This window comes from Bradyrhizobium sp. sGM-13 (genome assembly GCF_018398875.1).
Taxonomy (GTDB): Bacteria; Pseudomonadota; Alphaproteobacteria; order Rhizobiales; family Xanthobacteraceae; genus Bradyrhizobium.
Genome location: NZ_JAGWDK010000015.1, coordinates 1 through 56,252 on the forward strand (window position 1 = coordinate 1; position 56,252 = coordinate 56,252).

General features: G+C 62.7%; 52 protein-coding genes and 2 riboswitches (1 of these 54 running past the window's edge). Of the genes, 33 read left to right on the plus strand and 19 right to left on the minus strand.

Features of this window, described 5'->3' with window-relative positions; genetic code table 11:
• The first annotated feature begins 466 nt into the window (after positions 1-466).
• The 7 genes from tolQ (at position 467) to pal (ending at position 8,291) form a co-directional block, all read left to right on the plus strand.
• Entirely contained in the window at positions 467-1,180 is a 714-nt protein-coding gene (gene tolQ / locus KJQ96_RS22445; protein ID WP_057847291.1) for a protein TolQ, read from the plus strand.
• A gap of 37 nt (positions 1,181-1,217) precedes the next feature.
• The gene (locus KJQ96_RS22450) at positions 1,218-1,697 is read left to right on the plus strand and encodes a biopolymer transporter ExbD (protein WP_057847292.1); all 480 of its coding nucleotides are present in this window, start codon (positions 1,218-1,220) and stop codon (positions 1,695-1,697) included.
• Positions 1,698-1,750: 53 nt separating this feature from the next.
• Entirely contained in the window at positions 1,751-2,674 is a 924-nt protein-coding gene (locus tag KJQ96_RS22455) for a cell envelope integrity protein TolA (protein WP_213288847.1), read from the plus strand.
• 71 nt (positions 2,675-2,745) lie between these two features.
• A complete protein-coding gene (tolB, locus tag KJQ96_RS22460; RefSeq protein WP_213288848.1) occupies positions 2,746-4,077 on the plus strand; it encodes a Tol-Pal system beta propeller repeat protein TolB in 1,332 nt (443 codons plus the stop codon).
• 182 nt (positions 4,078-4,259) lie between these two features.
• Positions 4,260-6,593, plus strand: a complete 2,334-nt coding sequence (locus KJQ96_RS22465) for a bifunctional diguanylate cyclase/phosphodiesterase (RefSeq protein ID WP_213288710.1) — start codon at positions 4,260-4,262, stop codon at positions 6,591-6,593.
• Positions 6,594-6,755: 162 nt separating this feature from the next.
• Complete coding sequence (locus tag KJQ96_RS22470; protein WP_213288711.1) at positions 6,756-7,496, plus strand: hypothetical protein; 741 nt, start codon at positions 6,756-6,758, stop codon at positions 7,494-7,496.
• Between the two features lie 303 nt (positions 7,497-7,799).
• Complete coding sequence (pal, locus tag KJQ96_RS22475; RefSeq protein ID WP_028351332.1) at positions 7,800-8,291, plus strand: peptidoglycan-associated lipoprotein Pal; 492 nt, start codon at positions 7,800-7,802, stop codon at positions 8,289-8,291.
• 4 nt (positions 8,292-8,295) lie between these two features.
• Here pal and KJQ96_RS22480 read toward each other — a convergent pair whose 3' ends face one another.
• On the minus strand, positions 8,296-9,144 hold the full coding sequence (locus KJQ96_RS22480; protein ID WP_213288712.1) for an alpha/beta fold hydrolase: 849 nt from the start codon (positions 9,142-9,144) through the stop codon (positions 8,296-8,298).
• Between the two features lie 256 nt (positions 9,145-9,400).
• Between KJQ96_RS22480 and ybgF the strand changes: the two genes are divergently transcribed.
• On the plus strand, positions 9,401-10,543 hold the full coding sequence (gene ybgF / locus KJQ96_RS22485) for a tol-pal system protein YbgF (protein WP_213288713.1): 1,143 nt from the start codon (positions 9,401-9,403) through the stop codon (positions 10,541-10,543).
• Positions 10,544-10,598: 55 nt separating this feature from the next.
• Here ybgF and KJQ96_RS22490 read toward each other — a convergent pair whose 3' ends face one another.
• The gene (locus KJQ96_RS22490; protein ID WP_213288714.1) at positions 10,599-11,870 is read right to left on the minus strand and encodes a DUF892 family protein; all 1,272 of its coding nucleotides are present in this window, start codon (positions 11,868-11,870) and stop codon (positions 10,599-10,601) included.
• Positions 11,871-12,081: 211 nt separating this feature from the next.
• On the opposite strand from KJQ96_RS22490, the gene tilS reads away from it, so the two are divergent.
• Both tilS and ftsH read left to right on the plus strand, forming a co-directional pair.
• The gene (gene tilS, locus KJQ96_RS22495; protein ID WP_213288715.1) at positions 12,082-13,113 is read left to right on the plus strand and encodes a tRNA lysidine(34) synthetase TilS; all 1,032 of its coding nucleotides are present in this window, start codon (positions 12,082-12,084) and stop codon (positions 13,111-13,113) included.
• A gap of 268 nt (positions 13,114-13,381) precedes the next feature.
• Entirely contained in the window at positions 13,382-15,304 is a 1,923-nt protein-coding gene (gene ftsH / locus KJQ96_RS22500) for an ATP-dependent zinc metalloprotease FtsH (protein WP_213288716.1), read from the plus strand.
• Between the two features lie 55 nt (positions 15,305-15,359).
• Here ftsH and KJQ96_RS22505 read toward each other — a convergent pair whose 3' ends face one another.
• Positions 15,360-15,560, minus strand: a complete 201-nt coding sequence (locus KJQ96_RS22505; protein ID WP_213288717.1) for a hypothetical protein — start codon at positions 15,558-15,560, stop codon at positions 15,360-15,362.
• A gap of 148 nt (positions 15,561-15,708) precedes the next feature.
• A complete protein-coding gene (gene metE / locus KJQ96_RS22510) occupies positions 15,709-18,066 on the minus strand; it encodes a 5-methyltetrahydropteroyltriglutamate--homocysteine S-methyltransferase (RefSeq protein WP_213288718.1) in 2,358 nt (785 codons plus the stop codon).
• A 112-nt stretch (positions 18,067-18,178) separates the two neighbouring features.
• Positions 18,179-18,393: riboswitch (cobalamin riboswitch) on the minus strand.
• Positions 18,394-18,525: 132 nt separating this feature from the next.
• A riboswitch (cobalamin riboswitch) is annotated at positions 18,526-18,744 on the plus strand.
• Positions 18,745-18,858: 114 nt separating this feature from the next.
• On the opposite strand from metE, the gene KJQ96_RS22515 reads away from it, so the two are divergent.
• The 5 genes from KJQ96_RS22515 to KJQ96_RS22535 all read left to right on the plus strand — a co-directional run bounded on the left by KJQ96_RS22515 (position 18,859) and on the right by KJQ96_RS22535 (position 25,831).
• Positions 18,859-21,765: a ribonucleoside-diphosphate reductase subunit alpha gene (locus tag KJQ96_RS22515; protein WP_213288719.1), complete on the plus strand. Its 2,907-nt coding sequence runs from the start codon at positions 18,859-18,861 to the stop codon at positions 21,763-21,765.
• A gap of 25 nt (positions 21,766-21,790) precedes the next feature.
• Entirely contained in the window at positions 21,791-22,921 is a 1,131-nt protein-coding gene (locus tag KJQ96_RS22520; RefSeq protein WP_213288720.1) for a ribonucleotide-diphosphate reductase subunit beta, read from the plus strand.
• Between the two features lie 238 nt (positions 22,922-23,159).
• On the plus strand, positions 23,160-24,383 hold the full coding sequence (locus KJQ96_RS22525; protein ID WP_213288721.1) for a glycosyltransferase family 87 protein: 1,224 nt from the start codon (positions 23,160-23,162) through the stop codon (positions 24,381-24,383).
• Between the two features lie 243 nt (positions 24,384-24,626).
• A complete protein-coding gene (locus KJQ96_RS22530) occupies positions 24,627-25,301 on the plus strand; it encodes a TetR/AcrR family transcriptional regulator (protein WP_065743132.1) in 675 nt (224 codons plus the stop codon).
• Positions 25,302-25,405: 104 nt separating this feature from the next.
• The gene (locus KJQ96_RS22535; RefSeq protein ID WP_213288722.1) at positions 25,406-25,831 is read left to right on the plus strand and encodes an OsmC family protein; all 426 of its coding nucleotides are present in this window, start codon (positions 25,406-25,408) and stop codon (positions 25,829-25,831) included.
• 153 nt (positions 25,832-25,984) lie between these two features.
• Here KJQ96_RS22535 and pyk read toward each other — a convergent pair whose 3' ends face one another.
• The gene (pyk, locus tag KJQ96_RS22540) at positions 25,985-27,421 is read right to left on the minus strand and encodes a pyruvate kinase (protein WP_213288723.1); all 1,437 of its coding nucleotides are present in this window, start codon (positions 27,419-27,421) and stop codon (positions 25,985-25,987) included.
• A complete protein-coding gene (locus KJQ96_RS22545; RefSeq protein WP_213288724.1) occupies positions 27,418-27,996 on the minus strand; it encodes a DUF1036 domain-containing protein in 579 nt (192 codons plus the stop codon). Before KJQ96_RS22545 ends, pyk begins: the two co-directional genes overlap by 4 nt.
• Positions 27,997-28,196: 200 nt before the next feature.
• On the opposite strand from KJQ96_RS22545, the gene KJQ96_RS22550 reads away from it, so the two are divergent.
• Together KJQ96_RS22550 and KJQ96_RS22555 are read left to right on the plus strand one after the other, a co-directional pair.
• On the plus strand, positions 28,197-28,499 hold the full coding sequence (locus tag KJQ96_RS22550) for a DUF1244 domain-containing protein (RefSeq protein ID WP_028351318.1): 303 nt from the start codon (positions 28,197-28,199) through the stop codon (positions 28,497-28,499).
• A 312-nt stretch (positions 28,500-28,811) separates the two neighbouring features.
• Entirely contained in the window at positions 28,812-29,087 is a 276-nt protein-coding gene (locus KJQ96_RS22555; RefSeq protein WP_028351317.1) for a DUF2312 domain-containing protein, read from the plus strand.
• 166 nt (positions 29,088-29,253) lie between these two features.
• On the opposite strand, the gene KJQ96_RS22560 is transcribed toward KJQ96_RS22555, so the two are convergent.
• The 5 genes from KJQ96_RS22560 to KJQ96_RS22580 all read right to left on the minus strand — a co-directional run bounded on the left by KJQ96_RS22560 (position 29,254) and on the right by KJQ96_RS22580 (position 36,351).
• Positions 29,254-30,882, minus strand: coding sequence for a DUF882 domain-containing protein (locus KJQ96_RS22560; protein WP_213288725.1), 1,629 nt, complete (start codon positions 30,880-30,882; stop codon positions 29,254-29,256).
• 255 nt (positions 30,883-31,137) lie between these two features.
• On the minus strand, positions 31,138-33,285 hold the full coding sequence (locus tag KJQ96_RS22565) for a murein L,D-transpeptidase (protein ID WP_213288726.1): 2,148 nt from the start codon (positions 33,283-33,285) through the stop codon (positions 31,138-31,140).
• Positions 33,286-33,645: 360 nt separating this feature from the next.
• A complete protein-coding gene (locus KJQ96_RS22570; protein WP_213288727.1) occupies positions 33,646-35,145 on the minus strand; it encodes a sigma-54 dependent transcriptional regulator in 1,500 nt (499 codons plus the stop codon).
• A gap of 101 nt (positions 35,146-35,246) precedes the next feature.
• Positions 35,247-35,891, minus strand: a complete 645-nt coding sequence (locus KJQ96_RS22575) for a TerC family protein (RefSeq protein WP_213288728.1) — start codon at positions 35,889-35,891, stop codon at positions 35,247-35,249.
• Positions 35,892-36,009: 118 nt separating this feature from the next.
• Positions 36,010-36,351 (minus strand): hypothetical protein, encoded by a 342-nt coding sequence (locus tag KJQ96_RS22580; RefSeq protein ID WP_213288729.1) that lies wholly within the window; start codon positions 36,349-36,351, stop codon positions 36,010-36,012.
• Between the two features lie 148 nt (positions 36,352-36,499).
• Between KJQ96_RS22580 and KJQ96_RS22585 the strand changes: the two genes are divergently transcribed.
• The 12 genes from KJQ96_RS22585 to KJQ96_RS22640 all read left to right on the plus strand — a co-directional run bounded on the left by KJQ96_RS22585 (position 36,500) and on the right by KJQ96_RS22640 (position 46,729).
• The gene (locus KJQ96_RS22585; protein ID WP_213288730.1) at positions 36,500-36,760 is read left to right on the plus strand and encodes a helix-turn-helix domain-containing protein; all 261 of its coding nucleotides are present in this window, start codon (positions 36,500-36,502) and stop codon (positions 36,758-36,760) included.
• Positions 36,757-37,200 (plus strand): hypothetical protein, encoded by a 444-nt coding sequence (locus KJQ96_RS22590; protein ID WP_213288731.1) that lies wholly within the window; start codon positions 36,757-36,759, stop codon positions 37,198-37,200. Before KJQ96_RS22585 ends, KJQ96_RS22590 begins: the two co-directional genes overlap by 4 nt.
• Positions 37,201-37,242: 42 nt before the next feature.
• A complete protein-coding gene (locus KJQ96_RS22595) occupies positions 37,243-39,105 on the plus strand; it encodes a M3 family oligoendopeptidase (RefSeq protein WP_213288732.1) in 1,863 nt (620 codons plus the stop codon).
• A gap of 105 nt (positions 39,106-39,210) precedes the next feature.
• On the plus strand, positions 39,211-39,798 hold the full coding sequence (locus KJQ96_RS22600; protein WP_213288733.1) for an intradiol ring-cleavage dioxygenase: 588 nt from the start codon (positions 39,211-39,213) through the stop codon (positions 39,796-39,798).
• Between the two features lie 209 nt (positions 39,799-40,007).
• The gene (locus tag KJQ96_RS22605) at positions 40,008-40,160 is read left to right on the plus strand and encodes an aa3-type cytochrome c oxidase subunit IV (protein WP_057847315.1); all 153 of its coding nucleotides are present in this window, start codon (positions 40,008-40,010) and stop codon (positions 40,158-40,160) included.
• A gap of 133 nt (positions 40,161-40,293) precedes the next feature.
• Positions 40,294-41,421, plus strand: coding sequence for a Re/Si-specific NAD(P)(+) transhydrogenase subunit alpha (locus KJQ96_RS22610; RefSeq protein WP_213288734.1), 1,128 nt, complete (start codon positions 40,294-40,296; stop codon positions 41,419-41,421).
• A gap of 11 nt (positions 41,422-41,432) precedes the next feature.
• On the plus strand, positions 41,433-41,750 hold the full coding sequence (locus tag KJQ96_RS22615) for a proton-translocating transhydrogenase family protein (RefSeq protein ID WP_161850089.1): 318 nt from the start codon (positions 41,433-41,435) through the stop codon (positions 41,748-41,750).
• A gap of 47 nt (positions 41,751-41,797) precedes the next feature.
• Complete coding sequence (locus KJQ96_RS22620) at positions 41,798-43,195, plus strand: NAD(P)(+) transhydrogenase (Re/Si-specific) subunit beta (RefSeq protein WP_213288735.1); 1,398 nt, start codon at positions 41,798-41,800, stop codon at positions 43,193-43,195.
• An 18-nt stretch (positions 43,196-43,213) separates the two neighbouring features.
• Positions 43,214-44,071, plus strand: a complete 858-nt coding sequence (locus KJQ96_RS22625) for an alpha/beta hydrolase (protein ID WP_213288736.1) — start codon at positions 43,214-43,216, stop codon at positions 44,069-44,071.
• A gap of 4 nt (positions 44,072-44,075) precedes the next feature.
• Positions 44,076-45,173 carry a calcium:proton antiporter gene (locus tag KJQ96_RS22630; protein ID WP_213288737.1) on the plus strand — a complete coding sequence of 366 codons (1,098 nt, stop codon included), beginning with the start codon at positions 44,076-44,078 and terminating at the stop codon, positions 45,171-45,173.
• A 15-nt stretch (positions 45,174-45,188) separates the two neighbouring features.
• Positions 45,189-45,473, plus strand: a complete 285-nt coding sequence (locus KJQ96_RS22635; RefSeq protein WP_213288738.1) for a cupin domain-containing protein — start codon at positions 45,189-45,191, stop codon at positions 45,471-45,473.
• Between the two features lie 185 nt (positions 45,474-45,658).
• Positions 45,659-46,729, plus strand: coding sequence for a hypothetical protein (locus KJQ96_RS22640; protein WP_213288739.1), 1,071 nt, complete (start codon positions 45,659-45,661; stop codon positions 46,727-46,729).
• 124 nt (positions 46,730-46,853) lie between these two features.
• On the opposite strand, the gene KJQ96_RS22645 is transcribed toward KJQ96_RS22640, so the two are convergent.
• Entirely contained in the window at positions 46,854-47,525 is a 672-nt protein-coding gene (locus tag KJQ96_RS22645) for a tetratricopeptide repeat protein (RefSeq protein WP_249734389.1), read from the minus strand.
• A 194-nt stretch (positions 47,526-47,719) separates the two neighbouring features.
• Entirely contained in the window at positions 47,720-48,022 is a 303-nt protein-coding gene (gene rpsU / locus KJQ96_RS22650; RefSeq protein ID WP_213288740.1) for a 30S ribosomal protein S21, read from the minus strand.
• Between the two features lie 254 nt (positions 48,023-48,276).
• On the opposite strand from rpsU, the gene aqpZ reads away from it, so the two are divergent.
• A complete protein-coding gene (gene aqpZ / locus KJQ96_RS22655; RefSeq protein ID WP_213288741.1) occupies positions 48,277-48,999 on the plus strand; it encodes an aquaporin Z in 723 nt (240 codons plus the stop codon).
• A gap of 26 nt (positions 49,000-49,025) precedes the next feature.
• Here aqpZ and KJQ96_RS22660 read toward each other — a convergent pair whose 3' ends face one another.
• Both KJQ96_RS22660 and purE read right to left on the minus strand, forming a co-directional pair.
• The gene (locus KJQ96_RS22660; protein WP_213288742.1) at positions 49,026-50,129 is read right to left on the minus strand and encodes a 5-(carboxyamino)imidazole ribonucleotide synthase; all 1,104 of its coding nucleotides are present in this window, start codon (positions 50,127-50,129) and stop codon (positions 49,026-49,028) included.
• Positions 50,126-50,614, minus strand: a complete 489-nt coding sequence (gene purE / locus KJQ96_RS22665) for a 5-(carboxyamino)imidazole ribonucleotide mutase (RefSeq protein ID WP_213288743.1) — start codon at positions 50,612-50,614, stop codon at positions 50,126-50,128. Before purE ends, KJQ96_RS22660 begins: the two co-directional genes overlap by 4 nt.
• Positions 50,615-50,765: 151 nt before the next feature.
• On the opposite strand from purE, the gene KJQ96_RS22670 reads away from it, so the two are divergent.
• Positions 50,766-51,452 carry a GGDEF domain-containing protein gene (locus tag KJQ96_RS22670; RefSeq protein WP_213288744.1) on the plus strand — a complete coding sequence of 229 codons (687 nt, stop codon included), beginning with the start codon at positions 50,766-50,768 and terminating at the stop codon, positions 51,450-51,452.
• A 114-nt stretch (positions 51,453-51,566) separates the two neighbouring features.
• Here KJQ96_RS22670 and KJQ96_RS22675 read toward each other — a convergent pair whose 3' ends face one another.
• The 3 genes from KJQ96_RS22675 to KJQ96_RS22685 all read right to left on the minus strand — a co-directional run bounded on the left by KJQ96_RS22675 (position 51,567) and on the right by KJQ96_RS22685 (position 52,462).
• On the minus strand, positions 51,567-51,818 hold the full coding sequence (locus tag KJQ96_RS22675) for a hypothetical protein (RefSeq protein WP_213288745.1): 252 nt from the start codon (positions 51,816-51,818) through the stop codon (positions 51,567-51,569).
• 28 nt (positions 51,819-51,846) lie between these two features.
• A complete protein-coding gene (locus KJQ96_RS22680; protein ID WP_213288746.1) occupies positions 51,847-52,053 on the minus strand; it encodes a hypothetical protein in 207 nt (68 codons plus the stop codon).
• 202 nt (positions 52,054-52,255) lie between these two features.
• The gene (locus KJQ96_RS22685) at positions 52,256-52,462 is read right to left on the minus strand and encodes a YdcH family protein (RefSeq protein ID WP_028350152.1); all 207 of its coding nucleotides are present in this window, start codon (positions 52,460-52,462) and stop codon (positions 52,256-52,258) included.
• Positions 52,463-52,699: 237 nt separating this feature from the next.
• Here KJQ96_RS22685 and KJQ96_RS22690 point away from each other — a divergent pair, with 237 nt between their 5' ends.
• The gene (locus KJQ96_RS22690; RefSeq protein WP_057858669.1) at positions 52,700-52,885 is read left to right on the plus strand and encodes a YdcH family protein; all 186 of its coding nucleotides are present in this window, start codon (positions 52,700-52,702) and stop codon (positions 52,883-52,885) included.
• An 86-nt stretch (positions 52,886-52,971) separates the two neighbouring features.
• Here KJQ96_RS22690 and KJQ96_RS22695 read toward each other — a convergent pair whose 3' ends face one another.
• Positions 52,972-54,075 carry an NAD(P)/FAD-dependent oxidoreductase gene (locus KJQ96_RS22695; RefSeq protein ID WP_213288850.1) on the minus strand — a complete coding sequence of 368 codons (1,104 nt, stop codon included), beginning with the start codon at positions 54,073-54,075 and terminating at the stop codon, positions 52,972-52,974.
• A gap of 258 nt (positions 54,076-54,333) precedes the next feature.
• Here KJQ96_RS22695 and KJQ96_RS22700 point away from each other — a divergent pair, with 258 nt between their 5' ends.
• A protein-coding gene (locus tag KJQ96_RS22700; RefSeq protein WP_213288747.1) for an EAL domain-containing protein crosses the window boundary here: on the plus strand, positions 54,334-56,252 show its 5' portion. The gene runs 787 nt beyond the window's last position; only the first 1,919 of its 2,706 coding nucleotides appear in the window; its start codon is at positions 54,334-54,336; its stop codon lies beyond the right edge, outside the window.

Here is a 56,252-nt window from a genome sequence, read left to right on the forward strand (position 1 = left end):
TCCAGTACGCCGCGGCTTCTCGGTTCAATCACTGGCGTCTCTGGGATACTGGATCCCCGCCTGCGCGGGGATGACGAGAGGCGATGGTCGCTCAGTGCTCGCCCACGCCTTGGCACCCCGAAGGGCGAGGCGCCATCCCCTGCCGCAACCTCCGGGAGGGCCTGGAACCCAGCCTGTCGCCCCCGTAACCGCTCGGCCGCACTGGACTTCCAGCAGTGGAATTCTCTATTGGTAACCGAAAGTTAACCAAGCTTAGCGTCTGGTTAGGGACGGAATGACGCGCTGGCAGCCCTCGTTTTGACATGTTGGCAGGGGAAGCAATGCCCGGCTTTCGGCGGGCCCCCCATGCGACAGGAAACAGGCTCTCGCGCTGGCGCAAATCGCCGCGCCCGACGCGCGGCTGTGAAACCGGCGGCCATTTGCTCCCGGAGGAATTAGGGACACTTGCGTTGAGAGGATACTACTCATGAATCCCGCCGACGTGGCTCCGTCAGCTCTGCCGCTCGTCTCGGCCGACGTGTCGCTGATCGCGCTATTCTGGCAGGCCCACTGGGTCGTGAAGTCGGTCATGATGGGCCTGCTCGCCTGCTCGGTCTGGGTCTGGGCGATCGCGATCGACAAGATTTTCCTCTATTCGCGCACCAAGCGCGCGATGGACCGCTTCGAACAGGCGTTCTGGTCGGGACAATCGATCGAGGAGCTCTATCGCGCGCTTTCGGCGAAACCGACGCAATCGATGGCGGCGTGCTTCGTTGCGGCCATGCGCGAGTGGAAGCGCTCGTTCGAGAGCCAGTCGCGCTCCTTTGCCGGATTGCAGATGCGGATCGAGAAGGTGATGAACGTCTCGATCGCCCGCGAGGTCGAGCGGCTGGAGCGGCGGCTCCTGGTGCTGGCAACCGTCGGCTCCGCCGGCCCGTTCGTCGGCCTGTTCGGAACCGTATGGGGCATCATGTCGAGCTTCCAGTCGATCGCGGCCTCGAAAAACACCTCGCTCGCGGTGGTGGCGCCCGGCATTGCGGAGGCGCTGTTTGCGACCGCTATCGGTCTTATCGCCGCCATCCCGGCGACGATTTTCTACAATAAGTTCACGTCCGAGGTGAACCGGCAGGCGCAGCGGCTGGAAGGTTTTGCCGACGAGTTTTCAGCCATCCTGTCCCGCCAGATCGACGAGCGGGCGTGAGGGCGGCCAATGACGAGCGCATCGTGAGATCAAGATCATGGCGATGAACATGGCAGGTTCGGCCGGAGGCGGTGGCGGTGGCCGTCGCGGCCGGCGTCGTGCCGCGGTGATGGCGGAGATCAACGTCACGCCGATGGTCGACGTGATGCTGGTGCTGCTCATCATCTTCATGGTGGCCGCGCCATTGATGACCTCGACCATCGATATCGATCTGCCCGTCGCCGGCGGCGGCAAGCAACTGCAAGCCAACGCGCCGCCGCTGACGCTGTCGGTCAAGCGCACCGGCGGTGCCTGCAATTCCAACGTCGAGCTCTATCTCGGGGACACGCTGATTCCGGCCAATGAGCTCCTGCCCAAGATAACCGCGATCAAGGAGACCCGGTCGGAGGCCGAGAGGGTGGTATACCTGCGGGGAGACAAGGACGTCTGTTACACGGATATGATGAAATTATTGGGGTATATTCGGACGGCGGGGTTCAAGGCGAATATCGTCATCGTGCCGGAGCAGGGCTCTTGAGCCATGCAGCGGCGCGCGGTGATTGACGGCGGAGCGGAAAAGCGCAGGTGAAGATCAAGGTCGACAAGACGGTGATGGCGTCGGTTGCCCTGCACGTCCTCGTGCTGGGGTGGGTGATGCTGTCGTTCTCGACCAAGGCGCTCGAAATGCCGCCGGAAGAGTCGGTGGCGGTCGATGTCGTTTCGTCCGACCAGCTTGCCAAGGTGATGGCCGGCATGAAGACCGGCAAGAAGGAGAACCCGAAGCCGCTGGTCGAGAAAGTCGCCGAAGCCAAGCCGGTCGATGACGCCGTCGGCAAGATCACCGAGAAAGCGCCTGTTGTGACCGAGACCGCGGCGCCTCCGCAGCCGAAGATCGAGGAAAAGCCGGTCGAGAAGAAACCCGATCCGCCGAAGGTCGTCGAGAAGCCGAAGGAAGAGCCGAAGCAGGTCGAGAAAAAGCCCGATCCGCCGAAGGTCGATCCGATCGGCGACACCCTCAAGAAGGAAGAGAAGAAGCCGCCGCCGAAGCCGGTGCAGGCCGCCAAGCCGCCAGAGCCGCAGAAGCAGAGGATCGTGGAACGTCACTTCGACCAGAACCAGATCGCGGCCCTGCTCGACAAGCGTGATCCGTCGCGCCAGGCCACGACCGGCGACACGCTGAATTCCAATGCGGCCCTTGGCACGGCGAAGGGCGCGGCCGCGGATAATTCCGCAACCTGGGGTTCGATGTTCCAGCGCCAGGTCGAGCGATGCTGGAAGAAGCCGTATGGCGGGATAGAATCGCAAAAGCCTGAAGTCGCGTTTGCCATCCGCTTGAAGCGTGACGGCACACTCGAAGGCGCGCCGGTTCCGGAAGGCGTTCCGGCGACGCCGTTCCTTCGGGTCTATCAAGAGAGCGCGTTACGCGCGATCATCGAATGCCAGCCGTACAAGCTGCCGGCGGCATTTTATGAGGAATGGAAATACTTCGCGCCGGTGTTCAAAGAAAAAGTCTGATTGCGCTCGCCGTTTGGCGATCACACATGAGCAAGATCGAAGCGATGACTGACAAAGATGGATTGCCAACAATGCCGTTCCGCCTGAACCGCCGGCAGATCATTACCGGAATGGCTGCGCTTGGCGCCGTCGCCGGCGGTCGCAATGCCTTCGCACAGGCGCCGAAGCGGATCCCCATTCCCGAAGGTGAGTTCGTTCCGCTGCCGATCGCGATCCCGAATTTCGTGGCGGGCACGCCTGGCGATGCCGAGGTCGGCGTCGGCGTGGCGCAGGTCATCACCAACAACCTCAAGCGCAGCGGGCTGTTCGCGCCGATCGATCAGGCTGCTCATATCGAGCGCGTCACCAACATTGACGTCGCGCCGCAATTCCAGAGCTGGAAGCAGATCAACGCGCAGGCGCTGGTGACGGGCCGGATGACGCGGCAGGGCGACGGCCGCCTGAAAGCGGAATTCCGCCTCTGGGACATCAACACCAACCAGCAGCTCACCGGCCAGCAATACTTCACCTCGCCGGAGTACTGGCGGCGGATCGCGCACATCATCTCCGATCAGATCTACGAACGCATGACCGGCGAGAAGGGCTATTTCGACAGCCGCGTCGTCTTCGTCGACGAGACCGGATCGAAAGAGCGCCGCGTCAAGCGGCTGGCGCTGATGGATCAGGACGGCGCCAATGTCAGGTATCTAACCAGGGGCTCCGATCTGGTGCTGACCCCGCGCTTCTCGCCGTCGACGCAAGAGATCACCTACATGGAATTCGGCCAGGGCGATCCGCGCGTCTATCTGTTCAACGTCGAGACCGGGCAGCGCGAGATCGTCGGCAATTTCCCCGGCATGTCGTTCTCGCCGCGGTTCTCGCCGGACGGCCAGCGCATCATCATGAGCCTGCAGCAGGGCGGTAACTCCAACCTGTTCGTGATGGATTTGCGTTCGAAATCGACGACGCGGCTGACCGACACGCCGGCGATCGACACCTCGCCGTCCTATTCGCCCGACGGCAGCCGGATCTGTTTCGAATCCGACCGGGGCGGCAAGCCGCAGATCTACGTGATGCCGGCCACCGGCGGCGGCGCGCAGCGCATTTCGTTCGGCGAGGGCAGCTATTCGACGCCGGTGTGGTCGCCGCGCGGCGACTACATCGCCTTCACCAAGCAGGGCGGCGGTGCGTTCGCCATCGGCATCATGAAGACCGACGGCTCGGGCGAACGAATTCTTACCTCCGGCTTCCACAACGAAGGTCCGACCTTTTCACCGAATGGCCGGGTCGTCATGTTCTTCCGCGACCCCGGCGGCAGCGGCGGGCCGTCGCTGTACACGGTCGATATCTCCGGTCGCAACGAGTTGCGCGTACCAACGCCCGGTTTCGCCTCCGATCCGGCGTGGTCTCCGCTCCTGTCATAATGGAACCGGGCCGCGCGGACGGCCTGTCATTGATCGGCAAACATTGCCTAGCCTGCTGATTTTTCAGGCAAATTTTGTTGCTTGTCCATCGAAAGCAACGTCTCGGTAACGACGTTCCCTCAGAAAGACTTCATCTCCAGAGGGTAAAACTACGCATCCGACAGGACGCCAGTACACCCCACATGCAGCTCGCAAATCAGAGCGGAGAGCCGGACCAGCGACAGATATCGCCGAAGATTGCGGCGGCGCTGATCGATTCGCTGTTCGAAACTCAAGGTCCGGTGCACGTCGGCATCTTCTTCCTGGCCGTCGCGGCGAGCCTGACGGCGCTGAAGACCGGCGAAAATCTGATCTGGGTGTGCGTCGGGCTTCTGCTGTTGGCTGGTGCGATCCGGGCTTTCGATTTGCAACGCTACCAAGCGTGCAAAGCGAACCTCACGGCCGACGAAGCTGAGCGGTGGAAAAAGCGATATCAGATCGGGGCGATTATCCAGGCCGCTGCAATCGGCATATGGGGCGCCGTCACTATGCTGAGCAGCGACGATGCCGTCGCCCATATGATTTGTTTGTCCGTCATTACGGGGGTCTTATCGGGAGGCGCGGGCAGGGCCTATGGACGGCAATGGACATTCCAGTTGCAGGCTGCACTTGCCTTCGGTCCAACCGTGATCGCGCTGGCGCTGCGTGGCACGCCCTATTACGTCGCTATGTCGGTTATCACCGCGGCATTCCTTATCGTTGTCATGCAGATGTCGGCCAATTTGCACGGCATATTCTTGCGGGCGCTTCTGGCGCGCGAGCGCGAGGCGGCGCTCGCCGGACAGTTCGATACCGCCTTGAACAACATGCCCCACGGTCTGTGCATGTTCCGCGGCGACGGACAGCTTGCGGTGATGAATCACCGCTTCTGCGAAATGATGGATCTGTCCGAGGATCTCGTGCAGCAGGGCGCGAGCGCGCCCGACATCATCGCCGCCTGCGTGATTGCCGGATCGATCTCGGCGGCGAGTGGACAAATGATCCTCGCCGAAATCGAGAATTCACAGGCCAAGGACGTCATCACCGCCGACCCCGACGTCACCAGAAACCGTTCGCTATCGTGGACCTTCCAGCCGATGGCCGGCGGCGGCGCGGTGGTGCTCCTGGAAGACATTACCGAGCGGCGCAACTCCGAAGCCAAGATCAGCCATCTGGCCCGCTACGACGAACTCACCGAGCTCCCCAACCGGGTCAATTTCCGCGACGAGATCGGACATCTTCTGGCAGCCCAGCAGGGCGCCGAACAGTTGTCGGCGCTGCTGTTCGTCGACCTCGACCAGTTTAAGCAGGTCAATGACACGCTCGGCCATCCCTGCGGCGACCAGTTGCTGTGCGCAGTGGCCGCTCGCCTGCGCGAGATGCTGCGGCCCGAGGATTTCGTGGCGCGCTTCGGCGGCGACGAGTTCGTGGTGTTCCAGCAGAACATCCAGTCCGCCGACGACGCCGCCGGTCTTGCGCGGCGCATCGTCGATCGCCTGAGCGAGCGCTACAAGATCGACAACCATCTGGTCGAGATCGGCGCCAGCGTCGGCATTGCCATGACCTCGCGCGGCGTCAGCGCCGACACACTGCTCAAGAATGCCGACATGGCGCTCTATCGCGCCAAGGCCGACGGCCGCGGCACCTTCTGCTTCTTCCGGGAGGAGATGGCGCAAATTGTCGAGTCCCGCCGTATCCTCGAACTGGACCTGCGCAAGGCGCTGGCCAACGAGGAGTTCGAGCTGTTCTTCCAGCCGCTGGTCAACCTCAAGTCGGGCCGGATATCGACCTGCGAGGCGCTGATACGCTGGAATCATCCAGTCCGCGGCACGGTTTCGCCGACCGATATCATTCCAATCGCCGAGGATATGGGCCTGATCGTCGATCTCGGCCGCTGGATTTTGCGCAAGGCCTGCATGGAATGCATGAAATGGCCCGAAGCCGTCAGCGTTGCCGTCAACTTCTCGCCGCAGCAGTTCCATCAGCGCGACGTGCTCAGCGAAGTCCGCTATGCACTCGAGGTCTCCGGCCTGCCGGCGAACCGGCTCGAAATCGAGATCACCGAATCCTCGCTGCTGCGTAACACGCAGTCGACCCACGACGTGCTGTCGCAATTGCATTCGCTCGGCGTGCGGATCTCGCTCGACGATTTCGGCACCGGCTATTCGAGCCTCAGCTATCTGCACAACTTCCCATTGCAGAAGGTGAAGATAGACCGCTCCTTCCTGGAAGGGATCGACAGCGACCGTCCGCTGACGCTGCTGCGCGGCGTGGCGCGGCTGTCCGCCGATCTTGGAATGTCGGTGGTGGTCGAGGGCATCGAGACCAACGAGCAACTCGAATTGATCAGCGCCGACGGGGCGGTAACGGAAGCGCAGGGCTATCTGTTCAGCCCGCCGGTCCCGGCCGTGCGCGTCCGGCAGTTGCTCAATGCGTCGCACGGTCGCCGCATGCCTGACGACCAGCTCATCGCTGTTTCTTCGCGATCAATCGCCTGACTTCAACGTAATCAGTCTCCCTGTTCGTGCTCTCGACACGGCTACCCCCGGCTTTGCGGGTGGCAGGGGTTAACCCTAACGTGTCTAAGGCTTTGCAATTTTGTTAAGGAGCCGTTAATCTTTCGCACTCGTGGAAGTTGTTGTGGAAGGTTAGGAGTACAGATGAAGGCCGGAGCCGAACCGCGCACTTCGCTCTTTGGGCCGGAGTCAGGGTTATCCGATCGGGTCGACTACCGACTCATGGAAACTCCCGAGGAAAAAGATTGCATCTATTTGATGCGGTACAAAGCCTATCTGCATAGCGGAGTAACCGCGCCGTCAGAGTCTCAGCGCGTCAGCGATCATTACGACGATGCCCCCAACGCCTGGATGTTCGGAATCTATGTTGACGGAGAACTCTGCAGTTCGCTCCGCCTCAACGTCGTGACGTCACAATGTCGGATTTCCGGTTCAGTTGATTTGTTCGGCGATGTTCTTCACCCGCGGCTCGATCAAGGTGAAGTTTTCATCGATCCGCTTCGCCTTGCTGCGCTTCCCGAAAAGGCGAGGCGGTTTCCTGACCTTCCTTATCTGACGGTGCGGCTGGCCTATATGGCATGCGAGCATTTCAACGCCGATACCGGGCTCGCGCTCGTTCGTGCCGAGCACCAGGCGTTCTATCGCCGGGTCTTCATGTCCGAGGTCATCGCCGAACCGCGTTCGTTTCCGGGCTTCTTGCCCAAGGTGGCATTGATGGCGTCCGATTACCGGGCCGTCCGGGAAAAGGTCATGACCCGTTTTCCCATCATGCGTTCGACGTCCGTCGAGCGGCGGATGCTGTTCCAGCGCGCCGGTGAGCGCCATTCCTCGCCGCGCGGTGTCGTCAGATCCTTCGAGCAGGCCTCGATCGTTCCGATTTCCTGAACCGGCCGGACAGCGACGGACCAGACCATCCGGCGCCATAGGGCTCCTATCCGAATTCCGCGACTTGTCATTCGTGGGTGACCGTTGCCTAAACACCGCAAATCCGGTGATTTCGGCCCATGCGCACTTGCCTTCACCCTCGCGCCACATTTACAAACCATTAACTATCGCGGTCGCTTTTCACGCTTTGTCGGCATTTGATCGGGTCTAGCAAGGTTCCATCAAGGTTGACGGAATGTTTGCTTAACCATCGACCTGTAGACCAGATAACAGTCGAAAAACGTGAGCGTTGGAGGCTCCGGAATGAAATACCAGATGCGTATCCTCCAGGGATGGAAGCTGGCGGCTGTGGTCGCTGTGGCGCTGTCGATGGGCGCCTGCGCCAAGAACAACGTCGGCGCCGATGGCGCGATGGCCAGCGCGGCAAGCCCGGGTAGCCAGCAGGATTTCGTGGTTAATGTCGGCGACCGCGTGTTCTTCGAGAGCGACCAGACCGATCTGAGCCCGCAGGCGATCGCCACTCTGGAGAAGCAGGCGCAGTGGCTGCAGACCTACAACCGCTACTCCTTCACCATCGAAGGCCATGCCGACGAGCGCGGCACTCGCGAGTACAACATCGCGCTCGGCGCCCGCCGCGCCCAGTCGGTGCGCAGCTATCTCGCGTCCCGCGGCATCGATCCGAACCGCATGCGTACGATCTCCTACGGCAAGGAGCGCCCGGTGGCGGTCTGTAACGACATCTCCTGCTGGTCGCAGAACCGCCGCGCCGTCACGGTGCTGAACGCCGGCGCCTGAGCCGTCAGGCCTTTTGCAGAGTTTCAAAGTCGGCGCCTTCGGGCGCCGGCTTTATTTTTGGGCGCAGGATGAAATCGCGGATGACGGCCAGCGCGCGTTCGGGGGCATCATTGACCACGCCGTGGCCGCAACCGGCAAAGCGCTCGAACTGCACGAGATGCGGTGGCAGCGCGGCGGCGATATCCGCCTGGCTCTCGATCGGATGTATCGGGTCGTCCTCGCCGCCGAGCACGAGTGTTGGGCAGCGGATGCGACCGAGATCCGGAAACATGTTGAACCTGTCGCTCTCGCCGTCGGGTCTTGCGAACCAGTGCAGCGCCACCTCCCGGCGATTGACCGCGCGTCTCGCCATGTCCGGATCGCGCGGCATTCGCGTATAGACCGGCGTGGCGAGCCGCAGCCAGGCGTCGCGCTCTGCCTGATCCAGGGGGCCTTCGGGCTCCAGAAACCGGCGCCGAGCCAGGGCACCCACTTCCGGCCCACCGAAGCGCTCAAACAGCGCTACGCGCCGTTCCCGATAGGAACCACCGGCGGCCTCGGTGCTGATGAGGATCAGTCTGGAAGGGTGATCCGGATGGCGCGTGGCATAGGCGAGTGCGACCATGCCGCCGAACGACGCGCCCAGGACGATCGGATCGACGATGCCAAGGGCATCGCAGAACGCGTGCACGTCGTCGCCCCACTGCGCCAAGGTCCAGCGCTCGCGCGGGCCGTCCTCGCTGCGGCCGTTGCCGCGGTGGTCGAGATAGATGATCTGCGCGACGTCGGCCAAGGCAGAGTAGGCGGGCCGGTAGATCGAGTGGTCGAAGCCTGGACCGCCATGGAGCATCAGCACAACCGGCTTTTCCCGCATTAGCGGGCCGTCAGGGACGAATTTCGCGCCCTCGACATCAAAGAACAGCCGGACTCCGTTCACGGACACGTGCATCGGCGGGTCTCCCTCGATTTGTGAACGGTCGGCCGCGTCGGGCGGCTTGTCTTGAAGGGGATACTAAACCATACCGGGCTGCAGCGAACCGATTCGGGAACGCCAGTCACAATTCTGGCGTACTCCCTCTCTCAATGTGTTCTGCTTTCGTTTGACACGTGATTTTCGTCGTCAGGGCAAAATGTCACTCAGATTCCTCAATGCTGCCGGCGCCGCGGCGATTGCCGCGATGCTGGCTTTGTCTGTGCAGCCCTCGGCCGCACAGATCACGTTCCCGTGGGAGCGTTCCCCGCAAGGCTCCCCGCAAGTCCAGGCGCAGTCCGACGACGCCGATCTGGAGATGCGGATCCAGCGGTTGGAAAACCAGCTCCGGCAACTGACCGGCCAGAACGAGGAACTGCAATACCGCAACCGCCAGCTCGAAGAGCGGCTGCGCCAGCTCGGCGCCGCACCGCCGGCACCGGGCGGCCAGCCTCCGGCGGCGCAGCCCAGCGTGGCTGCCGCACCGCCTCCAGTTCAGCCCGGCCCGCCGCAGCAACAAGGCTATCCCCAACAAGCCTATCCGCAGCAGGGGGCTCGTCAGCCGCAGGGCTATCCGCAGGCCCAACCCGGCTATGACCGGCAACCGCAGATCGCATCACCGGCGCCGATCGTGCAGGAGCCGGCGCCGGCGGTCGGCGGCCGCCGCCGCGGCGATGCGTTCGACCCCAGCCAGAATCCCAACGCGCCCGGTGCGCCGCGTGCACTTGGCGGCGGCCAATTGCCGATCGGAAATGAAGCTTCGGTCGGCGCGCCCGGAGGACGCGGACCCGGTGAGCCGCTCAATCTCGGCGGTCCGCGCGATCCCGGTGGCGCCTTGCCGCCGCCCGCTGCAGCCGCACCGCCGCCGCGCGGCCCGGGGCCCGGCGCCAGCGCCGCGCTGACCCCGTTGCCGCCCTCGGCCACGTCGAAGGACGAGTTCGATCTCGGCATCGGCTACATGCAGCGCAAGGATTATGCGCTGGCCGAAGAGACCATGAAGAACTTTGCGCAGAAGTATCCGAGCGATCCGCTGATTGGAGATGCGCAATACTGGCTCGGCGAAAGCTATTTCCAGCGCCAGCAATATCGCGACGCCGCCGAAGCGTTCCTCGGCGTGACCACCAAGTTCGACAAATCAGGCAAGGCGCCAGACGCGCTCTTGCGGCTCGGGCAGTCGCTGGCGGCGCTGAAGGAAAAGGAAGCCGCCTGCGCGGCGCTCGGCGAGGTGACGCGGAAATATCCGCGCGCATCTGCCGGCGTCAAAGCCGCCGTCGATCGTGAGCAAAAGCGGGTTAAGTGCTAACAGCGTCTCTGCTGCGGTCCCGGTGGCCAAAGCAGAGACCAGTTGCAACTTGCTGTTATTGTTCGGCCTGCTCGATCGCAGCCGGCATCTTCGCCACCGACATCAGCGACCGCGCCACCTGGTTGAGCAGCTGATCCGAATTTTCTTCTTCGGCGAGCGACTTTGACAACAGGGCGACGACCGCGCTGTGGCGCAATTGCTGGGCGAGATTCTTCGCTGTTGTGTAGGCGGAGATCTCGTAGTGCTCTACGCGCTGGGCGGCGCCAATCAGCGCCAGATCGGCCGCGGCGTCTTCCTTTTCCTCGCCTTCGGCCATGACCTCCTGGCCTTCCTCGACAAGCCCCATCATGCCTTTGCAGGGTTTCGCGCGGGCTGTCTTGCCGAGCAGTTCGAAGCACTCGTTGATACGTTCGACCTGGTTCTCGGTTTCGGCGAGATGCTGCTCGAACAGTTCACGCAATTGATCAAAGCGCGCCGCTTCGGCCATTTTCGGAAGCGCCTTGGTGAGCTGCTTCTCGGCATGTAGGATGTCGCGGAGCTCATCGATCAAGAGATCGTCGAGACCGGCCTGATCGACCGGCGGCGAACTTTCCGTGACGATGACCGTACCGGCGCCCGGTTCGGCCTGAATGGCCGGAGATTCCGTGAATACCCAGCCGTTGCCCTCGTTCCAGGGGCCGCGCGTGTCGATTTCGCCATGCTCGCCGGTGCCGGTGGAATCGTTGAAGAACTGGTCGACCAATCCCGGCGTTGGCGCAATGCGGCCGACGCTAAAGGCCGGCTTGTTCATGCTTTCGAGCGCCAGGGCGAACGCCTTCATGTGGGTGATCTCGCGGGTCATCAGGAACTGCAGAGCGTCCTTGGTGCCGGCATCGTCGCAGAAATTGATCAGCCGCTCGTAGACGATCTTGGCGCGCGCCTCGGCCGCGATGTTGCTGCGCAGGTCAACATCGAGTTCGCCGGTGATCTTCAGATAATCAGCCGTCCACGGGTTACCTTGCGAGTTGAACAGGTTGATCCCGCCACCGCCCGCAATGGCGATGAGCGGATCGGCTTCCGCGGCCTGGCGGTCGAATTTCGTCGGCTTGAGATGCATGCGCGCCAAGGTACCGACGACTTCGAGATGGCTGAGTTCCTCGGTGCCGATATCCATCAGCAGGTCCTTGCGGTCTGGATCCTCGCAATTGAGTCCCTGTATCGAATACTGCATCGCGGCGGCGAGTTCGCCGTTTGCGCCGCCGAACTGCTCAAGGAGCATATTGCCAAAGCGGGGATCGGGTTCGTCCACCCGAACGGTGAACATCAGTTTCTTGACGTGGTGATACATGGAGAGCCTCGACGGTTAGGATGAAGAATCCCGAACGGCACGCTCTGCGCTTTGTTCCTAAACCAATGCGTGTGGTCGCAGCGACGTCCCAGCTCAATCGGAAGCTCGATTGGCAGCAGTTTCCTGGCAGCAGTTTGACGGGAGTGCCAAGTGCCTTGCGGTAATCGGCAGATCGCTCCAAACATAGAGTTTTCATGGCGTTGGCAGGGCTATGCCTAATTTCGACCGATCTCCCATTTCAGCAAGCGAGGCGAAACGCCTGTTCGCAGACTGGAAGGCTGCGCCCGCGCTCGTGCTGGCGGTGTCCGGCGGGCCCGACTCGATTGCACTGATGTGGCTTGCCGCGCGATGGCGACGCTCGCTCACGCGGGGGCCGCGCCTGATCGCCGTTACTGTCGACCACGGCTTGCGGCCGGAGGCCGCGCGCGAGGCGCGCGAGGTCAAGCGTCTCGCCCGCTCGCTCGATCTGCCCCATCGCACGCTGCGCTGGACCGGCACCAAGCCGAAAACCGGATTGCCGGCTGCAGCGCGGGAGGCGCGCTATCGCCTGCTGGCGAAAGCTGCGCGGGCGAGCGGCGCGACGCACATCCTCACCGCGCATACCCGCGACGATCAGGCCGAGACACTGTTGATGCGGATGCTGCGCGGGAGCGGCATCGCCGGTCTTGCGGCGATGGCGCGCGAGACCGAGCGCGATGGTGTGTGGCTGGCGCGGCCGTTGCTGGACATCCCGAAATCGCAGCTCGTTGCGACGTTGGACAAGGCAAAGATCGCCTTTGCCGACGACCCCACCAATCGCGACATGAGCTTCACGCGGCCGCGGCTGCGTGCATTGATGCCGGCTTTGGCAGAGGAGGGCGGTGACAGCCGAAACCTGGCGCGGGTGGCTTCAAGGCTAGCGCGGGCGAATGCCGCGATTGAAGTGCTGGCCGATGGCGCCGAGCGCTATCTCGCCGTGAGAGATCGTGATGATGCCACGCGTTTCGGGTTCGATGCCCAGGCGTTTGCCGGTCTGCCCGAGGAAATCCGGCTTCGGCTGCTCAAGCGCGCGATTGATCGGGTCGGTCACGAAGGACCCGCGGAACTCGGCAAGGTCGAGGCGCTGCTAACAGTACTGGACAACGCCATTGCGAACGGCCAAAAGCAATCAAGACTGAAACAGACGCTTGCCGGAGCCGCAATCAGCCTTACCGGAGGCCGAATTTATATCGATGCAGCGCCGCCGCGGGGTAGCCGGGCGTGAGAAGCGTTCCTATCTCCCAATATGCGGTAGTATCGGGACGAAGAGCCTTAACCACCCCGGAAAAACCCCGGCCTTTTGCGCCATTTTTTGACCGGGAATCGCGTTAAGATGCGTTAAATAGTCCCGTGTGGTTCCCTTGGCATTGACCCGGGCGCCACCTAGATTGGGTGCAGTGGACCGGGGATTCTCGCCTCACTACCCAAGGAATATTCTAGGGTTACTACCAAGGACATAGGGCCGCGATCCGCGCGACCACGAAGGAAGATCAATGAACGCCAATCTGCGCAACTTCGCCCTCTGGGTCATCATTGTCTTGCTGCTGTTGGCATTGTTCACGCTTTTCCAGAACCCGGGTCAGCGCGCGTCCTCGCAGGACATCACGTTTTCGCAGTTGTTGAGCGAGGTCGATCAGAACCGCGTGCGCGACGTCGTGATCCAGGGGCCGGAAATCCACGGCACCTTTACCAACGGATCCTCGTTCCAGACCTATGCACCGAATGATCCGACGCTGGTGAAGCGTCTCTATGACGGCAAGGTCTCGATCACCGCCAAGCCGCCTGGCGATAACGTACCGTGGTTCGTGTCGCTGCTCGTTTCCTGGCTGCCCTTCATTGCGCTGATCGGCGTCTGGATCTTCCTGTCGCGCCAGATGCAGGGCGGCGCCGGCAAGGCGATGGGCTTTGGCAAGTCGCGCGCCAAGATGCTGACGGAGGCCCATGGCCGCGTCACTTTTGAAGACGTCGCGGGTGTCGACGAAGCCAAGCAGGACCTGCAGGAGATCGTAGAGTTCCTGCGCGACCCCGGAAAATTCCAGCGCCTCGGCGGACGGATTCCGCGCGGCGTGCTGCTGGTCGGCCCTCCCGGAACCGGCAAGACGCTCATCGCGCGTGCGGTCGCGGGCGAAGCCAACGTGCCGTTCTTCACCATTTCCGGTTCTGACTTCGTCGAAATGTTCGTCGGCGTCGGCGCAAGTCGCGTCCGCGACATGTTCGAGCAGGCGAAGAAGAATGCGCCCTGCATCATCTTCATCGACGAAATCGACGCGGTCGGCCGTCATCGCGGCGCGGGCTTGGGCGGCGGCAACGACGAGCGCGAACAGACGCTCAACCAGTTGCTGGTCGAGATGGACGGTTTTGAAGCCAATGAAGGCGTGATCCTGATCGCCGCGACCAACCGGCCCGACGTGCTGGATCCCGCGCTGCTGCGTCCCGGCCGTTTCGACCGCCAGGTGGTGGTGCCGAACCCGGATGTCGTCGGCCGCGAGCAGATCCTGAAAGTTCACGTTCGCAAGGTGCCGCTGGCGCCCGATATCAACCTGAAGACCATCGCGCGCGGCACCCCGGGCTTCTCCGGCGCCGACCTGATGAACCTCGTCAACGAGGCCGCGCTGACGGCTGCCCGCCGCAACAAGCGCATGGTGACGCAGGCCGAGTTCGAAGAGGCAAAAGACAAGGTGATGATGGGCGCCGAGCGCAAGTCGCTCGTCATGACCGAGGAAGAGAAGCTCTTGACGGCCTATCACGAGGGCGGCCATGCCATCGTCGGCCTCAATGTCGTCGCGACCGATCCGATCCACAAGGCGACGATCATCCCGCGCGGCCGCGCGTTGGGCATGGTGATGCAGCTTCCCGAACGCGACAAGCTGTCGATGTCGCTGGAGCAGATGACCTCGCGGCTCGCCATCATGATGGGCGGCCGCGTCGCGGAAGAACTGATCTTCGGCCGCGAGAAGGTCACCTCGGGCGCCGCCTCCGACATCGAGCAGGCGACGCGGCTGGCGCGTATGATGGTGACGCGCTGGGGCCTGTCGGAAGAGCTCGGCACCGTGTCCTATGGCGAAAACCAGGACGAAGTGTTTCTGGGCATGTCGGTGTCGCGCACGCAAAATGCCTCGGAAGCGACCGTCCAGAAGATCGACAAGGAGATCAAGCGGCTGGTCGAGGAAGGCTACAACGAGGCGACGCGAATTCTCACCGAGAAGCGTGATGATCTCGAGACGCTGGCCAAGGGCCTGCTCGAATTCGAAACGCTCACGGGCGACGAGATCATCGACCTCTTGAAGGGCAAGAAGCCCAACCGCGAGTCGGTCTTGGAGCCGAGCACACCGCGTGCTTCCGCCGTGCCGCCCGCCGGCAAGCCGCGCCCGCGTCCCGATCCGGACCCCGGTCTGGAGCCGCAGCCCCAGGCGTAAGCGGCGCTCAATTCTGAACAACGAAAACGCGGCGGTGACGCCGCGTTTTTTTGTGCTAAGGCGCCGCGGCTGGTGCTCCGAGGTGTACAGCCAGAATGTGTTCCGGCGTCTCCATCACCTCGATGGTCTGCCCATCGCCGCCGACAAAAGCCAGCACGGTGCGCTCGCCGTCGCGCGACATGCTGCCGACGAGCGCGATGTTGATATGGATGGGCTGCCCCGTCTCGAACCTCGTGCATTGAATCCAGAAGCGCATTGCGGTCTCCTTCGATCTGCCGCCGTGATCATAAAGCTGTAGTTTGGGCAAAGCGAAGCGTGCCCACCATCACTTCGAAGATTTCGGAGAAATGGTGGGCACGGCGCTAAGCGCGCCTTTGCCCACCCTACGCGGCAGCAATTTCGCGCTACACCGTGGCCCGCAATTCGCGGGCCGCGGCGACCATGTTGGCGAGCGCGGGGCGGACCTCCTCCCATTTGCGCGTCTTCAATCCGCAATCCGGATTGATCCAAAGCTGGGTGTCGCTGAGCCGCTCTCGCGCCAGCTTGAGCAGGCCGGTCATTTCGCCGATCTCGGGCACCCGCGGCGAATGGATGTCGTAGACGCCGGGGCCGATTTCGTTCGGATAGCGGTAATCCCTGAACGCATCGAGCAGCTCCATCTTCGAACGCGAGGTCTCGATCGAGATCACGTCGGCGTCCATCGCGCCGATCGCGCCGATAATGTCGTTGAACTCCGAGTAGCACATGTGGGTATGGATCTGCGTCTCGTCGCGCACGCCGGACGAACAGAGGCGGAAGGCGTCGACGGCCCAGTCCAGATAGGCCTGCCATTCGGATTTGCGCAGCGGCAGGCCCTCCCGCAGCGCTGCCTCGTCGATCTGGATCATGCCGGCGCCGGCAGCTTCGAGATCTGTAACCTCGTCGCGGATCGCGAGCGCGATCTGCCGGCAGGCTTCGCTGCGTGGAATGTCGTCGCGGACAAACGACCAGTTCAGGATGGTGACGGGCCCAGTGAGCATCGCCTTCATCGGCTTCTTCGTCAGCGACTGGGCATATTGCCACCACTCGACCGTCATCGGCTTCGGCCGAGAGACATCGCCGAACAAGACCGGCGGGCGAACGTAGCGCGATCCGTAGGATTGCACCCAGCCGTGCGTGGTGAAAACGAAGCCCGCGAGCTGTTCACCGAAATACTGCACCATGTCGTTGCGCTCGAACTCGCCATGCACGAGCACGTCGAGCCCGATATTTTCCTGCCAGCGCACGGTGCGGGCGGTCTGGTTCTGCAGATAGAGCTTATAGGCTTCGTCCGTGAGGGCGCCCTTGGCGTGAGCGGAGCGGGCATTCCTGACGTCGGCGGTTTGCGGGAAGGAGCCGATGGTCGTGGTTGGGAACGCCGGCAGGTTGAAGCGCTCGCGCTGAACGGTGGCGCGTTTAGCGAAGATGTTGGAGCGGAAGCGCATCGGTTCATTGATGCCGGCAACGCGTGCCGCGACCTTCGCATCGTGAATGCGCGGCGAGGCCTTGCGGGAGGTCGCCGCCTGGTCTGATGCCTTCAGGTTGGCTTCGACTGCTCTGCGGCTATCGGCGAGTGCCGTTCCGAGCGTGGCCAGTTCCTCGAGCTTCTGTATCGAAAACGCGAGCCAGCTCTTGATTTCGGGATCGAGCCCGGTCTCCAGCGCCAGATCGATCGGGACATGCAGTAGCGAGCAGGAGGGGGCGATCTGCACACGATGCTTGCCGAATTTGGCGATTGCGGGCTCGAGCCGGTCGAGAAGCCGGCTCAAATCCGCGCGCCAGATGTTACGGCCATCGATGATTCCGAGCGACAGCACGCGGTTATCAGGGAAGCCTGCAAGCTCGTCGATCTGCTCCGGCGCGCGCACGAGGTCGAGATGCAGGCCGGCGACGGGCAGGGATAGCGCGGTGTCGCGGTTGGCGCCGAGACCGCCGAAATAGGTCGTCAGCATTATCTTGAGCTGAGGCACTGCGCTCGCGATCTCCGCATAGGCGTAATGTAGCGCCTGCCGGGCGACGATATCGAGGTCGAGCACGAGACACGGCTCGTCGATCTGTACCCATTCCGCGCCCCGATAGGCAAGTTCGCGCAGTACCTCGATGTAAACCGGCAGCAAGCGATCAAGCAGGGACAGCGGATTGAAACCGGCATCCTTGCTCTTGGCGAGTTTGAGAAACGTGACGGGGCCGACCAGCACGGGGCGGGTTTGATAGCCCAGCGCTTTCGCTTCCTCGTACTCCTCGATCGGCTTACGCGAGGCGAGGGTGAACTGCTGATCCTTCGCCAGCTCGGGCACCATGTAGTGGTAGTTGGTGTCAAACCATTTTGTCATCTCGAGCGCCGGCACGCCGTGCGCATCGTCACGCCCGTGACCGGCATGGCCGCAGCTCGCCTCATGCGGCCTGCCTTGCGCGCCGCGGGCCATCGCGAAGTAAGTCGCAAGCGAGACCGGCCCGCCGTTCCAGCGATAGATTTCCGGGATTGCGCCGACCATCACGGATGTGTCGAGCACCTGGTCGTAGAACGAGAAATCGTTCGACGGGATCACGCTAACGCCGAGTTTTTTCTGGCGCGCCCAGTTGGCAGCGCGAAGCCCGACGCCGGTTTCTATCAGCGCCTTCTCGTCGGTTGCGCCGGACCAGAAACTCTCTAGCGCGAATTTCAGCTCGCGGCGCGGACCGATGCGCGGCGTTCCGAGGGAGGCAACGGGAAGTGAAGAAGTGGAGATGGTGGAAGAAGACATTGGCTTAACCCCAAAAGTTGGGGGCAAAGGCCGAAGTGACACGTCTGGATTTTCGCGAACGGCAGAGCGCGCGCGGAAAATCGCAACCGCACCACCGGGACACCCCGCCCGAGGACGTGTATGTTGTCGAGGCAGGTCTCCTGGCTCGCGGGTCAATGCTGCTGTCCGGCCTTCCCGAAACCTCGTGAGGTCTCAGTGACTTTGTTGGACAGCGGCTCGCCGCTTACAGTTGCGGGGGCAGCTCCGGCTTTGGCTTTTCGGCCGCACCGGCTTCCCTCTTAGCTTCGGAAGAACGTCTCCCGAAGAACCACGACGGGTCCACTTATCGGCAACGCGGCGGGCACGTCAACTCGGCGACATTCACCGGCGCGTTGTCATTGTTGTTCACAGCCGCGGGTTCCGTCGCCGAAATTCTTGAACATCGCCCGCTCGCCCCATTGACAGCCGGATGCGAATAGCACCAGATGTAGCCGTCACGGTCCGCCATGGCCCAACACATGGTGGCTAAGAGGGAAGCCGGTGTATCGCGAAAGCTGCGAAAATCCGGCGCTGCCCCCGCAACTGTAAGCAGTGAGTTGTTTCCGAATCTAACGTCACTGATGCGGCACCGCATTGGGAAGACACGGGGATAATTGCGACCTGCGAGCCAGGAGACCTGCCGCGACACCGAAAAAAAACGTCCAAGGGCGGGGTGTCCCGGCGGCGCTCGCAGATTCATGTCCGCGTTTTCGCGTGGGCTAAAGCTGTAGCGTCCTCTGACATCCGGCCCCAACACCATCACGGGGTCTCTTGATGTCACTCTCTCTCAATCGCGAAGCCAACGCCGCTCCATTCATTCGTCTGCGCCCCGAATCGCCTGCCGCCTCGGAAGCGCAGCCGCCGATGCAGGTGATTCGCCGCAACGGCACGGTTTCGAAATTCGACGCGAGCAAGATTTCGGTCGCGATGACCAAGGCGTTTCTGGCGGTCGAGGGACATGGCGCGGCGGCCTCCCGCCGCGTGCATGAAATCGTCGAGCAACTGACCTCGGACGTCGTCGGCGCGCTGTCGCGCCGGATGAGCGAGGGCCGCACCTTTCATATCGAGGACGTGCAGGACCAGGTCGAGCTTGCCTTGATGCGCAGCGAGCACCACAAGGTCGCGCGCGCCTATGTGCTCTATCGCGAGGAACGCACGCGCCAGCGTGCCGGACAGGACGTGGCCAAGGCCGCGCAGCCATCGGGGAAGCCCTCGTTACGTGTCACGCTGGCCAGTGGCGCGCAGGTCCCGCTCGATATCGGGCGGCTGACGTTGATCATCGAAGAAGCCTGCGCCGGTCTCGAGGGCGTCGGCGCCACGGCGGTGCTCGCGGAGACACAGCGCAATCTCTATGACGGCATCAGCGAGGACGAACTGGCGCTGGCGTCGGTGATGGCCGCGCGCACGCTGGTGGAGCAGGAGCCGAACTACGCCTATGTCAGCGCGCGGCTCTTGCTCGACAAGCTGCGCACCGAAGTGCTGTCTTTCGTGCATGATACGCCGACCAGCGCGTCGCAGGCCGAGATGGCCGAGCGCTACGGCGAGTACTTTCCAGCCTACATCAAGGCCGGCATCAAGGCCGAGCTGCTCGATCCCGATCTGGCGCGCTTCGACCTGAAAAAGCTTGCCGCGGCGCTGAAGCCGGAGCGCGACCTGGCATTCCAATTCCTGGGTCTGCAGACGCTGTACGACCGCTATTTCCTGCATGTGCACGGCAACCGTATCGAGCTGCCGCAGGCGTTCTTCATGCGCGTCGCGATGGGGCTCGCCGTCCGTGAGATCGACCGCGAGGCGCGCGCCATCGAGTTCTACGATCTCCTATCGTCGTTCGACTTCATGGCCTCGACCCCGACGCTGTTCAACTCCGGCACGCTGCGGCCGCAATTGTCGTCCTGCTTCCTCACCACCATCGCGGACGATCTCGACGGCATCTTCAAGTCGGTCAAGGATAATGCGCTGCTCGCAAAATATTCCGGCGGGCTCGGCAACGACTGGACCCGCGTGCGTGGGCTCGGCGCGCACATCAAGGGCACCAATGGCGAAAGCCAGGGCGTGGTGCCGTTTCTGAAGGTGGCCAATGACACCGCGATCGCCGTCAACCAGGGCGGCAAGCGAAAGGGCGCGGTCTGCGCCTATCTCGAAACCTGGCACATCGACATCGAGGAATTCTTGGACCTGCGCAAGAACACCGGCGACGACCGCCGCCGCACCCATGACATGAACACCGCGAACTGGGTGCCCGACCTGTTCATGCAGCGCGTCGAGGCCGACGGCGAATGGACGCTGTTCTCGCCGGACGAGACGCCCGATCTGCATGACCTCTACGGCAAGGCATTTGTCGAGCGTTATGCGGCTTACGAAGCAAAGGCGGCGCGGGGCGAGATCCGCGTCTTCAAGCAGATCCGCGCCACGGATCTGTGGCGCAGGATGCTGACCATGCTGTTCGAGACCGGGCATCCCTGGATCACGTTCAAGGATCCCTGCAATCTGCGCTCGCCGCAGCGCCATGCCGGCGTGATTCATTCCTCAAATCTCTGCACGGAAATCACGCTCAATACGTCGGACGACGAGACCGCCGTCTGCAATCTCGGCTCGATCAACCTGCTCAATCACGTGCGGGAGGGCCGGCTAAACGAGGCGCGGCTGCAACGCAGTGTGACGACGGCAATGCGGATGCTCGACAATGTCATCGACATCAATTTCTACACGATCCCCGAAGCGCGGCGTTCGAACCTGCGGCACCGCCCGGTCGGTCTCGGGCTGATGGGCTTCCAGGATGCGCTGCAGGCGATGCGGATCGTGATGGCCTCCGATGCGGCGGTGACGTTCGCCGATACCAGCATGGAGATGATCTCCTATTACGCCATCTCGGCCTCGGTCGATCTGGCGGCCGAGCGCGGACGCTATCCGTCGTTCGATGGCTCGCTGTGGAGCCGCGGCATCTTGCCGATCGATTCGATCGAACTATTGGCGGAAGCCCGCGGCAGTCTCGCGATGGACCGCGGCATGACGCTCGATTGGGATCGTCTGCGGGAGCGCGTCAAGGCGACCGGCATGCGCAATTCGAACGTGATGGCGATCGCGCCGACCGCGACGATTTCCAATATCTGCGGCGTCGCGCAGTCGATCGAGCCCGCCTACCAGAACCTCTATGTCAAGTCCAACATGTCCGGCGACTTCACCGTGGTGAACGAATTCCTGGTACGCGACCTCAAGGCGCGCGGACTGTGGGACGAGGTGATGGTCAACGACCTCAAATATTTCGACGGCAGCTTAGGGGCCATCGATCGCATTCCCGACGATCTCAAGGCGCTCTATGCCACCGCGTTCGAGATCGACAGCGCCTGGCTGATCGACGCGGCGTCGCGGCGGCAGAAATGGATCGACCAGTCGCAGTCGCTCAACCTCTATATCGCCAACCCTAGCGGCAAGAAGCTCGATGCGCTCTATCGGCTGGCGTGGGCGCGCGGGTTGAAGACAACCTATTACCTGCGCTCGCGCAGCGCGACGCATGTCGAAAAGTCCACGCTCCGGGGGACCGACGGCAAGCTCAACAGCGTCGCGTCCGCGGCGATGATGGCTCCAGCCCCCATCATCGTCGCGCCAGCCGCCACCGCGCCGGATTTAACCGGTGCGGTGGCGTGCTCGATCGATAATCCCGAATGCGAAGCCTGCCAGTAAGCAGCAAGAACAAAAGGAAACAACAATGCTCGACTGGTCCGAACCATCCGCATCTCCGCGTCAGACGCCGCCGCCTTTGATGGTGCAATCCGTTGCCCAGGCCGAACGAACCGGCCTCGGCATGATAGATCGTCGCGGCGGACGCGTATCTGTCGACGACAAGCGGATGATCAACTGCCGCGCCGACGTCAATCAATTGCTGCCGCTGAAGTACAAATGGGCCTGGGAGAAATACCTCGCCGGCTGCAGCAATCACTGGATGCCTACCGAAATTTCCATGCAGGCCGACATCGCGCTATGGAAATCGCGCGACGGGCTGACGGAAGACGAGCGCCGCGCCATCAAGCGCAATCTCGGCTTCTTCGCCGCTTCCGAAAGCCTGGTCGCCAACAATATCGTGCTGGCGATCTACCGCCATCTGACCAATCCCGAGTGCCGGCAGTATCTGCTGCGGCAATCCTTCGAGGAGGCGGTTCATACCCACACCTTTCAATACATCGTCGAAAGCTTAGGGTTGGACGAGGGCGAGTTGTTCAACATGTATCGCGAGGTGCCGTCGATTACCGACAAGGCAGCCTGGGCGCTCAAGCACACGCAGCATCTCGACGATCCCGATTTCAAGACCGGGACGCCGCAAGCCGATCAGGCGTTCCTGCGCGATCTTGTCGCCTTCTACGTCATATTCGAAGGCATGTGGTTCTATACGGGCTTCGCGCAGATCCTCTCGCTCGGCCGCCGCAACAAAATGGTCGGCATCGCCGAGCAGTACCAGTACATCCTGCGCGATGAATCCATTCACCTGAATTTCGGCATCGATGTCATCAACCAGATCAAGATCGAAAACCCGCATCTATGGACCAAGGCGTTCCAGGATGAAGTCCGCGCCATGCTGCGCGAGGCGGCCGAACTGGAAGCGGCCTACGGGCGAGACACCATGCCGCGCGGATTTCTCGGGCTGAATGCGGTGCTGTGCGAGAGCTACATGCACTTCATCGCCAATCGCCGCTGCGCGCAGCTCGGGCTGCAGCGGGTGTTCGACGAGGCCGAGAATCCGTTTCCCTGGATGTCGGAAGCGATGGACCTGAAGAAGGAGAAGAATTTCTTCGAGACGCGCGTGATCGAGTACCAGAACGGCGGTGCGCTGAGCTGGGAGTAGGGGAAGCGGATGCTCTCTCCGCTCGTCGTCCCCGCGCACGCGGGGACCCATACCGCGTGATTTCGCAATGAGGCACTCGGGTGGACGCTCTTTGTAAATAACTAGCACCGGTGGTTATGGGGGACGACGTAAAATCCCGCCGCTTGCGTCCGAAAACTTAAGATTTCCTCAATTCAGTCCGGCTTAATGCTTGAGGATGTGCGCGTGCGGACAGGGCGCGCCCAGGCAAGGACCGCGCATGACCGCCTCTCTTTCCACCCCCAAACCCAACTGCGACCAAGCTCCAGTTCCCGAATGGCTCGTCAGGGTCTGCTTGTTACTGGCGGTTGCAAATGTGAGCCTTTGCGGAGCGGCGTATTTCTCGCACTGGTGGGTGTACGATACCAACGGCCTCGGTATTCCGGCTGACTTCATCAACGTCTGGGCGGCCGGCCGTCTGGTGCTCGATGGCTTTCCGGCGCAGGCCTATGACTGGGACATCCAGAAGCAGATCGAGGTTGCCAAGCTCGGTAAGGATTTCGTCGGCTATTTTGCCTGGCACTATCCGCCGCCGTTTCTGTTCGTCGCATCGTTGCTGGCGCGGCTTCCTTATCAGTTAGCCTTTATCGGCTGGGTCATAATCAGCTTCTTACCCTTCCTTGTCGCAATACGTGCGATCGTCGGCCACCCCTTCGGCTATCTGCTCGCGCTTGCCATTCCGATGGCGTTCATCAATGCGCTGGTCGGACAGAACGGCTTCCTCACCGCGGCGCTGATCGGCGGCACGGTGTATTTGATTCCGGTTCGGCCGGCTCTCGCAGGCATTTGCCTCGGGCTGTTGACCTACAAGCCGCAATACGGGCTGCTGTTTCCAATCGCGTTGATCGCAGCCGGCCAGTGGCGGGTGTTCATCAGCGCCAGTATCACGGCGATCGTGCTGGCCTTTGCCTCATGGCTTGCGTTCGGCATCGAAAGCTGGCTGGCGTTCTTCCACTGGATGCCGAGATTCTCGCAAGCTTTCCTGACCGAGGGCAAAGCCACATGGTGGAAGCTGCAGAGCGTTTTCTCGCTGGTGCGTTACTTCGGCGGCAGCGAGCCGCTCGGCTGGGCATTCCAGTGGGTTCTCACCGCCTCCGTTGCCGTGGTGGTGGCGCTGATGTGGCGAAGCCGCGTGCCCTACACCTTGAAGGCGGCAGCGCTTGCCGCGGGCACGCTGCTGACCACGCCCTATCTTTTCATGTACGACATGATGGTGTTGGCGATCCCGATCGCCTTCCTGGTCCGCATTGGATTGCAGACTGGCTTTCGCCCCTACGAGCTTCCGGCGTTGGGCGCCACCGTCGCTCTCATCGTGTGCTATATGTTCACCGGTATTCCAACGGGACTCGGCGCCACGGTGATCGTCGGCGGTCTGGTCCTTCGCCGCGCCGGTCCGTGGTGGCGGCGCGAGACGGCGCCGGCATTGGCTGCGGCAGGCGCGTGAACGGCCCGACGTGAGGCCGCCCAACTCGGCGCATGCTAACTGGCCAGCGCTTGTTAATGGTTCGCAAGCCCCGCCGGCAAAACCTCTTCCGATCCGCGTTGCAAAACCGTCTTGTCATCAGCCGTGAATAGTTGTTCACTTCTTCAAAGCGATAGCCCTTCTTATCGCTCAAGACATTGAAGGTGTGCGCGTTCTGGGAGGCTCCGCGGGGCTCGAGGGCGCGCCGGGGACGGAAAACGCGCCATGGTCTATCGGCGAACCCATCAGGTCGTAAAGCGGCTGGCGGCGCGGCGTAGCGCCATCCTGGCGGCGGCGCGGGATGCTGCGGCCGAAGGCGGCATGGCGGCGGTGCAGATCGCCCCGGTTGCGGTTCGCGCCAATGTGGCGGCCGGCACCGTCTATCGTTACTTCCCCTCCAAGGCCGAACTGATTTCAGAACTGATCGCCGAGGTCTCGCGGGATGAGCTGGCCGCGATCCGCCGCGCGGCGGATGCGGCGCCGGGGCCGTCGTCGGCGCTTGCCGCCGCCGTCACCACGGTTGCCGTGCATGTGCTGTCGCAGCGCAAGCTTGCCTGGGGCATTCTGGCCGAACCTGTCGATGTCGACGTCTCGGTGTCGCGGCTTGCCAGCCGCCGCGAAATCTCCGGCGAGATCGCTGCCAGAATTGACGCCGCGGTGCGTGCCGGCCATCTGCCGGCGCAGGATACCGCGCTCGCCGCCACCGCACTGCTCGGTGCGCTGCATGAATCGCTGGTTGGCCCGCTGGCGCCCGAGAATCTGGACGACCCCGCGAAGCTGCGCGACGCCGTGCAAACGGTGACGCTCTTGGCGCTCCGCGCCGTCGGCGTGATGGACGCCCGCGCCCGCGGCCTCGTGGTGCAGGCGGTGCTGCCGGCCAAGGCGCTGGTCGGGGCCTAGGAACTTCCCGCCTTTGCGACGCGCCCTTTTCGCAACCATTTGTGTCGCAACCATTTGCCACGCTCCGGCTTATCGACGGTCCAACCCGCGATCAGGAGCATGCGATGAGCACGACATCAGGGTCCGCCAAATGGCAGGGCGGCATCAAGGACGGCAAGGGCGCGATCTCGACCAAGAGCGGCGCGCTGAATGATTATCCTTACGGCTTCTTGAGCCGCTTCGAGGGCAAAGCCGGCTCCAATCCGGAAGAGCTGATCGGCGCGGCGCACGCCGCGTGCTTCACCATGGCGCTGTCGCTGATTCTGGGTGAAGCCAAGCTAACCGCCGAGCACATGGAAACCAAGGCCGACGTGACGCTGGAAAAACAGGGCGATGGTTTCGCCGTCACCTCGATTCATCTGACGCTGAATGCGAAAATTCCGGGCGCTGAGGACACGAAATTTCAGGAGCTGGCGGGTAAGGCCAAGGAGGGCTGCCCGATTTCGAAACTTCTGAACACGAAGATCACGCTGGACGCGAAGCTGCAGTAGTTCTCCGTCATTCCGGGGCGGCGCGAAGCGGTGAACTATGGTGCGCAATTGCGCACCTGAGAATCTCTCGCGCCACAAGCTCTGGATTGTCGGGTTCGCGCGCGCCCCGGAAGGGCGGTGAGAGCTGATGGCCGCGCTATCACCCACGCGCCATCACTTGTCGGGCTTGCCTTCCCCACCGACAGTGGCGATCCGCACCATGTTGGTGGTGCCGGGGATGCGAAGCGGCACGCCGGCGACGATGATCACGCGCTGGCCTGCGTTGGCGAAGCCGTCACGGAACGCGATCGAGCCGGCGCGATCGACCATGTCGTCCTGGTCGTGCGCATCTTCCGCCACCACGCAATGCACACCCCAGACGACCGACAATTTGCGGCCGGTCGCAAGGTTCGGCGTGATCGCCACCACCGGCAGTTTCGGCCGCTCGCGGGCCACACGGATCGCCGTGGAGCCCGACGAGGTCCAGCAGATGACCGCGGATAATTCCAGCGTCTCGGCGATCTGCCGCGCGGCGTCCGCGATGGCGTCGCCGACCGTATTCTCCGGTTCGGCCCGCTGTGCCGACAGCACCGAGCGATAGGTCGGATCGCGCTCCACCTCTTCGCCGATGCGATTCATGGTCGAAACTGCCTCGACCGGGAATTTGCCGGCAGCGGACTCCGCTGAAAGCATGATGGCGTCGGCACCTTCATAAACAGCGGTCGCGACGTCGGAGACTTCGGCGCGCGTAGGCACCGGCGCCTGGATCATCGATTCCAGCATCTGGGTTGCGATCACCACCGGCTTGCCGGCGCGACGCGCCATCCGCGTCATCTGTTTCTGCAGGCTCGGCACCCGCTCCAGCGGCAGCTCGACGCCGAGATCGCCGCGCGCCACCATCAGCGCGTCGGAAGCATCGATGATCTCTGCGAGCCGGTCGATCGCCTGCGGCTTTTCGATCTTGGCCATGACAGCCGCGCGGCCGCGGATCATCCGCTTGGCTTCATGGACGTCCTCGGCGCGCTGCACGAAGGAGAGCGCGATCCAGTCGACACCGGTCACCAAGGCTGCTTCGAGATCGGCCCGATCCTTCGGCGTCATCGCCGACACCGGCAGGTCGGTATCGGGCAGGCTGACGCCCTTGCGGTCCGACATCTTGCCGCCGATCACCACGCGCGTTACCGCGCGTTCGGACGTGGTTTCCTCGGCGATCAGCCGCACCTTGCCGTCGTCGAGCAGCAGAGCGTGGCCCGGCCGAAGTGCTGCGAGGATTTCCGGATGCGGCAACTGCACGCGGTTGTTGTCTCCCGGCGCTTTGTCGGAATCGAGTACAAAGCTCTGGCCGTTCTTCAACTGGGTCGAACCTTCGGTGAACGCGCCGAGCCGCAGCTTCGGTCCCTGCAGGTCGACGAGGATGCCGATCGGACGGCCGTAGCTGCTCTCGACATTGCGGATGGTATTGACGAGCTCGCGCATCTTATCGTGCGGCGTGTGGCTCATGTTGATGCGGAACACGTCCGCACCGGCCTCGAACAGCTTCCGGATCATCGCGCTGTCGGACGATGCCGGGCCGAGGGTTGCGAGAATCTTGATGCGACGGAGCCGTCTCATTGCTTGGGCGCCGGGGCTGGCGGCAAACCCGGTCCGCCCGGCGGATTGGACAGGCCGGGAACCCCGCCGGGGCCCCCCGGTCCCATTGTTCCTGGAATTCCCGGCACGCGCTGCGCTGGCTGCTCGTTGGCTTCTGTCAATTGCACGGTCCACGCTCGCTGTTCGCCTGTATCGACCTCGAAGAACCCGGTGCGGTCATAGCCACGCGCCAGGCAGTTCTCGGTACCCTTGATGGTGAATTCCTTGTCACGCGAACACATGAAGGCCTGCCCCGACCATTCGCCGCCGCGGTCGTAGTCGAGCGCGTAGATGTAATAGTAGCGCGCAACAAGAGTTCCGCGCAGCAGTGTCTCGCAACTGCGTGACGACACGTTCCACCAGCCTTCAGTAGTCCAGCCCTCGGCATCCTTGTAGCCCAGCGCGATGCCGACCCGGCTCGACGTGTTGTTGCAGAGCCGGAAATCGGCCGCCGCTGGACTGCTCCACAGACACGCCACCGCAAGCAGCGGCGCAAGGCCGGCGGCGGTCACGCGAGCGGGGAGAGGAGACAAGCAGCGCGAATCTTTTCCGATCATGCAGCGAAGCTATATTAAATCATTGACGATTTCGCGTGACCCGGCGGGGCCTGTCAACGGCAGGGGAACGCCTTTCCCGCGCTATGGGAAACCGGGGCTCCTTGTGAGGTTGCCAATTTTGCGCGCAGATATGGCAAAATCTGTGACAATTCCCACCTGATATCAATATGCTCGGCACATGTGACGCGGGATGCAAGACCATGACGATTGACGACAAAACCAGAACAGAACTGGAAGCCGCCGTTTTCCGGCGTCTGGTCGGCCACCTGCGTGCCCGCACCGACGTTCAGAACATCGATCTGATGAATCTGGCCGGCTTCTGCCGTAACTGCCTGTCCAACTGGATGAAGGAAGAGGCCGACGCCAAGGGGGTCGCCGTCAGCAAGGACGAGAGCCGCGAGGCCGTCTACGGCATGCCCTATGAGGAGTGGAAGGCGAAATATCAGGGCACCGCTACGCCCGAGCAGCTAGCCGCGATGAAGAAGGTTCATCCCGGGCATTGATCCCTTCAAACCCCTCCGTCATTCCGAGGCGAAGGGTAGCATCGAACTATGGTGCGCAATTGCGCACCTGAGAATCTCGAGATTCCCCGATGCGCAATCGCGCATCTGAGGTCTGGTGCTTACGCACCATCCCGGAATGACGCGCGATACTGATTGATCCCTCATCTCCTGTGGGCGCGCTGTGGATGAGCGCGATGCTGCCTTGACGCGAGGCCCCCCGATCTTGAGGGTCATCTGCGAAAAGCGCCGTGCGGTAACGCGTGCGGCGCTTGATCTTCGAGCATCACCATCAGTTCCACTCAGGAGTACCCGATGGCCACCTCCGCCGCCGCAGCCGTCCAGGACGAGCCAGCGACAAGATTCGCCAAAGACCAGCTCAAGGCCATCATCGAGCGCATCGAGCGTCTGGAAGAAGAAAAGAAGACGATCTCCGACGACATCCGTGACGTCTATGCCGAAGCCAAGGGCAACGGTTTCGACACCAAGGCGCTGCGTACCATCGTGCGGATGCGCAAGCAGGATGCCAACGAGCGCGCCGAGCAGGAAACCATTTTGGAAACCTACATGCAGGCGCTCGGAATGCTCTGAGTTCCGTCGTCCTGGCCAAGCGAACCAAGTGAGCGCGAGCCAGGATCCATAATCACAAATGGTAATGTTGCGCAAAGCTGTGGCCACAGCCGGCTCTAAGGCGCACGCTTGTGGTTATGGGTCCTCGCGTTCCGCGAGGACGACGGAATTTGCGGAAACGGAGCGTCTAGCGAAGCGCGGCGGTGCGCAGCACGAACGACTGCGTCGGCAGTTGCACGGTTGCCGATCCGGTGAAGCGATCGCAGGTCATGCCCATCATCGGATCTTCCGAGAAAGTCATGGAGACCGCGGCCTGCGGCTTGACGAAGTGGGCGCGCATCTGGGTCATCTCGGTGTCGCCGAGCACGGTCGTCGACATCGCGCTGCTGGCACTCGGCGCCAGCATCACCACCCGCATCCAGATATTGTTGCCCTGTGCGGCGGCAAGGCGGGTCGAGGTGGCGACCACGCTGTCCTGACCCTGGGTGCCTTTGGCGACAACGGTGTTGATTTCGGTCGCAGCGGCGCCGGAGTTACGCGCCGGACGGGCGGGGCGCGGGATAGCTGCGGAGGCGGCGACGATGTTGGAGCGATCGAGCGGCGAAGAAGCGGCCGGCGCATAGGCCATTGCCTTGGCGAACGCGTCGCTGACGGTGGCGGTCGGCTGCGGATCGGTGGCGGCGGCGAGCGCCTGGCGGGCGCGGAGGGCCGCGACCTGCGCAGGGGTTGCCTGGTTCGCCGCGGTCGGTACGTCGTCCCAGAAACCGCGGGAATTGATGATATCGGCCGGCGTTTGCGGCCTCGGCTCGGCCTTGTCGGCGGACGCCTGCGCAACCTGTTTCGTCTCAGGCTTGGGCTCGGCTCGAGCTTTGGGCGCCGACACGATCTGGGCGTCGGCCGAGGCGAGCTGGATCGTCGCACCGACCGGCTTTGCGCGCGGGGTCGGGACCGGTTCGGCGGTTTTCACAGCAGCCACACTGTTCGGTGCAGGCTTCTCGTTCTTGACGGGGGCGCTGGCAGCCTCGTCATCCTCTTCAGTCGACTTGCCGCCCCTGAACAGCGCCGCGAACAGGTTCGGCATCTTGATGGTTGCGGCACTGTCGCCATTGCCGCGGCGTTCGATGTCGGCGCGGGCCAGTTCATAGCCCTTCATCGGACCGCCATTGGACGGCAGGTGCACTGTGCGTCCGTCCGGGAATACCCTGGCAAGCTGATCGTGGGTCATGCGCGGCCAGTGACGAACGCTGCCGGTATCGAGGTGAACGAAAGGCGATCCGGAGGTCGGGTAGAAGCCGACGCCGCCGCGCTGCAAGCGGAGACCGGCGGCGCGGATCTGCTCCAGCGGCACGTCCGGGATGTAGAAGTCCATTGCGTGGCCGAGCATGTGCTGGCTGAAACGCGCCACGCCGGAGGAGCGGCGGCGGAGCATGGAGTTGGTAGCGGGGGAGCGATAGGCGGAGATGACTTGGATCGGCTTCTTGCCGTCGACGTCGCGGTAGACTTCCCAGATGATATCGAACAGGTGCCGATCCATCGTGGTGGAGTCCTGGCTGCGCCAGTCGCGAAGGAAATGATTGAGCTTCTTCAGCGCCTCTTCGTCGTAGCGCCCGTCGCGCTTGAAGGTGACGGTGAGATCTTCGCCGGAATGGGTATGGTGGAACGAGAGCGTGCGGGTTTCGTTCAGCGCCGTCGCATCATGCACTGTGCCGGCGCCGGCCAGCAGCAAAAGCGACGTCAAGCCGATCCGACATCCGGCCTTTGGCAGAGCAAGCGGATTGAATTGGCGCGCGAAACCAGCCAGCACGTATGAGCCCACCCAGTCGACGAGCGTTCACGGTGTTTCTTTTGCAGACCCCCAGCAAAAGACGGTGAACGCTTTCTTAAAGCAGGAGGGTTAACCGAGGTTTACCGTCCTGCCCCCAAGTAAGCCTTAACCTAACGCGTTGACTGTGGCGAAAAAGTGCCCGGTGTCGAATCCGGATGGATGGTGGTTAACGTAAACAATCTCTCCGGCGAGGAGAGATTGTTGATTTCGTTCGAAAATTCAGCCCTCAGGCGGTCGTGCTCCGGATTACCGGGTGAACCGCGGTTGCGGTCGCCGGCCGATCGGTGCCGGCGGCGTCATGGGCGACGGACCGCCGAACAGGCGCTCGAAGAATGATGGGCCGGAGGAAAAGCTGTTGTCGCTGGCGAAGTTGACGCCGGCCGGCAGGCTCGAGCCGGCCGGGCGCGAATAGCTCGGCTGCGCATGGGCAACCATGGCCTCCAAATCCCTGCTGCGGCTGTTCTTGAGCAGGGCGATCATCGCAGCGTCGCGGCCATAGATGTCCTTGCGGATCTGCAGCTTGCCGGCGTCGTCCACGAAAGCGGTCTGGTAGGTGATGTTGACCGGGATCGGCGTCGGGAATTTCAGGTCGATCTCGCTGCGGCCGTACATGCTGCGGATCTTTTCCGGCGTATAGCGCTCGTTCGGCATCGTGATGTTGAGCAGGGTCGAGGCGTATTGATCCGGATTCTGCACGCGCATGCAGCCATGGCTGAAGGCGCGTTCTTCCTTCGCGAACAGATGCTTGTCCGGGGTGTCGTGCTGATAGACCAGGAACTTGTTCGGGAAGTTGAAGCGGATGCGGCCGAGCGCATTGGCTTCACCGGGCGGCTGCGAAATGTGGATGCTGCCGTCGCGGCGCCGCTCAAGCCTCAGACCCATGCGATCCAGCACGGTCGGATCCTGCTGCAGGGCCGGCAGATATTCGTTGTAGATGATCGACGGCGGCACATTCCAGGTCGGGTTGACGGTGATGAACTTCATCGTCTCCGTCAGCATCGGCGTGGCGTGCTTTCCCGGCTTTCCGGTCACCACGCGGGTGGTCCACACCGGGGCCCCGTTCTGCATCACCTTTAGCGTGAAGTCGGGCACATTGAGAATGACATAGGCATTGCCGAGCGAGGCAGCGCCGAGTTGGCGTGGCAGCCAGCGCAAGCGCTCCAGATTGACGAGGACGATGTCGATCTGCCGGTCGCGCTTCGGGCTGTTGATCGCCTTCACCGTGCGGTCGTCAAGCACGCCGGTCGGCTTGAGATCAACGCTCTCCTGGAATTTGCGTACGGCGGCAGCAACTTTCGCGTCGTAATGTGTGCCGTCGGGATTTTCGGCGACGCCGAGCTTGGCGCGCAGTTGCGGCACGCGCGGGTCCTCCGGCGCGACCTCACCCTGCTTCTTGGTGGCCGCCTTGTACGCCAGCGCCGGACCCTCGGCGATGTGGATCATCGGTCCGTCGCCCTGGCCGCGCAGCTCGGCGAGCTTGGCCTTCAGATCCTTGTAGAGCTTGTGCGGCGGGTTGTAGCCGTCGAGCGCCGCGGAAGCGTCCTTGGCAGTCGAGATGTTGGCGAGCACTTCGGCCGGATCGGTCGGGTGCTCGGGGTACTGAATGTCGGCAGCGACCTGCGACCAGTGCATCCGGCCGCTCTGGGCCTGCCGTGCATAGTCGAGCATGCTCGCAGTCAGTTTCAGTTCGGCTTCGGCGAGCTGGTCCGGCGAAGTGGCGGCGGCAAAATCCGGTACCGGATAGTCGGCCGGATTGAGGCCTTCGGCGGCGGCGTCCTTCAGGCGGGCGATCACGCCCTTGCCGCTGTCGGTCAATTTGCCGGCTTGCGTCCATTGCGGCGCATAGTCCCGCGTCGAGTAGAACTTCTCGACGGCAGCGCGCTCGTTCTTGCGGTCGAAATAGCGCAGCGATTTGGCGCCGAGCATGTCGCGCAACCGGTCGGCGACCGGCTGGTCGGCCGGCGCGACGGTGCTGACCTTCACAGGCTCCTTGGCAGGTTCGGGGGCGGGCGCGGTGGCTGTCGCAGCCGGAGGCGTGGTTGTGGCGGCGTCGCTCGGCTTGACCGCTGGCGCGGTGACGTTCTCCGTCGGCTTGATATCCGTCTTGGGTTCAGCCGCCTTCGGGGCCGTCCCCGGTTCGACCGGCTTCTCTGTGGCCTTGGCCGCATCGGGCACTGCGCTGGTCGAGTCCATCTTGAAATCGCCGATGGTGGGAGGCGGAACGTTGGCGGGCTCGGGACGGGGAATTGCTGCGTCGATCGCGAGTTCGGCGGCACTGGCGCGCGGCGTATCCGACGGCGCCGCCAGTGCTGAGGTCGCTGATACCGTGAGGAAGGTTGCCGCGACGGCCATCAGCACGCGGTCAAATCCTGCACGATTCGAACAGTCACGCATCGTCACACCCCCTTGGGCGAAACTGCCCCGGCATGGAACAGTCGTTGGTATGGTTCATAGCTTGCGCGGGAAAGCGCCGGCTTCGGTCGGTTTCTCTGTCGTACGCCTGCACGCCACGATTCAAACGCAGACGATACATGTGCCCCTTTCATGCAGCCAGCGCCATGCGGGACCACTCACGACAAACTGACCTCAAACTACCCGTTTGCATTCGGGTCACGCGGTTTTGCCACGACACCCGTCATTTGTCTGTCACCGCCAAGCCACGGTTCAAAAGCTTCCGAACGACCGATGTCCTTGGTTCGCCACGATCTTTGCCACGCGGGCGCCGTAATCGCGTAAGCGCCCGTTGCTCGCGTCTCAACTAGCGTCCTGCGCGCCACCTTCGGCCGGGTCGTTGGCGGCAGCTTCATCGAGCTTACGATAGAGCGTGGAACGGCCGATCTTGAGTCGGCGCGCGACTTCCGACATCTGGCCGCGATAATGCGAGATCGCGAAACGGATGATCTCGTTTTCCATGTCTTCGAGCGGCCGCACCTCGCCGGTGGGGGTCAGCATCGAAAGGTTGCCGGCGGTGGCGAGCGGGGCAATTGGTATTTCGCTACCCGAAACCATGGCAGGCGCCGTCGACGGCGCGACGACCAGCGGCTCGCTGTGCGTTATCTGGCCGTCCGGTACGCCCTGGCCGAGGACTTGCGGGAAATCAGACAGGCCGAGCTGATCGCTCTCGCTCATGACGACGGCGCGGTACACCGTGTTTTCGAGTTGGCGGATGTTGCCGGGCCAATCGAGCTGCGCGAGATGGGTCACGGCCTCGCCGCTGATGCCGGTGATGGTGCGGTTCTCCTCGGCGGCAAAGCGCGCCAGGAAATGCCGCAGCAGATGCGGGATGTCTTCGCGCCGCATCCGCAGCGGCGGGATGGTCAGCGGCAGCACGTGCAGCCGGTAGAACAGGTCCTCGCGGAACGCGCCGCTCTTCACGAGATCAAGCAGCTTGCGGTTGGTCGCGGAAACGATACGGACATCGACCTTCACCGGCTTGCGGCCCCCGACCGCCTCGACGGTTCCTTCCTGCAGCGCGCGCAAAAGCTTTACTTGCGCCGCGAGCGGGAGCTCGCCGACTTCGTCGAGAAACAGCGTGCCGCCGGAAGCTTCGACGAACTTGCCCATGTGCCGTTCGGTGGCGCCGGTGAAGGCGCCCTTCTCATGGCCGAACAGGATCGACTCCACGAGATTGTCGGGAATGGCGCCGCAATTGACCGCGACGAAGGGTTTTGCCTTGCGTTCGCCGGAACCGTGAATGGCGCGGGCAAACAATTCCTTGCCGACGCCGGATTCGCCTTCGATCAGAACAGGAATGCTGGAAGCCGCCGCCTTCTGCGCGGTGTGCAGCACGGCTGCCATGGTTTCGCTGCGTGTGATGATGTCGGCAAAGGTCAGCCGTCCCTCGCGGCTGTGGCGGATGCGCTGCAATTCGCCCTTGAGCGCTGAGGTGTTGAGCGCGTTGCGCAGCGACACCTGCAGCCGTTCGAAGCCGACTGGCTTGACCACGAAATCCTGCGCGCCGGCGCGCATCGCCGAAACCACATTGTCGATGCCGCCATGCGCGGTCTGCACGATGACGGGGATGCTCAGGCCTGCTTCGCGCATTTTTGCCAGCACGCCGAGCCCGTCGAGGCCGGGCATTACGAGGTCGAGCACGACCGCGTCGATCGCCTGCGCATCTGGAGCAGTCAGCAAGGCCACGGCCGCATCGCCGCTGTCGACGACCAGGGGCTCATAGCCGCATTTCTGCACCATGTTTTCAACCAAACGGCGCTGCACGGCGTCGTCGTCGGCAATCAAAATGGTGGCAGCCATGGCTCTCCCCGCACGCTACTCTATTGTACCGAATCGGGGCAATTTCGCCGAAGCCGATTAACGTTCTCTTAAACGTTGAAAACGGCGTTGTTGAGAAGCGGCTAGACGCTGAGGTGTGGCCACACCTCCAAAGCGCCGCGATAGCACATGTCGAGAGCCACATAGAGTATGATGGCCAAGCCGACATAGGCGATCCAGCGGTGCTTCTCCAGCAGGCGCGCGATGAAGTTGGCGGCAAACCCCATCAGCGCGATGGAGAGCGCCAAGCCGAAAATCAGAATCATCGGATGCTCGCGCGCTGCGCCCGCGACGGCGAGCACGTTATCGAGCGACATCGAGACGTCGGCGAGTGTGATCTGCCAGATGGCCTGGCCAAGCGTCTTTTGATGACCCGCAGTGGCTGACTCATCGGTCGTACTTGCGGCCGATAGATCCTGCAATTTCGGTTCATGATGATGCGACGTACGAAGCTCGCGCCACATCTTCCAGCATACCCAAAGCAGCAGAATGCCACCGGCGAGCAGCAAACCAATGATCTGGAGCAGTTGAACCGTGACGGAAGCGAAGCCGATGCGTAGGCCCGTGGCGGCCAATATGCCGATCAGAATCGCCTTTCTGCGCTGACCCTCCGGCAGTCCGGCGGCTGCAAGCCCGATGACGATCGCATTGTCGCCGGCGAGCACCAGGTCGATCATCACGACCTGGAAAAACGCTGTGAGGTGGTCTGAGGAGATTAGTTCCAGCATGCGGGCCACTCCGTGAATGGTCCAATCCGACATCGCAGTTCGCTTGAACTGCCAGAGGGGCCCGGGCTTGGACGCGTAGAAAAAACGACGCAGTCAGACTGCGGAAAAACTGCTTCCGTTACTCAGGTTGATGCGACAGGGTGAAAAGCCTGATCATCTGATCTGGCTCGACCAGGACGGATAGGACGACGCCGATGAACGTCAGGCTTCCGGCGAGGTCGAACCACATTGTGCGGAATCGGTCGCGCCGGCAGAGCAGCGCAAAGCCAGCCGTTACAGCAGCAACCGCAAACAGCAGGGTCACGATCGCCGGCGCCAGTGCATCCGCGGGCACCACGTTTCGAATTCCGACGGTCGCGATCAGCGCCACGATAAGAATGCCGGCGAACAACTCCTTGACGCGCGCCAAAGGTGCTCGGTCGCTCGTTCGGACGATCTGACTGCGGTCCAAGAAGGCCATCGGAATCTTATTCGCGAACTTAGATTGTGGTAGGGAACTTCACCGATCCCGGTATTCAATTTAGCTAGTTTAGTAATCATGAAACGAGTGAAACATCAAGACGTTTCCGCTGAACGGCTTGCGGGCAAGGCCGCGCCGGAAGCCAAGCATGCGTAAACTGGCCGGGGATTGGCTCAAGCAGTGCAGGGCGGATGCCGAATTGTCGCAGGCGGACCTCGCTGCTCGCCTCGGCCTGAAATATTACACGTTCATCTCCCAGGTCGAGAACGGGTTCAACCGCGTTCCAACTGAAATTATGGGAGCGTGGGCGAGCGAATTGGGTCTTGAACCGGCCTTCTTCGCCAGGCATCTGTTAAGGTACTACGAGCCGGAATTGCATCGGCTGCTGTTCGGAGCGGAAAGCACATGAGCGTGGTGGCGTTCGAGCGCAAACAGGATGCGGGCGAGTGGAGCGAGAGAGAACTCAGCACCATCGTCGGGGCTTTGAATGCAGCGCTTGCGCCGGGCATCGGCCGCCAATGGGAAACCGGCATGACGGAGAAGCGCGATGCCCAGTTCTACCTGCTGGGACCGCTTCCGGATCAGACTTGCGAGTTGTGCGTGTCGCGGATCGGCGGAAATTATATCCTTGAGGATGGTTTTGGACGGTTGCTCTTCGAGCACCGAAACCTCGATCTTGTCGCGCTGCACGCGCGGGCGGCAGTCCCGAGCACGTCGTGGCTTATGGTACGCGTGATCGTGTTGTGGTGCGCGGTCCGTAGCGTGATGAACGAAAAGGTCGAGCCGATGCTCGCCGAAAGCGAGGAACTGCTGGTCCAATTGGCGCCGCAGCTTTCGGCGTTCGCCTGATCTCGCCCAATTTCCTGATCACCTCTCAATTTTGAAAGTGTCATGAGCGCAAAATCTGCGACCTCCCGAGCCGTCAAGACGTCCCGTAAGCCCGTCAAGGGCAGCAAGGCGAGCGCAGCCAAACCCAAAACCGGCAAATTGCCGGAATGGAATCTCGCCGATCTTTATTCCGGCATCGATGCGCCTGAAATCGCACGCGATCTGCAGAAGATGGATACCGACTGCGTCGCGTTTGAAACGGACTACAAGGGCAAGCTGGCGGAAGGCGTTGCCCGCGACGAAGGCGGTCTTTGGCTAGCGGAGGCGGTCAGGCGCTACGAGGCGATTGACGATTTGGCCGGCCGGCTCGGCTCCTATGCAGGCCTCGTTCATGCCGGCGACAGCGTCGATCCCGTGATTTCCAAATTCTACGGCGACGTCTCCGAGCGGCTGACGGCGGCCTCGCTGCATCTCTTGTTCTTCGCGCTCGAACTCAACCGCATCGAAGACGCCGCGATCGAGCGCGCGATGCAAACGCCCGAACTCGCGCATTACCGGCCGTGGATCGAGGATCTTCGCAAGGACAAGCCGTACCAGCTCGAAGATCGCGTCGAGCAGTTATTTCACGAAAAATCGCAGAGCGGCTATGCCGCCTGGAACCGGCTGTTCGACCAGACCATCGCCGGCCTGCGCTTCAAGGTCGGGACCAAGGAGCTCGCGATCGAGCCGACGCTCAATCTGCTGCAGGACCGCGCGCCGGAAAAGCGCAAGGCCGCTGCGCAGGCGCTGGCGAAAACGTTCAAGGATAATGAGCGGACCTTTGCCCTCGTCACCAACACGCTCGCCAAGGACAAGGAAATTTCCGATCGCTGGCGTGGCTTCCAGGACGTTGCGGATTCGCGCCACCTGAATAACCGCGTCGAACGCGAGGTGGTCGATGCGCTGGTCGGCTCGGTTCGCGCGGCCTATCCGCGGCTGTCGCACCGCTACTACAATCTGAAAGCCGGTTGGTTCAAAAAGAAGAAGCTGGCGCACTGGGACCGCAACGCACCGCTGCCGTTCGCGGCGGCCGGCACGATCGCCTGGCCCGAGGCGCAGAAGATGGTGCTGACGGCCTATCGCGGCTTTTCCGCCGAGATGGCTGATATCGCGGAACGTTTCTTCACCGACCGCTGGATCGACGCGCCGGTGCGGCCGGGCAAGGTGCCGGGCGCGTTCTCGCACCCGACCACGCCCTCGGCGCATCCCTACGTGCTGATGAATTACCAGGGCAAGCCGCGCGACGTGATGACGCTGGCGCATGAGCTCGGCCATGGCGTGCACCAGGTGCTGGCCGCGAAGAACGGCGCGCTGATGGCGCCGACGCCGCTGACGCTTGCGGAGACAGCAAGCGTGTTCGGCGAAATGCTGACCTTCAAACGGCTCCTGTCGCAGACCAAAAACGCCAAGCAGCGCCAGGCGCTGCTGGCCGGCAAGGTCGAGGACATGATCAACACCGTGGTGCGGCAGATCGCGTTCTATTCGTTCGAGCGCGCCGTGCACACCGAGCGCAAGAACGGCGAACTGACCGCCGAGCGCATCGGCCAGATCTGGCTCAGCGTGCAGGGTGAAAGCCTCGGGCCGGCCATCGATATCCGTCCGGGCTACGAGAATTTCTGGATGTACATTCCGCACTTCATCCATTCGCCGTTCTACGTCTACGCCTATGCGTTCGGCGATTGTCTGGTGAACTCGCTTTACGCCGTCTACGAAAACGCTACCGAGGGTTTCGCCGAGCGCTATCTCGCCATGCTCGCAGCCGGCGGCACCAAGCATTATTCCGAGCTGCTCAAGCCATTCGGGCTCGATGCCAGGGATCCCAAATTCTGGGACGGCGGGCTGTCGGTCATCGCAGGCATGATCGACGAGCTGGAAGCGATGGGCTGACCCGGGGCGCCGGCGGCCACCAAACGGATTTGTGATGGGCCGCGGACACAATTTTTGCCGCGGTCGCCCTACATGATGACGGTGACGACAGGAGGGGAGTGCCCCATGATCGACATCCCGACGCGGCGCGTTGTACTTGGAGCGGGCGTCTTTGTAGCCGGTTCGCTGCTCATGGTCGATGGCAGCATGGCTCAGGCCCCGCTTGCACCCACGCCGGAATGCCACGATGGCGAGGCGGCAACATTGCCGCAAACCGAAGGGCCATTTTTTAAGCCGTCATCGCCTGAGCGGATCGAACTGCTCGAAGGAGGCATGGCGGGACAGCCGATCGAACTGGTCGGCTTCGTTCTTACCCGTGCCTGCAAACCGATCGCCGGAGCCTTGCTGGATTTCTGGCAGGCCGACGACAAGGGCCGATATGACAATTCCGGCTTTCGCTTGCGCGGTCACCAGTTCTCCGATGCGGAAGGGCGCTACCGGTTGCGCAGCATCGTGCCCAGCGCCTATGTCGGCCGCACGCGGCATATCCACGTGAAGGTGCAGCCGCGCGGCGGCCGCGTGCTGACCACCCAGCTCTATTTCCCGGGCGAAGCGCTGAACCGCACTGACGGCCTGTTTCGCAAGGAGTTGCTGGTACGCACGGCCAAGAACGCCGGCTGGCTCGCCGGGCGTTTCGATTTCGTGGTCGGCTAGGGGTGGCTCGCCTTCCGGGCGGGCGATGCATTTCCAGGCGACGTTTCGGGGCGGGGTTGGAAAAATTTGTTGGAGGGTTGGGGCGGCCCGACCCGCTGGATCCGGGATAATTGGCCTTCCGAATGACCCGATAGGCAAGGGGCCGTTGCCCTCCCAAACGCTTTGCGGTAATTGCACGCGAGAAACGCGGATTTTGACTGGGGATACCGATGGCAGACCATAACGAAGTGGCCTACACGACCGCTGACGGCAACGACTATCAGGCCCATGAGCAGACCTATGAAGGGTTCATCATGTTGGTCAAATACGGCACCATCGCCGTCGTAATCATTGTCGCCCTGATGGGCTATTTCCTGACCTGACGCGTCGTGCCTGCACCGCCGGCCCCGGCGGTGGCCAGAAAATTCGCACGCATGCCGGTTGCGAAACCGGTATCCAACTAAGCGAAAAAAACGCTAGTTTGCTTGCGCGCGCCCGCCGCGCCGGGGAGGCCTCATGAAAATTGCCGTTGCCAAGGAAATCGATCCGTCCGAACCGCGGGTTGCCGCTTCCCCGGACACCGTCAAGAAGTTCAAGGCGCTGGGCGCCGAAGTCGCGATCGAACCGGGTGCGGGCATCCAGTCGGGCCTGCCGGATTCCGAATTCACCGCTGTCGGTGCCACGGTCAGCGCGGATGCGTTGAAGGACGCCGACATCATCATCAAGGTGAAACGGCCGGAGGCCTCAGAACTCGCCAAGTACAAGCGCGGCGCGCTGGTCATCGCCATCATGGACCCTTACGGCAATGAGGCGGCGCTGAAGACGATCGCAGATGCCGGCGTCTCGGCCTTCGCGATGGAACTGATGCCGCGCATTACACGCGCACAAGTCATGGACGTGCTGTCCTCGCAGGCAAATCTCGCCGGCTACCGCGCGGTGATCGAGGCGGCCGAGTCCTTTGGCCGCGCGTTCCCGATGATGATGACGGCGGCCGGCACCGTGCCGGCGGCGAAGGTATTTGTGATGGGCGTCGGCGTTGCCGGCTTGCAGGCAATTGCGACCGCGCGCCGGCTCGGTGCCGTCGTTACCGCAACCGACGTGCGTCCGGCCACCAAAGAGCAGGTCGAATCGCTCGGCGCCAAATTCCTCGCAGTCGAGGACGAAGAGTTCAAGAACGCCCAGACCGCCGGTGGCTACGCCAAGGAAATGTCGAAAGAGTATCAGGCAAAGCAGGCCGCACTCACCGCCGAGCACGTCAAGAAGCAGGACATCGTGATCACGACCGCGCTGATCCCGGGCCGCCCCGCACCAAGGCTCGTCAGCACCGAGATGGTCAAATCGATGAAGCCGGGTTCGGTGCTGGTCGATCTCGCCGTCGAGCGCGGTGGCAACGTCGAAGGTGCGAAGGCAGGCGAGGTCGTCGATGTCGATGGCATCAAGATCGTCGGCTACACCAATGTCGCCGGCCGCGTGGCGCAATCGGCCTCGAGCCTTTACGCCCGCAACCTGTTCTCGTTCATCGAGACCCTGGTCGACAAGGCGAACAAGGCGCTCGCGGTCAATTGGGAAGACGAACTGGTGAAAGCCACCGCGCTGACTAAGGACGGCGCCGTCATCCATCCGAACTTCCAGCCGAAAGCCTAAGGAGAGAAGCCATGGAGCATGTCGCCCAAGTCGTCGACCCCTTCGTATTTCGGCTATCGATTTTCGTCCTCGCCGTCTTCGTCGGCTACTTCGTGGTCTGGTCGGTGACCCCTGCGCTGCATACGCCTTTGATGTCGGTGACGAATGCGATCTCCTCGGTGATCGTGGTCGGTGCGCTGCTCGCGGTCGGCGTGCCGATGATCTCGAGTGGCAGCGGCTGGGCACGCGGCTTCGGCTTCGTCGCGCTGATCTTTGCCTGTGTGAATATCTTCGGGGGCTTCCTTGTCACCCAGCGCATGCTGGCGATGTACAAGAAGAAGGCCAAGTGAAACGACGGCGTGCACCTCGCGGGTGACAAAGACAATGGGGACCTGAGATGAACGCCAATCTGGCTGCACTGCTGTATCTCGTGGCGGGCGTGCTCTTCATCCTGTCGCTGCGCGGACTGTCCAGCCCCGCGACGTCACGCCAGGGCAATCTGTTCGGCATGATCGGCATGGCGATCGCGATCGGCACGACGCTCGCGAGCCATCCGCCGGCGGACGGCGTGGCCTGGCTACTGGTCGTGCTCGGCATCGCCATTGGCGGCGGCATCGGCGCTGTCATCGCGCGGCGGGTGCCGATGACCTCGATGCCGGAACTGGTCGCGGCCTTCCACTCGCTGGTCGGCATGGCCGCGGTGCTGGTCGCCGCCGGCGCCTTTTACGCACCGGAAGCTTTCGATATCGGCAAGCCCGGCGCCATTCACGCCTCCAGCCTAGTCGAAATGTCGATCGGCGTCGCCATCGGCGCGCTGACCTTCACCGGTTCGGTGATCGCTTTCCTGAAGCTTTCGGCACGCATGAGCGGTGCGCCGATCATCCTGCCCGGCCGTCACATCATCAACATCGCGCTCGCGCTTGCGTTGGTGTTCTTCATTTTTGGCCTGGTCCGCTCCGGCAGCGCGCTCGACTTCTGGCTGATCACGATCATCGCCTTGGTGCTCGGCGTGCTCATGATCATCCCGATCGGTGGTGCCGACATGCCGGTCGTGATCTCGATGCTGAACTCCTATTCGGGCTGGGCCGCGGCCGGCATCGGATTTACGCTCGGCAATTCCGCGCTGATCATCACCGGCGCGCTGGTCGGCTCCTCGGGCGCGATCCTGTCCTACATCATGTGCCACGCGATGAACCGCTCGTTCATCTCGGTTATCCTCGGCGGCTTCGGCGGCGAAACCGCGGCCGCGGGCGGCGGCTCCGGCGAACAGAAGCCCGCCAAGCTCGGCTCGGCCGACGACGCCGCCTTCATCATGAAGAACGCCTCCAAGGTCATCATCGTGCCCGGCTACGGCATGGCGGTGGCACAGGCGCAGCACGCGCTGCGCGAAATGGCCGACCTCCTGAAGAAAGAGGGCGTCGAGGTGAAGTACGCGATTCACCCGGTCGCGGGCCGCATGCCCGGCCACATGAACGTGCTACTCGCGGAAGCCAATGTGCCCTATGACGAGGTGTTCGAGCTCGAGGACATCAACTCCGAATTCGCCCAGGCCGACATCGCCTTCGTGATCGGCGCCAACGACGTCACCAACCCGGCCGCGGAAGAGGACAAGACCTCGCCGATCTACGGCATGCCGGTGCTGCAAGTCTGGAAAGCCGGCACCGTCATGTTCATCAAGCGCTCGCTGGCATCGGGCTATGCCGGCATCGACAATCCGCTGTTCTATCGCGACAACACTATGATGCTGCTCGGTGACGCCAAGAAGGTCACCGAGAACATCGTCAAGGGGATGTAACGCGCTAGCAGGAAGTTCATGACCGGGCTGAAATGGCTGCTGATCATCGCTTCGGCGGGTTATATCTGTGGCCTGCTCGCGCTGTTCTTCGCGCAGCGCGCCGTGCTGTTTCCTGTCCCGACAAGCGCGCGCACGCCGCCGCAAGCGGCTGGCTTTCCCGAAGCAGAAGAACATGTCCTGGCCACAGCCGACGGTGAAAAGGTCATCGTCTGGCATGTTCCGGCCAAGCCGGGGCGTCCGGTCGTCCTCTACTTCCATGGTAATGGCGATTATCTCGCCCGCTTCTTCGGCCGTTTTCGCGGCCTGATCGCCGACGGGACAGGAATCGTCGCGCTCTCCTATCGCGGCTATGCCGGCTCGAGCGGGCAGCCGAGCGAGCAGGGATTGCTGCAGGATGCCGCGGCGGCCTATGCTTTCACGGCAGCGCGATACAGCGCGGACAGAATCGTTGCGTGGGGATCCTCGCTTGGCACCGGCGTCGCAGTTGCGCTGGCGGGCGAACAGCCGGTCGGAAAGCTGATCCTGGAATCGCCTTTTACTTCCATTGTGGACGTCGCCGCGTCCGCGTTCTGGTTTGCGCCGGTGCGACTGTTGATGCGCGATCAATTCCACTCCGACCGGCACATCACCCGGATCAGGGTTCCGCTGCTCATGATGCATGGCGCGCTCGATCCCACGATACCCGTTGCCTTTGGCGAACGGCTGTTCGCGCTGGCGAACGAGCCGAAACGGTTCGTCCGCCTCGCCCGCGGAGGTCACAACGATCTGGACAATTTCGGCGCGATTGAAATCGCGCGGAATTTTATCAACCTTGCGCAAGGATGGTCGCAGCATGGACGGGCATATCTTCCGTCCACCAACCGGTTGGGAACTTGACCGCATGAGCGCACATGAACCGATGCCGCGATCGGCCTGGATATTCCCGGCGCTGGCGATGGTGCTGTTTGCCGCGGCCACCGGCCTCGGGCTCACCTTTACGCCGTCAGTTGGCGGGTTCGTGTTTGCGGTGCTGCTGCTCGCAATCCTGTTCGGCACAGTGTTCGCAGCCGTGCACCATGCTGAGGTGATTGCCGAGCGGATCGGCGAACCCTATGGCACGCTGCTGCTGACGCTCGCCGTCACCATCATCGAGGTCGCGCTGATCGCCACCATCATGCTCGGCGAAAAGCCGCAGCCGGCGCTGGCCCGCGACACCGTGTTTGCGGTGGTGATGATCGTGTGCAACGGCCTGGTCGGCCTCTGCATCTTCATCGGCGGCTTGCGCTACCGCGAGCAGGATTTTCAGGTCTCGGGCGCCAACCTTTATCTCAGCGTGCTGTTCGTGCTGTCGACGATTACGCTGATCATGCCCAATTACACGCTGACGGCGCCGGGACCGATCTATTCGGCGGCGCAGCTTGGCTTTGTGGACCTGGTCACGCTCATGCTCTACGGCGTGTTCCTTTATACCCAGACGATCCGGCACAGTGATTATTTCATCAAGAGAGACGCCGGTGCTGCCACCGAAACTTCATCACTGTCGAACCGGATGCTGGCGCTCAGTATCGCGTTGCTGCTTATCTCCCTACTCGCCGTGGTGCTTCTGGCGAAAAAGTTTTCGCTGGTGGTCGATGTCGTGACTGCGATGATCGGCGCTCCACCGGCATTCGCTGGCGTTCTGGTCGCGGTCCTCATTCTGCTGCCGGAGGGAGTCACCGCTATCGCAGCGGCGCGCAACAATGATCTGCAGAAGAGCATCAATCTCGCGCTCGGATCGTCGCTGGCGACCATCGGGCTGACTATTCCCGCGGTCGGCCTGGCCACCTACGTGCTCGACAAGGAACTCGTGCTTGGGCTCAACGGTCAGGGCATGGTGTTGCTGCTGCTCACGTTCTTCCTGAGCATGCTCACCTTCGGCACCGGCCGCACCAACATCCTGTTCGGACTAGTGCATATGGTGGTGTTTGCCGTGTTCGTGTTTATGGTGTTCGTCCCGTAATCGGAGAAAAATGAAATGCTTGCTGCCAAGTCCGATGTTCAGGTCGACACACCAGAAGTCCGCGTCACGGAATGGCGGCTGGCGCCGGGCAGCGCCACCGGCCACCACACCCATGAAATGGATTACGTGATTGTGCCGGTGACCTCGGGCGAGATGACCATCGTCGCGCCGAACGGCGAACGCACCAAGGCGCAGCTCGCCTCCGGCAAATCCTATTTCCGGAAGGCCGGGGTCCAGCACGACGTGCTGAACGAGACCACAAGCGAGATTGTGTTTCTGGAGGTCGAGCTGAAGCCCTAAGCCTCTCTCGGGTTCCAGCTTGATCGCGGGTGCCGCACTTACGGCTCTGGGAGGAACCCGCAGGGCGATTGGCAGATGTCGCTGCACCTGCACAGGAACTGCTGAATTGCCATCGATCCGTCGTAGTTGATCCCTCAATGTGCCTCAAAGTTCCGGCAATTGGAGGGCCGCGGGGAGTGGCCGGAATGCTGAATTACCTCAAGAAATTTGCGGTGGACATCTTCCCCTCGGTGGCCGCGACGGTCATCGGGGCGTACATCGTCAACCACTACATCGTGACCAAGCCCAGCGCGGACGTTCCCGCGGCGGCGTCGGCGGCCGCCAATCCCGGCAAGGCTGCAGCCAGATCCGATGCCAAGATGTCTGATACCAACACGTCCGAGACCACGGCCAGCGTGAGCAATATTCCGGCCGCAGGCGTCAAGGCGAGGGGTGTCTCCGAGAAGGCCATCATGGAGAAGACCGCGGCCGAACGACCGGCGGTGGCTGAAAAGGCCCAAGCGAAAGCGGAAGAAAAGTCCGAAGCGAAGGCTGACGCCAAAGCCGATGCCAAATCCTCCGATGCCAAATCCTCCGATGCCAAATCCTCCGATGCCAAGTCCTCCGATTCCAAGTCTTCCGATCCTAAGTCCGACGTGAAATCAGCCGAGACTCCGGCCGACGCCGCCAGCAATCCGGCCGACCAGCGCCGTCATGCAGCGGCGCCGCGCGAGAAGGAAAAGATCAGGGTCGTGCTGCCGTCGCCCGTGCAGCCTGTGGCGTCCCAGCCCACTCCGGTTGTGGCGGCTGCGCCGGTCGCCGCGGTCGAGACTGCGGCTACGCCGGATGAACGGCGCGATGCCAACGATCTGGCGCGCGCCGCGATCGAACGCCTGCGCGCCAACGGCGAAACGTCTCCGCGCGCCCCCGAGACGGCCCGTGCTCCTGAAGCACCCCGTGCCCCCGAAACATCCAGGGTCGCAAATGCGCCTGCTGCCGTGAATGCACCCACGCTTCGTCCGCTGCCGCCGCCGGTCATGATCTCGGGCCCATCCGCTGGCGAACCCAATGGTCAGGTTTCGGCGCAGCCACGGCCGCCTTATGCTGAGGCCATCGACCCGAACCGCCCAGTCCCGCCCGCCGAAATTCCGGTCTCGCGCCCGCTCGATCTGCGTGCCGAAGTTGCGGAGCCTTCCGTCCGCGAACGCGCCACGGCGGCTGCCGAGGACGCGCTGTCGACCGCCAAGTCGATCTTCCACGCGGTGCTGCCGAAATAGTCTGCGGTCTTCGACCGAAAGCGTCCAGATCATGATGCGATTTCGTAGAATCGCATCATGATCTCATCTTTTTGTTTGAGCATGATCTTTCGGAAAACCGCTTCGCACTTTCCCGGATCATGCTCTAGCCGCCGGTACGCGCGAGCCCGCTTCGGGCGGCGTCATCCTTGGGGCGGAGCGCGAGCGCACGGCCGTAGGACATGAACGCCTTGGCTTTATCGCCGAGGCGCTCATACGTAACGCCGCGTGCCGACCAGGCTTGCGCGCTGTTGGGATCGGCCTGCACCGCTTCGTCCAGATCGGAAGCGGCTTCCTTTGTCTTGTCGATGGCAAGGTAGCTGCTCGCCCGCGCCAACAGCGGCTCGACCCGTTGCGGCGTCAGGCCATTGGCCGCGGTGAAATCGGCGATCGCCTGCTCATGCTGCTTGTCGGCCTGATAGATCAGGCCGCGGCCGTACAGCGCCTGCACGTTGTAGGGATCGAGTGCGAGCGCGCGGTCGAATTCCGCGAGCGCTTCCTCCGCCTTGCCGGATTTGGCGAGCGTCTGGCCGCGCGTAGCGTGGCCCTGGCCATCGCTGACGCTTTGTCCGCTGATCGTGCCGGTCGGTTTCTGTTCGACGGCCTGCGGCTTTTCCTTATCCGATCCCCACGATCCCAGGTCGAACGAACAGCCGCCGAGAGGAAGAGCGAGAACGATCGCGAGCAGCACGATGGGTGCGGCCGTGAAGCGCGAAGCGCAGGGAAGTGTATTGCGGTCGGTAACGGCCATGCGGAGGAATACTCGCGCGTCGAACATGGCATAGGTAACCCGATGGCTCGCAAAATGCATCGGTCAAAATGGCCGCAACGGCATCGACGGTGATGTGTTATCAGCAGGCTGCGCGCGAGAGCGCCGATTTTCCGGCGCGCTCCGAATTCTGCGGAACAAGATCGCGAAAAACAAAACGCGGACCCAAGGCCCGCGTTTTTCGTTCAAATCTAGCGAACTGCTTAGCGCGGTCCGCGCGGACCTGCGCCTGGGCTACGGCCGCCAGCGCCACCACGGTCGCCACCGGGACCGGCGCCGAACACTGGCTTGGGCTTCATCGGCAGCAAGCCTTCACGCTGCAGCTTCTTGCGGGCCAGCTTGCGCGCGCGGCGCACGGCTTCGGCCTTTTCACGGGCCTTCTTCTCGGACGGCTTTTCGTAATGGCCGCGGAGCTTCATCTCGCGGAAGATACCCTCGCGCTGCATCTTCTTCTTCAGCGCCTTGAGGGCTTGATCGACATTGTTATCGCGGACGAGAACCTGCACGCGGCATCCTCTTTCAATTGATCGGATAGGAATTCTGGTAAAGCGAAGGGCCGGCGAAAGGCCTGATCCTCAACCCTGAGCGCGGGCATGTAGCAGACAAAACCGCAGATGTCCACCTGAGAAGCCGGTTTCCGGCCCGGAAAAGCCCGGAAAATCGGCGGGATTAGGCCTACAGACGCCGATTTCCTCAAATAACGAGCCCTTCACGGCGCCTCCCTAGCATCCAGCTACGCAAAAACATGCGGGAGGCGAGTATGAATACCAAAAAATATACCGCTGAAGCGATCGGCACGTTTTGGCTCACTTTCGCGGGATGCGGCAGCGCGGTCATCGCCGCGGGTTTTCCGGAGGTCGGTATAGGCCTGGTCGGTGTGTCCCTGGCATTCGGCCTGAGCGTCGTGACCATGGCCTATGCGATCGGCCACATCTCCGGCTGCCATCTCAATCCCGCCGTCACGATCGGTCTCGCGGCCGGCGGACGGTTTCCGGCACAGCAGATCGTTCCTTACGTGATCGCGCAGGTGATCGGTGCTGTCGCTGCCGCGGCGTTGCTCTATGTGATCGCAAGCGGCGCGCCCGGCTTCGATCTGGCCAAGGGCTTTGCCTCCAACGGCTATGACGCGCATTCGCCCGGTCAGTACGGCATGGTGGCCTGCTTCGTCACCGAAGTGGTGATGACCATGATGTTTCTGTTCATCATCATGGGCGCTACCCACGGCAAGGCGCCTGCGGGCTTTGCGCCGCTCGCCATCGGATTGGCGTTGGTGATGATCCATCTCGTCAGCATCCCCGTCACCAACACGTCGGTGAATCCCGCGCGCAGCACCGGGCCCGCGCTGTTCGTCGGCGGCTGGGCGCTGGCGCAGCTTTGGCTGTTCTGGGTTGCGCCCTTGATCGGCGGTGCGCTCGGCGGCGCGATCTATCGCTGGCTCAGCGAGGAGCCGGCCGGCGTTGTGGAAGGCTTGAAGACCGCCTGATCTAGCAAACGCGCCCGGCGGGCGAGCTACGTCTTGCTTGCCGGAGCCACCTCAGTGACATGGCCCATCTTGCGGCCCGGCCGCGGCGTGCCCTTGCCGTAGAGATGAACCGTGGCGCCGGGGACCGTCAGCCATTGCTCATAGTCGAGGATATCGTCGCCGATCAGGTTGGTCATGGTGACCTGGCCGTGACGAACTGGCTTGCCAAGCGGCCAGCCGGCAATCGCCCGGATGTGCTGCTCGAACTGGGAGATTGAGGCGCCGTCCAGCGTCCAGTGCCCGGAATTATGCACCCGCGGCGCGATCTCGTTGACCAACACGTGCGGTCCGCCGTTTCCGGCAACGACGAACAGCTCGACCGCGAGCACGCCGACATAGTCGAGCGCATGGGCGATCTTCTCGGCAACGGCTCGCGCCTGTGCGGTCAGCTCATCCGATATCGCCGCCGGCACGCGCGAGAATTTCAGGATGTGATCGCGATGCTCGTTTTCGGTGACGTCGTAGCATTCGACATGGCCATCCGCCGATCGCGCGGCGATCACGGAGATCTCGCGCTCGAAGGGAATGAAGGCTTCGAGGATCGCGGATTTGGTGCCGAGTTCTTCCCAAATGCGAATGGGGTCGTCGCCCTCGCGAATGATCGCCTGGCCCTTGCCGTCATAGCCGAAACGGCGGGTCTTGATCACGGCGGGAAGGCCGAGGCGGGCAATGGCGCTCTGCAGGGTCTCCGGCGATGACACGTCGGCATAGTCGGCGGTGTCGATGCCGAGCCGCTTGACGAAATCTTTCTCGATCAGCCGGTCCTGCGTGGTTTCGAGGATTTTCTGCGCCGGCAATACCGGACGGCGTGCAGCCAGCACCATGGCGGTGGCGGCCGGCACGTTCTCGAATTCGTAGGTGATGACGTCGACATCATTGGCGAACAATTCGAGCGCCTCGACGTCGGCATATTCGGCGCAGGTTGCGTTCAGCACCACGTCGAAGGCGGGCGAGTCCGGATCCGGCGAAAACACCTGGCATTTGAGGCCGAGGCGCGCCGCCGCCATGGCCAGCATCCGGCCCAATTGTCCGCCGCCGAGAATTCCGATGGTGTCGCCCGGCTTCAGCTTCACCTTGTCTGAAACCGTCACGCCGAACCCTCCGGGCGCTCTTTGACCGCATCCGTCTGCTGCTTGCGCCAGGCGGCCAATCGCGTCGCCAGCGCCGGGTCATTCAGCGCGAGCACGCTTGCCGCGAGCAGGGCGGCATTGATGGCGCCGGCCTTGCCGATCGCCAGCGTGCCGACGGGAACGCCGGCCGGCATCTGCACGATCGAGTACAGCGAATCGATCCCCAACAGCGCCTTGGATTCGACGGGAACGCCGAACACGGGGAGTTCCGTCAGCGCCGCCGCCATGCCGGGCAGGTGCGCCGCGCCACCGGCGCCGGCAATGATGATCTTGAAACCTTGAGCCTTGGCGCCCTTGGCGAAGGCGAACAGCCGGTCCGGGGTCCGGTGGGCCGAGACGATGCGCTTTTCGCAGTCGATCCCGAGCGCCGCCAGCGTCTCGGCGGCGTGGCGCATGGTCTCCCAGTCGGACTGGCTGCCCATAATGATGGCGATCGGTGCGGTCATCTCGTCAATTCTGTTCGGGAATCCATAAACATAGGCCGATTATAAGGTCGGCCCGGGGCTCATCCAAGGCGTGGCAAGGGATCAGGAATGGACTATCCTGTCTTGGTGAATCCCGGCAAGCCTTCATAAGCGTGCCTGCACAGGGAAGGCCATGAAGAAGAAAACCAGGGCGACCGCCTCCAGGGCCGGAAAACGCCCTAAAAACGCGGCTTCCGGGCGAAAATCAGCACCGCGGCGATCGCCGCCACCAGCATCTCGGCCGCCGGCAGCTTCCAACGAAACTAAGGCGACGATTCGCCGGCTGAAAGCGGAGCTCGCCCGGACTCAGGCGCAGATCGAGGAACTTCAGGCCTCCGCCGATACTGATTTCCTGTTGGGCATCCCGAACCGGCGCGGTTTCGAGCGCGAGCTCAATCGCGCGATCGCCTACATAAAACGCTATCGCGCCAGCGGTGCCCTGGTCGTGCTCGACGTCGATCGGCTGAAGCCGATCAACGATGCCTTCGGACATGCCGCGGGCGACCAGGTGCTCAAGGCTATCGTCGCGGCGCTGCTGGCGCAGGTGCGCGCCTCCGACGTGGTGGGCCGGCTCGGCGGCGACGAGTTTGCGCTGCTGTTGTGGAATCTCAGCGAGACCGACGCCAGGGCCAAGGCGGCCGCGCTGGAGGAGGCGATCGATCGCCTCAGTTTCGTGTTCGATGGCCGCACCATTACCGCGGGCGCCTCCGCGGGCGTCTCGGTGCTCGATACCCACTCCGAAGCCGGCCGTGCGCTGGAAGCGGCCGACAGCGCAATGTATGTGCGCAAGGCGTTGCGGCGGCATGAGGCGAAGGCGTAGCGTGGGCAAATCAAAGGCGCGCTTCGCGCCGCGCCCACCAGCGGACGAGCATGGAAGAAAGCTGGTGGGCACGCTTGCGCTTTGCCACCCCACAAATTCCGATCAACGATCTAATTAAAGCCCGCTGAGATCGTCCGGCACGTTGCCGAACTTGCGCAGCAGTTTCGCATCACCGAATTCACCCATCATGGGATCGCCGCTGCGGCTGAAGGCAACGGCGCCGATGCTGCCGGCCATCCGCGACATCGTCTCGGCGCGCCGCAACGCGATGGTCGGGCTCTGACATTCTTCCGCGGCGCCCGCTACCGGCGAGCCGCTATCGTCCTGCAGAAATGGCATTGCGACGTAATAGGTGACATCGGCCATTGTATCGCTCCAGTGTGATCGTTCCAGATCAGGCCGCGTTGCTACTCGCACGTTTGGCCGGCACACAGCCGGCCGCTATCGCGGCCTGCAGTTCCTCCAGTTCGATTTCCAGATACTCGTTCGCCATGATCAGCGCCTTGATGGTCGAGCGCAGATTGCCGTCGCACATCGCGATCGCCTGATCGCAGGCCTGCTCGTAACGGTTGTTGTCGGACAGGGGCGGCGTGGTGGACATGGCTGGACTCCCGAGGCTGGCGGCAGGAAGGCATGTTCTCTGTTTGTTCTAGTCGAGTCAAGCCGCATCCGCCAGCCGGAGGCCCTTTTTTGCCGGCCGCCCGGCAAGCCATCGTGCCGCGGCGTGTGGATGTCGGGGAAAAGAATCTGCGACGGCGGACTGGTTTGCGCGCCGAACCAGCGGAGCGCGTCAAGCGCAACGATCAGGCGATGATGTCAGGCGTGATCTGGTCTTCGATGAAGGCGATGCGGTCGCGCAACTGCAGCTTGCGTTTCTTCAGCCGCTGCAGCCGCAACAAGTCCGGCGCCGGCGACTGATGCAGCGCGTCGATCGCCGCATCGAGATCGCGATGCTCCTGCTGCAGCCTGGCGAGCTCGGTTTCAAGCTCGCGCTCATCATCGTCGGTCATGGTGTACGTTAGCTGAAAGCGCGATCAGGTTGCGAACGGATTCTTCGGATGACGGTGAATATCGTCCCTGCGAGGCCGCTCTGCAAGCGGATCGGGTTCCATAGTCACGATTGGTTACAGATAAGCCCGAAAAATATGAGAGTCCCGATTCTGGATACCCATCGACAGATTCGGCGGCTGGTGTACACTCGCGCGTCCGGATCGAATCTGAGGTTTCACCCACCGAGGAGATTTCGTATGGCACTACAGGCGCATCTTGTTGAGCTTGAACGTAAGCACAAGATTCTCGAGAATGAATTGCACGAAGCGCTCGTGCACCTTTCCACAGACGACCTGCAAATTGTCGAGTTGAAGCGCCGCAAGTTGATGGTCAAGGATCAGATCGAGCGGTTGAAGCAAACCGCCGACGAAACCCTCCACTAAGTAGTCCAGCAAGGTATCGAAAATCCCCACACGGCCGGATGGGCGCCGATGCGCTCGTCCGCGTGTCGGTGATGCTTCGGCCTCCGTCACAGCTCCGCCAGCGCGCCGACGTGATCGGCGATCGCGAGCGATGACGTCAGTCCTGGCGATTCGATGCCGAACAGGTTGATCAGTCCGGCAATGCCGTGATCGGCAGGACCCTGGATGAGAAAATCCTGCGTCGCGACGGCCGGCGGCACGATTTTCGGCCGGATTCCGGAATAGCTTGGCATCAGCGCGCCGTCCGGCAGCGTCGGCCAATAGCGCCGGATCGCGGGATAGAATCGTTCGGCGCGGGCAGGGTCCACCGCATAGTCGATGCTCTCGACCCATTCGACGTCGGGGCCGAACCGGGCCTGTCCGGCCATGTCGAGCGTGAGGTGCACGCCCAGCCCACCGGGCTCCGGCACCGGATAGATCAGGCGCGAAAATGGAGCCCGCGCACTGCAGCTAAAATAATTGCCCTTGGCGAGATAAGCACAGGGAATCATTTCGATCGGCATGCCATCGATACTGCGCGCCACCGTGGGCGCGCCCAATCCGGCCGAATTGACGAGCAGGTTGCACGCAAGGGTCATCGGCGCATCGCCGCCGGCTTCGATTTCGATACGACCGGCGTTGGTTCGCGCGTGCAGCAGCGGGGTGTGGAATGCGAAAGCCGCGCCGGCTTCTTCCGCATCGCCCCGCAGCGCTAGCATGTAGGCGTGGCTGTCGATGATGCCGGTGGACGGTGACAACAGCGCCGCGTTGCAATTCAACGCCGGCTCCAATTCGCGCGCCGCTTCGCCCGTCAGCAATTGCATGTCGTCGACGCCATTGGCCTCGGCATGCGCGCGGATCGATTGCAGCTTCTCGGTTTCCTTCGGCGTCGTCGCCACGATCAGCTTGCCGCAATTGCGGTGCGGAATGCCGTGGTCGCTGCAATACCGGTAGAGCGCGCGCTTGCCGCTGACGCACATCTGCGCCATCAGGCTGCCGGCACGGTAATAGATGCCCGCATGAATCACCTCGCTGTTGCGCGAGGAGGTGACGGTACCGATGCCTTCGGCGGCCTCGAGCACGATTACTTCGCGGCCCGCCTGGGCCAGGCGCCGAGCGATCGCGAGCCCGATCACCCCCGCTCCAATGATGACGCAATCGACCTTGTCCATGTCAGCTTCAGGCCCGGAAATCTGGCGCAGGAATCGGCGCATGCCACGATCGGCAATCATCGTTGCGTTCGGTGGGGCTGTCGAACAACCCGTTGGTTTGCCTCGACATACGCAGTAAACGCAGTCCCGTTAGCGAAGCATTAATCATGTCGGGCCAATTGCCGTAATTTGGGTCATATTTTAGAATTGTGCGGGTAGTCGTTTACCCGATCCAAACCCGTCAAGCCAGACACTCCCCCCGCAAACCTCGGGTGGGTAATGGCTGACAGCAACCGGCAGGCAGGACGGAAGAATTCGATTCCGGCGCAGGCCTTCGTCTGTCTGCTCGCCATTGCTGCGCCGTGCGGGCCGGCGTGGGGGGCCGCATCCTCCAGCGGCTATGCGGCGGCGAGCTATATCGGGGAATTCGATTCCACCATGGTCTGGGAGCTCCTGATCGGCGGGATCGTCGTCGCCTCCTTCCTGGCCGCGATTGGCATCTGGATTTTGTCGGCGCTGCGCGGGGCGAAGCGCGCGCAATTGCAGCGCAGCGCGTTCATCAGTTCGGCGCTCAACAATCTCAACCAGGGCGTGATGATGACCAACGCGCAAAACCGCGTGGTCTTCTGCAACGACCGTTTCCTCGAAATGTACGGGCTGAGCCGCACTGAGATTTCGAGCAGCATGACCGGCCGCGAACTGCTCGAACTGCGGCGCGAGCGGGGACTGCTCAATCTCACCGTCGAAGAGTTCGGCAACCTTGCACGCCGCCCGGAAGGTGTCGTCACCGAACTGCCGAACGGCCGATCGGTGTTGTCGAAGATCTTCCGCCTGCCCAATGGCGGGACGATCGGAACGCATGAGGATTGCACCGAGCAGCGCCAGTTGTCGCGCAAGCTGGCATCGACCACCAAGTTTCTGGAATCGGTGCTCGACAACGTTCCGGTCTGTGTCGCCGCCAAGAACATCGAGGACGGCCGCTATATCTTCGCCAACCGTGCGTTCGAGCGATTCTCGCGCTTCTCCCGCGATCACATCATCGGCAAGCGCGCCGACGAGATCTTCACGCCCGAAACCGCAAAGAGCATCGAGGCGGCGGACCAGGCGGCGCTGAACGCGCCGGAAGGTTACCAGCGCAGCGAATACGTCGTCGAACGGGGCGATAACAGACGCGTTCTCTCCTCCAACCGCGTGGTTGCGCGCAACGAGAACAACAAGCCGGAATTCCTGATCGCGCTGTTCGACGACGTCACCGACCGCCGGTCACTGTCGCGCGAACTCGAAAACACCAAGAAATTCCTCGAGCTGGTGGTCGACAACATCCCGGTATCACTGATCGTGGAGCGCGTCAGCGATGGGCGCTACCTGCTCGCCAACCGCAGCGCCGAAACCATTCTCAATCGCCGCCGCGAGGATGCCACCGGCCTGACCGCTACCGACATCTTCAATCCGCGCGAAGCCAAGCTGATCATCGCGCGCGACGAGGCCGCGATCAAGAAGCGCGGCCTGCTCACCGAGGAGCACCCGATATCCACCAAGGACGGGCTGCGGCTGTTCCTGACCCGCCGCATGACGGTGCTCGACGAGGCCGGCGAGCCGCAATATCTGATTAAGACCCATGAGGACGTCACCGATCGCCGCCAGACCGAGTCGCGGATGGCGCACATGGCCTACCATGACGGCCTGACGGATCTGCCGAACCGCGCCGCCTTCCTGCAGGCGCTGGCCCAGATGATCGAGGCCTGTGCCGGCACGGACGAGGAATTCGCGGTGCTGTGCGTCGACCTCGACGGCTTGAAGGAAATCAACGATGTGTTCGGCCACGCGACGGGCGACAAGCTCCTGATCGAGGTTGGGGGCCGCATCCAGGCCTGCGCCCGGGGTGGCGTGGTGGCCCGGCTCTCCGGCGACGAGTTCGGTCTGATCATCGACGGCAAACAGCCGGAGGCGGGCAAGGCACTTGCCGAAAAACTCGCGCAGACGATGTCCGACGAGTTCGTGATCGACGGCAAGTCGGTGCGGACCGGGGTGACGACCGGCATCTCGGTATTTCCGCATAATGGTTCGGATGCGGCTTCGCTGCTGGCCAATTCCGGCGCGGCGCTGTTCCGCGCCAAGCAGAAGTCGCGTGGCTCGATCAGCATTTTCGAACCGGAGATGGACCAGCAGATCCGCGACCGCCGCGTGCTGCACCAGGA

Excerpts from the sequence above, each read along its gene's own strand:
- KJQ96_RS22580 (WP_213288729.1), bottom strand. The coding sequence starts at position 36,351 with ATGGCCTTCTTGGACCGCAGTCAGATCGTCCGAACGAGCGACCGAGCA.
- KJQ96_RS22615 (WP_161850089.1), top strand. The coding sequence starts at position 41,433 with ATGGAGCATGTCGCCCAAGTCGTCGACCCCTTCGTATTTCGGCTATCG.
- pyk (WP_213288723.1), bottom strand. The coding sequence starts at position 27,421 with ATGAGACGGCTCCGTCGCATCAAGATTCTCGCAACCCTCGGCCCGGCA.
- KJQ96_RS22570 (WP_213288727.1), bottom strand. The coding sequence starts at position 35,145 with ATGGCTGCCACCATTTTGATTGCCGACGACGACGCCGTGCAGCGCCGT.
- KJQ96_RS22645 (WP_249734389.1), bottom strand. The coding sequence starts at position 47,525 with ATGTTCGACGCGCGAGTATTCCTCCGCATGGCCGTTACCGACCGCAAT.
- KJQ96_RS22600 (WP_213288733.1), top strand. The coding sequence starts at position 39,211 with ATGATCGACATCCCGACGCGGCGCGTTGTACTTGGAGCGGGCGTCTTT.
- KJQ96_RS22575 (WP_213288728.1), bottom strand. The coding sequence starts at position 35,891 with ATGCTGGAACTAATCTCCTCAGACCACCTCACAGCGTTTTTCCAGGTC.
- KJQ96_RS22585 (WP_213288730.1), top strand. The coding sequence starts at position 36,500 with ATGCGTAAACTGGCCGGGGATTGGCTCAAGCAGTGCAGGGCGGATGCC.
- tolB (WP_213288848.1), top strand. The coding sequence starts at position 2,746 with ATGCCGTTCCGCCTGAACCGCCGGCAGATCATTACCGGAATGGCTGCG.
- KJQ96_RS22630 (WP_213288737.1), top strand. The coding sequence starts at position 44,076 with ATGAGCGCACATGAACCGATGCCGCGATCGGCCTGGATATTCCCGGCG.
- KJQ96_RS22535 (WP_213288722.1), top strand. The coding sequence starts at position 25,406 with ATGAGCACGACATCAGGGTCCGCCAAATGGCAGGGCGGCATCAAGGAC.
- KJQ96_RS22595 (WP_213288732.1), top strand. The coding sequence starts at position 37,243 with ATGAGCGCAAAATCTGCGACCTCCCGAGCCGTCAAGACGTCCCGTAAG.
- KJQ96_RS22505 (WP_213288717.1), bottom strand. The coding sequence starts at position 15,560 with ATGCGCTTCTGGATTCAATGCACGAGGTTCGAGACGGGGCAGCCCATC.
- KJQ96_RS22670 (WP_213288744.1), top strand. The coding sequence starts at position 50,766 with ATGAAGAAGAAAACCAGGGCGACCGCCTCCAGGGCCGGAAAACGCCCT.
- KJQ96_RS22625 (WP_213288736.1), top strand. The coding sequence starts at position 43,214 with ATGACCGGGCTGAAATGGCTGCTGATCATCGCTTCGGCGGGTTATATC.
- KJQ96_RS22590 (WP_213288731.1), top strand. The coding sequence starts at position 36,757 with ATGAGCGTGGTGGCGTTCGAGCGCAAACAGGATGCGGGCGAGTGGAGC.
- KJQ96_RS22450 (WP_057847292.1), top strand. The coding sequence starts at position 1,218 with ATGGCGATGAACATGGCAGGTTCGGCCGGAGGCGGTGGCGGTGGCCGT.
- KJQ96_RS22490 (WP_213288714.1), bottom strand. The coding sequence starts at position 11,870 with ATGTATCACCACGTCAAGAAACTGATGTTCACCGTTCGGGTGGACGAA.
- KJQ96_RS22555 (WP_028351317.1), top strand. The coding sequence starts at position 28,812 with ATGGCCACCTCCGCCGCCGCAGCCGTCCAGGACGAGCCAGCGACAAGA.
- ybgF (WP_213288713.1), top strand. The coding sequence starts at position 9,401 with ATGTCACTCAGATTCCTCAATGCTGCCGGCGCCGCGGCGATTGCCGCG.
- KJQ96_RS22640 (WP_213288739.1), top strand. The coding sequence starts at position 45,659 with ATGCTGAATTACCTCAAGAAATTTGCGGTGGACATCTTCCCCTCGGTG.
- KJQ96_RS22605 (WP_057847315.1), top strand. The coding sequence starts at position 40,008 with ATGGCAGACCATAACGAAGTGGCCTACACGACCGCTGACGGCAACGAC.
- pal (WP_028351332.1), top strand. The coding sequence starts at position 7,800 with ATGAAATACCAGATGCGTATCCTCCAGGGATGGAAGCTGGCGGCTGTG.
- KJQ96_RS22635 (WP_213288738.1), top strand. The coding sequence starts at position 45,189 with ATGCTTGCTGCCAAGTCCGATGTTCAGGTCGACACACCAGAAGTCCGC.
- KJQ96_RS22515 (WP_213288719.1), top strand. The coding sequence starts at position 18,859 with ATGTCACTCTCTCTCAATCGCGAAGCCAACGCCGCTCCATTCATTCGT.
- KJQ96_RS22525 (WP_213288721.1), top strand. The coding sequence starts at position 23,160 with ATGACCGCCTCTCTTTCCACCCCCAAACCCAACTGCGACCAAGCTCCA.
- aqpZ (WP_213288741.1), top strand. The coding sequence starts at position 48,277 with ATGAATACCAAAAAATATACCGCTGAAGCGATCGGCACGTTTTGGCTC.
- KJQ96_RS22545 (WP_213288724.1), bottom strand. The coding sequence starts at position 27,996 with ATGATCGGAAAAGATTCGCGCTGCTTGTCTCCTCTCCCCGCTCGCGTG.
- KJQ96_RS22680 (WP_213288746.1), bottom strand. The coding sequence starts at position 52,053 with ATGTCCACCACGCCGCCCCTGTCCGACAACAACCGTTACGAGCAGGCC.
- KJQ96_RS22690 (WP_057858669.1), top strand. The coding sequence starts at position 52,700 with ATGGCACTACAGGCGCATCTTGTTGAGCTTGAACGTAAGCACAAGATT.
- KJQ96_RS22465 (WP_213288710.1), top strand. The coding sequence starts at position 4,260 with ATGCAGCTCGCAAATCAGAGCGGAGAGCCGGACCAGCGACAGATATCG.
- tolQ (WP_057847291.1), top strand. The coding sequence starts at position 467 with ATGAATCCCGCCGACGTGGCTCCGTCAGCTCTGCCGCTCGTCTCGGCC.
- KJQ96_RS22530 (WP_065743132.1), top strand. The coding sequence starts at position 24,627 with ATGGTCTATCGGCGAACCCATCAGGTCGTAAAGCGGCTGGCGGCGCGG.
- KJQ96_RS22695 (WP_213288850.1), bottom strand. The coding sequence starts at position 54,075 with ATGGACAAGGTCGATTGCGTCATCATTGGAGCGGGGGTGATCGGGCTC.
- KJQ96_RS22480 (WP_213288712.1), bottom strand. The coding sequence starts at position 9,144 with ATGCGGGAAAAGCCGGTTGTGCTGATGCTCCATGGCGGTCCAGGCTTC.
- KJQ96_RS22675 (WP_213288745.1), bottom strand. The coding sequence starts at position 51,818 with ATGGCCGATGTCACCTATTACGTCGCAATGCCATTTCTGCAGGACGAT.
- KJQ96_RS22685 (WP_028350152.1), bottom strand. The coding sequence starts at position 52,462 with ATGACCGACGATGATGAGCGCGAGCTTGAAACCGAGCTCGCCAGGCTG.
- purE (WP_213288743.1), bottom strand. The coding sequence starts at position 50,614 with ATGACCGCACCGATCGCCATCATTATGGGCAGCCAGTCCGACTGGGAG.
- KJQ96_RS22620 (WP_213288735.1), top strand. The coding sequence starts at position 41,798 with ATGAACGCCAATCTGGCTGCACTGCTGTATCTCGTGGCGGGCGTGCTC.
- KJQ96_RS22550 (WP_028351318.1), top strand. The coding sequence starts at position 28,197 with ATGACGATTGACGACAAAACCAGAACAGAACTGGAAGCCGCCGTTTTC.
- metE (WP_213288718.1), bottom strand. The coding sequence starts at position 18,066 with ATGTCTTCTTCCACCATCTCCACTTCTTCACTTCCCGTTGCCTCCCTC.
- ftsH (WP_213288716.1), top strand. The coding sequence starts at position 13,382 with ATGAACGCCAATCTGCGCAACTTCGCCCTCTGGGTCATCATTGTCTTG.
- KJQ96_RS22565 (WP_213288726.1), bottom strand. The coding sequence starts at position 33,285 with ATGCGTGACTGTTCGAATCGTGCAGGATTTGACCGCGTGCTGATGGCC.
- tilS (WP_213288715.1), top strand. The coding sequence starts at position 12,082 with ATGCCTAATTTCGACCGATCTCCCATTTCAGCAAGCGAGGCGAAACGC.
- KJQ96_RS22470 (WP_213288711.1), top strand. The coding sequence starts at position 6,756 with ATGAAGGCCGGAGCCGAACCGCGCACTTCGCTCTTTGGGCCGGAGTCA.
- KJQ96_RS22610 (WP_213288734.1), top strand. The coding sequence starts at position 40,294 with ATGAAAATTGCCGTTGCCAAGGAAATCGATCCGTCCGAACCGCGGGTT.
- KJQ96_RS22520 (WP_213288720.1), top strand. The coding sequence starts at position 21,791 with ATGCTCGACTGGTCCGAACCATCCGCATCTCCGCGTCAGACGCCGCCG.